Origin of the sequence: Branchiibius cervicis, from assembly GCF_042661605.1 — a bacterium.
GTDB classification, from domain to species: Bacteria; Actinomycetota; Actinomycetes; order Actinomycetales; family Dermatophilaceae; genus Branchiibius; species Branchiibius cervicis.
In genome coordinates this window covers 900544-957608 of the sequence record NZ_JBHSWJ010000002.1, presented here as the reverse complement: position 1 = coordinate 957608, position 57065 = coordinate 900544, and the positions used below count along the sequence as shown (strand labels likewise).

Annotated in this window: 50 protein-coding genes and 8 pseudogenes (1 of these 58 running past the window's edge); 17 read left to right on the top strand and 41 right to left on the bottom strand. The window is 67.5% G+C overall.

Going from position 1 to position 57065, the window contains the following annotated elements:
• The first annotated feature begins 25 nt into the window (after window positions 1-25).
• Complete coding sequence (locus tag ACFQBT_RS05220) at window positions 26-670, top strand: MOSC domain-containing protein (protein WP_377820908.1); 645 nt, start codon at window positions 26-28, stop codon at window positions 668-670.
• On the opposite strand, the gene ACFQBT_RS05215 is transcribed toward ACFQBT_RS05220, so the two are convergent.
• The 8 genes and pseudogenes from ACFQBT_RS05215 to ACFQBT_RS05175 all read right to left on the bottom strand — a co-directional run bounded on the left by ACFQBT_RS05215 (window position 667) and on the right by ACFQBT_RS05175 (window position 7431).
• Window positions 667-1116: a hypothetical protein gene (locus ACFQBT_RS05215; protein WP_377820907.1), complete on the bottom strand. Its 450-nt coding sequence runs from the start codon at window positions 1114-1116 to the stop codon at window positions 667-669. The genes ACFQBT_RS05220 and ACFQBT_RS05215 overlap by 4 nt on opposite strands.
• A gap of 2 nt (window positions 1117-1118) precedes the next feature.
• Window positions 1119-1436: a hypothetical protein gene (locus tag ACFQBT_RS05210; RefSeq protein ID WP_377820905.1), complete on the bottom strand. Its 318-nt coding sequence runs from the start codon at window positions 1434-1436 to the stop codon at window positions 1119-1121.
• Window positions 1437-2329: 893 nt separating this feature from the next.
• Window positions 2330-2845, bottom strand: coding sequence for a SixA phosphatase family protein (locus ACFQBT_RS05200; protein WP_377820904.1), 516 nt, complete (start codon window positions 2843-2845; stop codon window positions 2330-2332).
• 4 nt (window positions 2846-2849) lie between these two features.
• On the bottom strand, window positions 2850-3770 hold the full coding sequence (locus tag ACFQBT_RS05195; RefSeq protein ID WP_377820903.1) for a 2-hydroxyacid dehydrogenase: 921 nt from the start codon (window positions 3768-3770) through the stop codon (window positions 2850-2852).
• A gap of 93 nt (window positions 3771-3863) precedes the next feature.
• On the bottom strand, window positions 3864-5369 hold the full coding sequence (gatB, locus tag ACFQBT_RS05190; protein ID WP_377820902.1) for an Asp-tRNA(Asn)/Glu-tRNA(Gln) amidotransferase subunit GatB: 1506 nt from the start codon (window positions 5367-5369) through the stop codon (window positions 3864-3866).
• Window positions 5366-6882, bottom strand: a pseudogene (gene gatA / locus ACFQBT_RS05185) (Asp-tRNA(Asn)/Glu-tRNA(Gln) amidotransferase subunit GatA). Before gatA ends, gatB begins: the two are co-directional and overlap by 4 nt.
• 2 nt (window positions 6883-6884) lie before the next feature.
• The gene (gatC, locus tag ACFQBT_RS05180; RefSeq protein ID WP_377820900.1) at window positions 6885-7181 is read right to left on the bottom strand and encodes an Asp-tRNA(Asn)/Glu-tRNA(Gln) amidotransferase subunit GatC; all 297 of its coding nucleotides are present in this window, start codon (window positions 7179-7181) and stop codon (window positions 6885-6887) included.
• A 10-nt stretch (window positions 7182-7191) separates the two neighbouring features.
• Window positions 7192-7431 carry a glutaredoxin domain-containing protein gene (locus ACFQBT_RS05175; RefSeq protein ID WP_377820899.1) on the bottom strand — a complete coding sequence of 80 codons (240 nt, stop codon included), beginning with the start codon at window positions 7429-7431 and terminating at the stop codon, window positions 7192-7194.
• Window positions 7432-7564: 133 nt separating this feature from the next.
• On the opposite strand from ACFQBT_RS05175, the gene ACFQBT_RS05170 reads away from it, so the two are divergent.
• Window positions 7565-8200, top strand: a complete 636-nt coding sequence (locus ACFQBT_RS05170) for a cytidylate kinase-like family protein (protein WP_377820897.1) — start codon at window positions 7565-7567, stop codon at window positions 8198-8200.
• Here ACFQBT_RS05170 and ligA read toward each other — a convergent pair.
• The 4 genes and pseudogenes from ligA to ACFQBT_RS05150 form a co-directional block, all read right to left on the bottom strand.
• Entirely contained in the window at window positions 8142-10301 is a 2160-nt protein-coding gene (gene ligA, locus ACFQBT_RS05165; RefSeq protein WP_377825363.1) for an NAD-dependent DNA ligase LigA, read from the bottom strand. The two genes, ACFQBT_RS05170 and ligA, sit on opposite strands and share 59 nt — an antisense overlap.
• A gap of 85 nt (window positions 10302-10386) precedes the next feature.
• Window positions 10387-11361: a uroporphyrinogen decarboxylase/cobalamine-independent methonine synthase family protein gene (locus tag ACFQBT_RS05160; RefSeq protein ID WP_377820895.1), complete on the bottom strand. Its 975-nt coding sequence runs from the start codon at window positions 11359-11361 to the stop codon at window positions 10387-10389.
• Window positions 11358-12433, bottom strand: a pseudogene (mnmA, locus tag ACFQBT_RS05155) (tRNA 2-thiouridine(34) synthase MnmA). Before mnmA ends, ACFQBT_RS05160 begins: the two are co-directional and overlap by 4 nt.
• A complete protein-coding gene (locus ACFQBT_RS05150; RefSeq protein WP_377820893.1) occupies window positions 12433-13626 on the bottom strand; it encodes a cysteine desulfurase family protein in 1194 nt (397 codons plus the stop codon). The pseudogene mnmA and the gene ACFQBT_RS05150 overlap by 1 nt, the downstream one beginning before the upstream one ends.
• A gap of 101 nt (window positions 13627-13727) precedes the next feature.
• Between ACFQBT_RS05150 and ACFQBT_RS05145 the strand changes: the two genes are divergently transcribed.
• Window positions 13728-14855, top strand: a complete 1128-nt coding sequence (locus ACFQBT_RS05145; RefSeq protein WP_377820891.1) for a hypothetical protein — start codon at window positions 13728-13730, stop codon at window positions 14853-14855.
• A 28-nt stretch (window positions 14856-14883) separates the two neighbouring features.
• Here the strand turns inward: ACFQBT_RS05145 and ACFQBT_RS05140 are convergent, their stop codons facing one another.
• The 5 genes from ACFQBT_RS05140 to ACFQBT_RS05120 form a co-directional block, all read right to left on the bottom strand.
• On the bottom strand, window positions 14884-15840 hold the full coding sequence (locus ACFQBT_RS05140; protein ID WP_377820889.1) for an electron transfer flavoprotein subunit alpha/FixB family protein: 957 nt from the start codon (window positions 15838-15840) through the stop codon (window positions 14884-14886).
• 28 nt (window positions 15841-15868) lie between these two features.
• The gene (locus ACFQBT_RS05135) at window positions 15869-16648 is read right to left on the bottom strand and encodes an electron transfer flavoprotein subunit beta/FixA family protein (RefSeq protein WP_377820887.1); all 780 of its coding nucleotides are present in this window, start codon (window positions 16646-16648) and stop codon (window positions 15869-15871) included.
• Window positions 16649-16759: 111 nt separating this feature from the next.
• Entirely contained in the window at window positions 16760-17149 is a 390-nt protein-coding gene (locus ACFQBT_RS05130) for a hypothetical protein (RefSeq protein WP_377820885.1), read from the bottom strand.
• Window positions 17150-17172: 23 nt separating this feature from the next.
• A complete protein-coding gene (locus tag ACFQBT_RS05125; protein WP_377820884.1) occupies window positions 17173-17964 on the bottom strand; it encodes an enoyl-CoA hydratase/isomerase family protein in 792 nt (263 codons plus the stop codon).
• Window positions 17961-18530 (bottom strand): hypothetical protein, encoded by a 570-nt coding sequence (locus tag ACFQBT_RS05120; RefSeq protein WP_377820883.1) that lies wholly within the window; start codon window positions 18528-18530, stop codon window positions 17961-17963. The genes ACFQBT_RS05125 and ACFQBT_RS05120 overlap by 4 nt, the downstream gene beginning before the upstream one ends.
• A 202-nt stretch (window positions 18531-18732) precedes the next feature.
• Here ACFQBT_RS05120 and ACFQBT_RS05115 point away from each other — a divergent pair.
• Window positions 18733-19125 (top strand): annotated as a pseudogene (locus ACFQBT_RS05115) (glycogen debranching protein GlgX); the annotation flags it as partial.
• Entirely contained in the window at window positions 19122-20768 is a 1647-nt protein-coding gene (gene glgX / locus ACFQBT_RS05110) for a glycogen debranching protein GlgX (protein WP_377820881.1), read from the top strand. The pseudogene ACFQBT_RS05115 and the gene glgX, both read left to right, overlap by 4 nt.
• Here glgX and ACFQBT_RS05105 read toward each other — a convergent pair.
• Together ACFQBT_RS05105 and ACFQBT_RS05100 are read right to left on the bottom strand one after the other, a co-directional pair.
• Window positions 20739-21152, bottom strand: coding sequence for a hypothetical protein (locus ACFQBT_RS05105; protein ID WP_377820879.1), 414 nt, complete (start codon window positions 21150-21152; stop codon window positions 20739-20741). The two genes, glgX and ACFQBT_RS05105, sit on opposite strands and share 30 nt — an antisense overlap.
• Window positions 21153-21518: a hypothetical protein gene (locus ACFQBT_RS05100; RefSeq protein ID WP_377820877.1), complete on the bottom strand. Its 366-nt coding sequence runs from the start codon at window positions 21516-21518 to the stop codon at window positions 21153-21155. It lies immediately after the preceding gene.
• Between the two features lie 280 nt (window positions 21519-21798).
• Here ACFQBT_RS05100 and ACFQBT_RS05095 point away from each other — a divergent pair, with 280 nt between their 5' ends.
• The 5 genes from ACFQBT_RS05095 to pgm are packed head-to-tail and all read left to right on the top strand — an operon-like array spanning window position 21799 to window position 33259.
• Window positions 21799-24237: a glycogen/starch/alpha-glucan phosphorylase gene (locus tag ACFQBT_RS05095; protein WP_377825361.1), complete on the top strand. Its 2439-nt coding sequence runs from the start codon at window positions 21799-21801 to the stop codon at window positions 24235-24237.
• A gap of 49 nt (window positions 24238-24286) precedes the next feature.
• Window positions 24287-26269, top strand: a complete 1983-nt coding sequence (locus ACFQBT_RS05090) for an alpha-1,4-glucan--maltose-1-phosphate maltosyltransferase (protein WP_377820875.1) — start codon at window positions 24287-24289, stop codon at window positions 26267-26269.
• A gap of 2 nt (window positions 26270-26271) precedes the next feature.
• Window positions 26272-27999 carry a maltose alpha-D-glucosyltransferase gene (gene treS / locus ACFQBT_RS05085; protein ID WP_377820873.1) on the top strand — a complete coding sequence of 576 codons (1728 nt, stop codon included), beginning with the start codon at window positions 26272-26274 and terminating at the stop codon, window positions 27997-27999.
• 60 nt (window positions 28000-28059) lie between these two features.
• Complete coding sequence (gene glgB / locus ACFQBT_RS05080) at window positions 28060-31605, top strand: 1,4-alpha-glucan branching protein GlgB (RefSeq protein ID WP_377820871.1); 3546 nt, start codon at window positions 28060-28062, stop codon at window positions 31603-31605.
• Between the two features lie 10 nt (window positions 31606-31615).
• Window positions 31616-33259 (top strand): phosphoglucomutase (alpha-D-glucose-1,6-bisphosphate-dependent), encoded by a 1644-nt coding sequence (pgm, locus tag ACFQBT_RS05075; protein WP_377820869.1) that lies wholly within the window; start codon window positions 31616-31618, stop codon window positions 33257-33259.
• On the opposite strand, the gene ACFQBT_RS05070 is transcribed toward pgm, so the two are convergent.
• The 8 genes and pseudogenes from ACFQBT_RS05070 to ACFQBT_RS05035 form a co-directional block, all read right to left on the bottom strand.
• The gene (locus ACFQBT_RS05070; RefSeq protein WP_377820867.1) at window positions 33256-34197 is read right to left on the bottom strand and encodes a co-chaperone YbbN; all 942 of its coding nucleotides are present in this window, start codon (window positions 34195-34197) and stop codon (window positions 33256-33258) included. The genes pgm and ACFQBT_RS05070 overlap by 4 nt on opposite strands.
• A gap of 4 nt (window positions 34198-34201) precedes the next feature.
• On the bottom strand, window positions 34202-34717 hold the full coding sequence (locus tag ACFQBT_RS05065; protein WP_377820865.1) for a glyoxalase superfamily protein: 516 nt from the start codon (window positions 34715-34717) through the stop codon (window positions 34202-34204).
• A gap of 404 nt (window positions 34718-35121) precedes the next feature.
• A pseudogene (locus tag ACFQBT_RS05060) lies at window positions 35122-36788 on the bottom strand (acyl-CoA mutase large subunit family protein).
• Window positions 36789-36800: 12 nt separating this feature from the next.
• Window positions 36801-37340 (bottom strand): MarR family winged helix-turn-helix transcriptional regulator, encoded by a 540-nt coding sequence (locus tag ACFQBT_RS05055; protein WP_377820863.1) that lies wholly within the window; start codon window positions 37338-37340, stop codon window positions 36801-36803.
• The gene (locus ACFQBT_RS05050) at window positions 37337-37849 is read right to left on the bottom strand and encodes a GNAT family N-acetyltransferase (protein ID WP_377820860.1); all 513 of its coding nucleotides are present in this window, start codon (window positions 37847-37849) and stop codon (window positions 37337-37339) included. The genes ACFQBT_RS05055 and ACFQBT_RS05050 overlap by 4 nt, the downstream gene beginning before the upstream one ends.
• Window positions 37842-38150 carry a thiamine-binding protein gene (locus ACFQBT_RS05045; protein WP_377820858.1) on the bottom strand — a complete coding sequence of 103 codons (309 nt, stop codon included), beginning with the start codon at window positions 38148-38150 and terminating at the stop codon, window positions 37842-37844. The genes ACFQBT_RS05050 and ACFQBT_RS05045 overlap by 8 nt, the downstream gene beginning before the upstream one ends.
• Window positions 38151-38669: 519 nt before the next feature.
• Window positions 38670-39510 (bottom strand): annotated as a pseudogene (meaB, locus tag ACFQBT_RS05040) (methylmalonyl Co-A mutase-associated GTPase MeaB).
• A 145-nt stretch (window positions 39511-39655) separates the two neighbouring features.
• Window positions 39656-40870: an acetyl-CoA C-acetyltransferase gene (locus ACFQBT_RS05035; protein WP_377820856.1), complete on the bottom strand. Its 1215-nt coding sequence runs from the start codon at window positions 40868-40870 to the stop codon at window positions 39656-39658.
• A 23-nt stretch (window positions 40871-40893) separates the two neighbouring features.
• Between ACFQBT_RS05035 and mce the strand changes: the two are divergent.
• Window positions 40894-41315: pseudogene (gene mce, locus ACFQBT_RS05030) on the top strand (methylmalonyl-CoA epimerase).
• Here the strand turns inward: mce and ACFQBT_RS05025 are convergent.
• The 3 genes and pseudogenes from ACFQBT_RS05025 to ACFQBT_RS05015 all read right to left on the bottom strand — a co-directional run.
• On the bottom strand, window positions 41312-41608 hold the full coding sequence (locus ACFQBT_RS05025; protein ID WP_377820854.1) for a hypothetical protein: 297 nt from the start codon (window positions 41606-41608) through the stop codon (window positions 41312-41314). The pseudogene mce and the gene ACFQBT_RS05025 overlap by 4 nt on opposite strands.
• A 7-nt stretch (window positions 41609-41615) precedes the next feature.
• Window positions 41616-42452, bottom strand: a complete 837-nt coding sequence (locus ACFQBT_RS05020) for a 3-hydroxyacyl-CoA dehydrogenase family protein (protein ID WP_377825359.1) — start codon at window positions 42450-42452, stop codon at window positions 41616-41618.
• Between the two features lie 6 nt (window positions 42453-42458).
• Window positions 42459-43204 (bottom strand): annotated as a pseudogene (locus ACFQBT_RS05015) (3-hydroxyacyl-CoA dehydrogenase family protein); the annotation flags it as partial.
• Between the two features lie 131 nt (window positions 43205-43335).
• On the opposite strand from ACFQBT_RS05015, the gene nucS reads away from it, so the two are divergent.
• Window positions 43336-44031 (top strand): endonuclease NucS, encoded by a 696-nt coding sequence (nucS, locus tag ACFQBT_RS05010; protein ID WP_377820852.1) that lies wholly within the window; start codon window positions 43336-43338, stop codon window positions 44029-44031.
• Here nucS and ACFQBT_RS05005 read toward each other — a convergent pair.
• Entirely contained in the window at window positions 44017-45456 is a 1440-nt protein-coding gene (locus ACFQBT_RS05005) for a GH1 family beta-glucosidase (RefSeq protein ID WP_377820850.1), read from the bottom strand. The two genes, nucS and ACFQBT_RS05005, sit on opposite strands and share 15 nt — an antisense overlap.
• 21 nt (window positions 45457-45477) lie before the next feature.
• Window positions 45478-45831 carry an STAS domain-containing protein gene (locus ACFQBT_RS05000; RefSeq protein ID WP_377820848.1) on the bottom strand — a complete coding sequence of 118 codons (354 nt, stop codon included), beginning with the start codon at window positions 45829-45831 and terminating at the stop codon, window positions 45478-45480.
• Between the two features lie 220 nt (window positions 45832-46051).
• On the opposite strand from ACFQBT_RS05000, the pseudogene ACFQBT_RS04995 reads away from it, so the two are divergent.
• Window positions 46052-46656: pseudogene (locus tag ACFQBT_RS04995) on the top strand (cob(I)yrinic acid a,c-diamide adenosyltransferase).
• 21 nt (window positions 46657-46677) lie between these two features.
• Here ACFQBT_RS04995 and ACFQBT_RS04990 read toward each other — a convergent pair.
• Together ACFQBT_RS04990 and ACFQBT_RS04985 are read right to left on the bottom strand one after the other, a co-directional pair.
• A complete protein-coding gene (locus tag ACFQBT_RS04990; RefSeq protein ID WP_377820846.1) occupies window positions 46678-47109 on the bottom strand; it encodes a DUF2550 family protein in 432 nt (143 codons plus the stop codon).
• 9 nt (window positions 47110-47118) lie between these two features.
• On the bottom strand, window positions 47119-47406 hold the full coding sequence (locus tag ACFQBT_RS04985; RefSeq protein ID WP_377825357.1) for a F0F1 ATP synthase subunit epsilon: 288 nt from the start codon (window positions 47404-47406) through the stop codon (window positions 47119-47121).
• 95 nt (window positions 47407-47501) lie between these two features.
• Between ACFQBT_RS04985 and ACFQBT_RS04980 the strand changes: the two genes are divergently transcribed.
• Genes ACFQBT_RS04980 through ACFQBT_RS04965 form a run of 4 tightly spaced genes read left to right on the top strand, consistent with a single transcriptional unit; the run spans window position 47502 to window position 51147 of the window.
• Window positions 47502-48287, top strand: a complete 786-nt coding sequence (locus ACFQBT_RS04980; RefSeq protein WP_377820844.1) for a TerC family protein — start codon at window positions 47502-47504, stop codon at window positions 48285-48287.
• An 18-nt stretch (window positions 48288-48305) separates the two neighbouring features.
• Complete coding sequence (locus ACFQBT_RS04975) at window positions 48306-49604, top strand: DUF1727 domain-containing protein (protein WP_377820842.1); 1299 nt, start codon at window positions 48306-48308, stop codon at window positions 49602-49604.
• Complete coding sequence (locus ACFQBT_RS04970) at window positions 49601-50320, top strand: type 1 glutamine amidotransferase (protein WP_377820840.1); 720 nt, start codon at window positions 49601-49603, stop codon at window positions 50318-50320. The genes ACFQBT_RS04975 and ACFQBT_RS04970 overlap by 4 nt, the downstream gene beginning before the upstream one ends.
• A 26-nt stretch (window positions 50321-50346) precedes the next feature.
• Window positions 50347-51147 (top strand): hypothetical protein, encoded by an 801-nt coding sequence (locus ACFQBT_RS04965; RefSeq protein ID WP_377820839.1) that lies wholly within the window; start codon window positions 50347-50349, stop codon window positions 51145-51147.
• A gap of 5 nt (window positions 51148-51152) precedes the next feature.
• Here ACFQBT_RS04965 and ACFQBT_RS04960 read toward each other — a convergent pair whose 3' ends face one another.
• The 7 genes from ACFQBT_RS04960 to ACFQBT_RS04930 form a co-directional block, all read right to left on the bottom strand.
• Window positions 51153-51461: a hypothetical protein gene (locus tag ACFQBT_RS04960; protein WP_377820838.1), complete on the bottom strand. Its 309-nt coding sequence runs from the start codon at window positions 51459-51461 to the stop codon at window positions 51153-51155.
• A complete protein-coding gene (locus ACFQBT_RS04955; protein WP_377820837.1) occupies window positions 51443-51790 on the bottom strand; it encodes a hypothetical protein in 348 nt (115 codons plus the stop codon). The genes ACFQBT_RS04960 and ACFQBT_RS04955 overlap by 19 nt, the downstream gene beginning before the upstream one ends.
• A 75-nt stretch (window positions 51791-51865) precedes the next feature.
• Window positions 51866-53338 (bottom strand): F0F1 ATP synthase subunit beta, encoded by a 1473-nt coding sequence (atpD, locus tag ACFQBT_RS04950; protein WP_377820836.1) that lies wholly within the window; start codon window positions 53336-53338, stop codon window positions 51866-51868.
• Window positions 53339-53380: 42 nt separating this feature from the next.
• Window positions 53381-54298 (bottom strand): F0F1 ATP synthase subunit gamma, encoded by a 918-nt coding sequence (locus tag ACFQBT_RS04945; RefSeq protein ID WP_377820834.1) that lies wholly within the window; start codon window positions 54296-54298, stop codon window positions 53381-53383.
• 40 nt (window positions 54299-54338) lie between these two features.
• Complete coding sequence (gene atpA / locus ACFQBT_RS04940) at window positions 54339-55967, bottom strand: F0F1 ATP synthase subunit alpha (protein ID WP_377820832.1); 1629 nt, start codon at window positions 55965-55967, stop codon at window positions 54339-54341.
• Between the two features lie 134 nt (window positions 55968-56101).
• A complete protein-coding gene (locus ACFQBT_RS04935) occupies window positions 56102-56914 on the bottom strand; it encodes a F0F1 ATP synthase subunit delta (RefSeq protein WP_377820830.1) in 813 nt (270 codons plus the stop codon).
• Window positions 56914-57065 carry the 3' end of a F0F1 ATP synthase subunit B gene (locus tag ACFQBT_RS04930; protein ID WP_377820828.1) on the bottom strand. The gene runs 430 nt beyond the window's last position, so 152 of the gene's 582 nt are visible here — the last part of the coding sequence; the start codon falls outside the window, past its right edge; the stop codon is at window positions 56914-56916. Before ACFQBT_RS04930 ends, ACFQBT_RS04935 begins: the two co-directional genes overlap by 1 nt.

Sequence of the window (57065 nt, the reverse complement as noted above, 5' to 3'; positions counted from 1 at the left end):
AGGCATCCGCAGCTACCCTCGAAGGGTGCTGCACGGCGAAATCCTCTCGGTCAATCTCGGCGTCGTCACGACGTTGCCCGGGGTGCGCGGACGCACCGCCATCGACAAGCACCCGGCCCGGCACATCGACGTACGCGACCCGGGACCCAAGAAGGGCGGTCTGGGCAGCGGGGTGGTCGACGACGGCATCGGAAGTCGCAAACACCACGGTGGTTACGCACAGGCCGTATACGCCTATGCCCTAGAGGATTACGACTGGTGGGCGGCGCAACTGGGTCGCTCGCTCGGGCCAGGGTTGTTCGGCGAGAACCTGACGACCCGCGGGCTGGACCTCACCAACGCGCTGATCGGTGAAGAGTGGACGATCGGGCCGGTGGTGCTGCGTGTGGAAGTACCGCGGATCCCGTGCGCCACCTTCGCGGCGCGGATGGGCGAGAAGCAGTGGGTACGCCGATTCACCGAGGCCGGGCGCACCGGCGCCTACCTGTCGGTGCAGGCACCCGGACGAATCACTGCCGGGGACGTCGTGACGGTGTCCCGGCCATCCCACGACATCACCTTGCTCGACGCGTTCCGGGCGGTCACCGGTGACCGCGAACAGGCCAGGCGCGTGCTGGATGCGCAGGTGCTCTATCCGAGCGAGCACGAGTACCTCGCAGCACGCGCCTAGCGAACCAGCCGGTTGGTCGATGTCAGGACCTGCACCTGCTGCGTCGGACCGGCGATGGTGGCGGTTCCGGGTATGTCCGCCCAGTCGCCGCCGTCGACCCGGAACTGGCCGCCGTACGTCGTGCTCACGCCGACCGTGAAGGTGCCCGGATCGTCGTAGGCGTGGGTGATGTCGCCGCTCGGGTAGGCCCCGCCGAAGCTCTGCGTCGGGCCGCTGGCTGCGCCATCACCGAACCGGAAGTTGTTGGCCTTGAACGTGGGACGAATCTCGACACGGTGACCGAGCAAGGTGGTGGCGCGGACCTCCCCGGGCTGATACCCCGCTTGCGGCCACACGAGCGAGAAGTAGGTCGGCAGCGTCACCAGGGTGCGGTTGTTGACCGGTTGGATGGACAGGCCGGGCTTGGCGAACGGGGTCTGCTTCCACTCCTTGACGATCATCGCCATCGTCAGTTGTGGCCGGTCGGCTCCCCGGGTAGCAGTGAGGTGTAGCAGGTGGTGCCGACGTACTCCCAGTTGACGGGCGCGGTCTCGTCCGCGGGATGCCGGTAGATCTTGACGTAGGGACCGCTGGCGTCGGGCACGTAAAGGCAGCCGCTGATCGCCGACCCGCACGCACTGCCGCCGTCGTTGTCCTCCGGGCCATTGCCCGGGCAGTTCAGCGGAACGGAGTAGACCAGAGGCACCCGTTTGCGGACCTTCGTGCCGTTCTCGACGACGTCTTTCTCAACGTCTGCCGGTTGGCCCTTGGTCTGCGCTGCCGTCATCCCTGTGTAGGCGCTGTCGCCATACAGGTCGCTACATCCTCGGTCACACGGTGGCGGAGGGCCCTCTGCGCTAGCAAAACCAGTACTCCCCAATAGCACCGTGATTGCTACCGCGAGGGCCGGAAGGGCCCGGTTACTGGGCCGCATCCTGCGCCTTTTGAACGCGCCAACCGGACTCGGACCAAGCGACGGGAAACACCATCTTCGTGGCGTCACCAGACACTGACCTCAACTTCTTGCCTGAACTGTCGACATAACTGAAGGAACCAGGACCAAATGCAACTTGCACGTGGACCGAGGGGGCTGAAGGTCGAGTAGGTCGGCCACGATCTCCGTCCCGTCCACTTCAGGAAAGATCGCAGCGTCCGCATGTTGGTTGTTACGAACTAGCTGAGCGACGCTCTGTTCCCAGCGGTCGCAGGTTTTGCACGACTCAAGCGCAAACGGCTCCAAGAGACCGGTCTGCGGATGCTGATAGGCCTGATTGATCACTGACACGTAGTACTTCACGAACGCGATCGCACCGTCGGTTGTCTTCTGCTTCGCAGCATCCGGCAAGCCGTTGATCCCCAACGCGGGGTTCCCCGTGGACGCAACGGTCGGCGTACTGGAAGCAGATGACACAGTCGATGTCGGCGATGCCGCTGGTGTGCTTGACGCAGTCGCCGGCGTGCTGGTTGCCACGGACGAGCCCCCTGCGCCCGTCTTCCCCCGCAACCAGCAACGCCGGTGACCACCGTGAGCATGATCGCCGAGCACGTGAGCGCACGTACGCAACGACCATTCCCCGTCCCAAGCACGACATCCCCTCCCTGCAGTCGTCCAGGTCCCGCCATTCTGCTGGCGGCAGACGAGCCGTTTGGGGTTATCCACAGTAAAGAATTCGTAAAGCGCTAAGCCCTTGCGGTGTGCAGCGCCGTCAGTCGGGCCGTCCCCGGCGCCAGGTCAATCCAATCCACCTCGACCGCCAAGACGGCGGCCGTGCAGGTGGGAAATCCCTCCGCCAGAGCAGCGAGCGCAGAATCCTCACCGTGACCATCGGCCAACAGCGCCGCAAGAAGCGGAACCCCGGGCGAGTGCCCGACCAGCACGAGATCACTGGTGTGCTCGCTGGCCTCCCGCAGCACCTCGAGAAGCGTCTGCGGATGCGCCAGGTAGATCCGTCGGTCGTTCTCCACCAGCCCTCCGATGCCGCTGGCGTCCACTACACCGGCCCACGTTTCGCGAGTGCGCACCGACGTCGAGCAGAACACCTGGGACGGCGAAATACCCTGCGCCTTCATCCAATGCCCCAGCGAGCGCGCGTCCGCGGCACCGGCCTGGGTGAGGGATCGCTCGTGGTCCTCGGCCGACCGCGGGTCTTCCGCCTTCGCGTGCCGGATCAGCGTCAGTCTGCGAGCCCGAGCCATGGGCTCAGGATGACACGACGTGCTGGAGACCGGCGCCTGCGACATACCCGCGCAGCTGCTCGTCCACGAAGCGCCGGGCGCGCGGCCAGAACGCCGAACTGGCACCGCCCACGTGCGGGCTGATCAACACGTTCGGCAACGTCCACAGCGGGTGATCGGACGGCAACGGCTCCGGGTCGGTGACATCCAGCGCAGCGCGCAGCCGGCCGGACCGGCACTCCGCAAGCAGGGCGTCAGTGTCCACGACCTTTCCGCGGGCCACGTTGACCAGCAACGCGTTGTCGGGCAACGCAGCCAGGAACTGTGCGTCGACCATGCCCCGGGTTGAATCAGTCAGCGGTACGACGATGATCACCACCTCGTGTTCCGGCAGGAGAGCACCCAATTCCTGCGTGCCGTGCACGACATCCACCAGGTCGTCACCGGTCCGAGCGCGTGACGCGACGGCCGTTACCGACGCCTCGAACGCGAGGACCCGACGCGCAACGGCCCGGCCGATCGCGCCGTACCCGAGGATGAGCACGTTGCGGTCGGCCAGGGACGGATATCCGGCGGCGTGCCGCCAGGTGCCGGTCTGCGCGGCTCGCACGAAGTCCGGGATCCCACGCTGTGACGCCAGGGTGAGCGCCAACGCCAGCTCGGAGGTCGACGTGTTGTGGATCCCCGCGCCGTTGGCCAGTACGACACCCGGCGGCAGGACGGGCAGGACGTGTTCATAGCCAGCCGTGACCAGCTGAACTGCCTTGAGCGAGCGAAGATCTCGCAGACTGTCGAAAGCACCCGATCGCGCCTCGTAAGGGCCGATGAAGATCTCGATGTCGTCCCGCGGCGGCGTACCGGACCCGTCGAACAACACTGCTTCGACGCCGGGTACCGCGCTGACGGTGCCGAGCAGTTCCTGGTTACCCACCGATACGACTGTCACAGACCTATGTCAGCACGTGCGGATCAACGCACCGACACCGGGATGGGAACGATCAGGTCTGCGCGGGTCGCCACCTGCCCGGGCTAGCAGCGCTCAGGTCAGTCGGGAAAGCAACAGTTCACGGACTTTCGCTGCGTCGGCCTGCCCCTTCATCGCCTTCATCACCTGACCGATGAGGGCACCGGCCGCCTGCACCTTGCCGTCGCGAACCTTCTGCGCGACATCGGGATTCGCGGCGATGACCTCATCGACCGCCGATTCCAGCGCGCCGTCGTCCTGGACCAGTTGCAGACCACGGGCGTCGGCAACCGCCGCCGGAGTGCCCTCGCCGTCCAGGACGCCTTCGAACACCTGACGGGCCATCGCGTCGTTGAGCCGGCCGGCCTGGACCATTGCGTCCAGCTCGGCGACGTGCGCCGGGGTCACCCCGAAGGCATCCAGCGGCTTGGCTTCCGCACTCGCTCGGCGGGCGATCTCGCCGGTCCACCACTTCCGGGCGGCCACAGGGGTCGCGCCGGCGGCAACCGTCTCCTCGATCAGTTCGACGGCTCCGGCGTTGATGACGTCACGCATCTCCAGATCGCTATAACCCCAGTCGGACTGGAGCCGGCGCCGACGCAGGTTCGGCGGCTCCGGCAGCGTGGCGCGCAACTCCTCCACCCACGCCGGGTCGGGCGCGATCGGCACCAGGTCCGGCTCCGGGAAGTACCGGTAGTCGTCCGCATCCGACTTGGGGCGGCCGGACGTGGTCACGCCGGTGTCCTCGTGCCAGTGCCTGGTCTCCTGCAGGACCGACTCACCCGAGTCGAGTACGGCGGCCTGCCGGCTGATCTCGTAACGCACCGCGCGCTCGACCGAGCGCAGCGAGTTGACGTTCTTGGTCTCCGTGCGAGTGCCGAGTTTCTCCGCACCGGACGGCTTGAGCGAGACGTTGGCGTCGCAGCGCAGAGAACCCTGCTCCATCTTCACGTCGGACACCTTCAGCGCCTTCAGCAGATCGCGGACCGCTGCGACGTAGGCACGGGCGATCTCCGGCGCTCGCTCCCCCGCTCCGACAATGGGTTTCGTCACGATCTCGATCAACGGGATCCCGGCGCGGTTGTAGTCGACCAGCGAGTACTCAGCACCCTGGATCCGCCCGGTGGAGCCACCGATGTGCAGTGACTTGCCGGTGTCTTCCTCCATGTGCGCGCGTTCGATATCGACCCGGAAGACCGAACCGTCGTCGAGTTCGACGTCCAGGTACCCGTCATAGGCGATCGGCTCGTCGTACTGCGAGGTCTGGAAGTTCTTCGGCATGTCCGGGTAGAAGTAGTTCTTCCGCGCGAACCGGCACCACGAAGCGATCGAGCAGTTCAGCGCCAGACCGATCCGGATCGCCGACTCGACCCCCACCGCATTCACCACCGGCAAGGCACCGGGCAGACCCAGGCACACCGGGCAGACCTGCGTGTTGGGCTCGGCGCCGAACTCGGTCGCGCACCCGCAGAACATCTTGGTCGCGGTGCCCAGCTCGACGTGAACCTCGAAACCGAGCACCGGGTCGAAACGAGCCACGGCGTCGTCGTAGTCGACGACGTCCTCCAGCACCGCGCTCATCGCACACCTTCCTTCACGTCGAGTTCCGGAGCCTGGGCGAGCAACGGCCCACCCCACTGTTCCTCCAACAACCGCTCCAGCGCCGCACCGACGTTGTACAGCCGGTCGTCAGCCTGGATCGGCGCGAGCACCTGGAAGCCGCTGGGCAAACCGTCCTCGGCCAAGCCGTTGGGCAGCGAAAGACCAGGAACTCCAGCAAGATTCGCTGGAATGGTGGCGATGTCGTTGAGGTACATCGCCATCGGGTCGTCGAGCTTCTCACCCAGTTTGAAGGCCACCGTCGGCGCGGTCGGCGTGACCAGCACGTCGGCCTGCTCGAAGGCCGCGGCGAAGTCCCGCGCGATCAGCGTGCGCACCTTCTGTGCCTGGCCGTAGTACGCGTCGTAGTAGCCGGAGGACAGCGCGTAGGTGCCCAGGATGATGCGGCGTTTGACCTCATCACCGAAGCCGGCGTCACGGGTCGCAGCCATCACCTGCTCGGCCGACGGGGACTCGACCCCCTTCGGTGCCACCCGCAGGCCGTACCGCATCGCGTCGAACTTGGCCAGGTTGGAGGAAGCCTCACTCGGCAGGATCAAGTAGTAGGCGGCCAAGCCCTTCTCGAAGCTGGGGCAGGACACCTCGACGATCTCCGCGCCGGCCTTCTCGAGCAGATCGAGTGACTCGGTGAAGCGGGCGCGCACCTGCGGAGCGAAACCCTCACCGGATATCTCCTTGATGACGCCGATGCGCAGACCGCTGACGTCACCGCGCCGCGCGGCGTCGACGACCGGCGGCACCGGGGCATCGATCGACGTGGAGTCCATCAGGTCGTGGCCGCCGATGACGGTGTGCAGCAGGGCTGCGTCGAGCACCGAGCGGGTGCACGGTCCCGCCTGGTCCAGCGAGCTGGCCAGGGCGATGAGCCCGTAACGGGACACCCCGCCGTACGTCGGCTTGACCCCGACCGTGCCCGTCACCGAGGCGGGCTGGCGGATCGAGCCGCCCGTGTCGGTGCCGATAGCCAGGGGCGCCTCGTACGCCGCGACGGCAGCCGCCGAACCACCCCCGAACCGCCGGGGATGCGGTCCAGCGCCCACGGGTTGTGGGTGGGGCCGTAGGCGGAGTGCTCCGTCGAGGAGCCCATCGCGAACTCATCCATGTTGGTTTTACCCAGGATCGGCAGGCCGGCCGCGCGCAACCGGGTGACCAGCGTTGCGTCGTACGGCGGCACCCAGCCCTGCAGGATCTTCGACCCCGCGGTGGTGGGCAGGCCTTTGGTTGTCACCACGTCCTTGACCGCGATCGGCACCCCGGCCAACGGGCCGAGCGGGGCGCCGGCAGCCCGCTGCTCATCGACCTGCCGGGCCGCCGCGAGGGCGCCCTCGGCGTCGACCTGGAGGAACGCATGGACCTCGCCATCGACGGCGGCGATGCGGTCCAGGTGAGCTTGGGTGGCATCGGCGGCACTGAGTTCGCCGGAGGCCAGGGCGTCCGCGAGCGTGGCAGCAGAAAGGCGGGTGGGGTCGGACACGCTCACTCCTCGTCCAGAATGCGCGGAACCTCGAAGCGCTGCGCCTCGGCCTGCGGCGCACCGGAGAGTGCCTCTTGGGCCGTCAGGCTCGGGCGCACGACGTCGGGGCGCGTGACGTTGGTCAAAGGCAGCGGGTGCGACATCGGCGGGATGTCATCGGAGGCGATGTCACCCACCTGACCGACGTAACCGACGATGGTTTCCAACTGGCCCGCCAGCTTGTCCAACTCCGCATCGGAGAGTTGAATCCGCGCCAGCATGGCGACGTGCGCGACATCGTCGCGCGAGATCGAGGACATAGCCTCCAGTCTAGGAGTCCGCGAGCGCCGCCAGAACCAGACCCGGATCGGGGTTGGTGTGCGCCTGGCCGTCGACGACGACCGTCGGAACGACCTCGTTGCCGTTGTTCACGCTGCGCACGAAGGCGGCGGCTTCGTCGTCCTCCCAGATGTTGCGCCAGGTCGCCCGCTCACGCACGGCACTGATGGTGTCCTCAAGGCGGGCGCAGAAGCCGCAGCCGGGGCGCCAGTAAATCGTCACGTCGCTCATGGCGTAGACAACTGCGTCATCCCTGACCACATTCCGAGCGATCCAGGCTGCGGTCATCGTGGCCGTCAACACGCCGGCTCTATGCTTGATTCATAGTCCAGCGATACACACAAGACTCACTGCGGAGGACATCATGCCCGGCATCACCATCTCATCGGAGTACGGCGCAGGCGGCGCCCTCGTAGCACCGAAGGTGGCCGAGAAGCTGGGTCTGCCGCTCCTCGACAAAGCGATCGACGCCGACATCGCCCGATCCCTCGACGTCAGCGAAGCCGAAGCGCACGAAGGCGAGCGCAAGGGCACCTGGGCCGACCGCTTTTTCTGCGCGATCGCACCGGTCGCCGACACGGTCTTCGGGGACACCGAGCAGTACAGTCACGCGCCCAACGAGTTCCGCGACCAGGCCGAGGACATCATGCGTTCGGCCATCGCCGACGGCGCAGTGGTCTTCGGTCGGGCCGGTGCCGCGGCCCTGGCCGAGGAGCCGAATGTGCTGCGGGTGCGCCTCTACGGCGAACTCGAGCACCGCGTCGCATACCTCATGCGGACCGCATCGGTCAGCGAGGAGCGTGCTCGCGCCGACATCGCCTCGGTCGACGGCGGCCGGGCGAAATACATGCAGCACCTCTATGAGCGCGACATCACCGACCGTTCGCTCTACCACCTCATGATCAACGGCCCCGCGTTGTCGGTGGACGAGTGCGTCGGCATCATCGTCGCGGCGTACGGCGCCCTGCGCGAAACCTCCACCGCACCGGCCGCCGGTTAGGCCTCCGCGTCCTCCTCGACGGGGTCGGCCGGCGGCGGCCCTCTTCGAGCAACGTCACGAAGCCGGCTTCATCGAGGATCGGCACTCCCAGCTCCTCGGCCTTGGCCGCCTTCGATCCCGCGCCGGGACCGATCACGACGAAGTCGGTCTTCTTGCTGACCGAACCGGCCGCTTTGCCACCGCGGGCGATGATCGCTTCCTTGGCCTCGTCGCGGCTGAACTCCTCCAAGGATCCGGTGACCACGACCGTCAGCCCCTCCAGGGTGCGGGGCACCGACTCATCCCGCTCATCGGCCATGCGCACCCCGTCGGCGGCCCAGGTGTCGACGATCGCGACGTGCCAGTCGAGCGTGAACCACTCGATCACTGCGTCCGCGATGACCCCGCCGACGCCGTCGACGGCAGCCAGTTCCTCGGCCGAGGCGGCACGGATCGCGTCCATCGAGCCGAAGTGGGTAGCCAGTGCCCGGGCCGCGGTGGGTCCGACGTGCCGGATGGACAACGCCACGATCACCCGCCACAGCGGCTGGTCCTTGGCCGATCGAAGGTTCTCGAGTAGCCGAATGCCGTTGGCGGACAATACTTTTCCGTCGACAACGGTGGCCGGGTCATCACTCTTCTTGGCCGCCCGTGTGTAGAGCGGAACCCGCACCAGATCCTCGGCGGTGAGCCGGAAGAGCGTGGACTCGTCCTCCAGCACCTTGTTGTCCAGCAATGCCGTGGCGCCCTCCCAGCCGAGCGCCTCGATGTCGAGAGCACCCCGCGAGGCCAGGCCGAAGAGCCGCTCACGCAACTGCGACGGGCAACTACGGGCATTCGGGCAGCGGATGTCCTTGTCGCCGTCTTTCTCGTAGGCCAGCTGGGTTCCGCAGGAGGGGCAGTGTGTCGGCATCACGAAAGCTCGTTCGGAGCCGTCCCTCAGCGCCACGACCGGCCCGACGATCTCCGGGATCACGTCACCGGCCTTGCGCAGCACCACGGTGTCGCCGATCAGCACGCCCTTGCGCTCCACCTCGAACGCGTTGTGCAAAGTGGCCATTTCGACCGTCGACCCGGCGACCTTGACCGGCTGCATGACCCCGAACGGCGTCACCCGGCCAGTACGGCCCACGTTGACCTGGATGTCCAGCAGCTTGGTGTTGACCTCCTCCGGCGGGTATTTGAAGGCGATCGCCCAGCGCGGTGCCCGCGAGGTCGCACCCAGGGCCCGCTGCAGCGCGACCTGGTCGACCTTCACCACGACGCCGTCCAGCTCGTGCTCGACCGAGTGACGGTGCTGTCCGTAGTACTCGACGTAGCGGCGCACCTCGGCGGCAGTGGTCACGACCTTGGTGTGGCTGGATGTCGGTAGCCCCCACCCGTGCAGCAATTCGTAGGCGTGCGATTGGCTGTCGATATCGAAGCCGCGCCGCGCCCCGATGCCGTGCACCAGCATCCGCAGCGGTCGCGACGCGGTCACCTTCGGATCCTTCTGCCGCAACGAGCCGGCAGCGCTGTTGCGCGGATTGGCGAACGGCGCCTTGCCCTGCTCGACCAAGGAGGCGTTCAGCTCCTCGAAGGCGGCGACTGGAAAGAACACCTCCCCGCGTACTTCGACCAGCTCGGGCACGTTGTCGCCGACCAGTTGCAGCGGCACGCCCTTGATGGTGCGCACGTTGAGCGTGACGTCTTCACCGGTACGCCCGTCGCCGCGCGTAGCTCCCCGGGTCAGCCGGCCCTTCTCATAGGTGAGGTTGACCGCCAGGCCGTCGATCTTCAACTCGCACAGCCACTTCGGCTCCCCGGGAGCCTCCCGCTGCGCGCGCTCCAGCCACGCGTCCAACTCTTCCAGGGAGAAGACGTTGTCCAGGCTGAGCATCCGCTCGCGGTGCTCGACGGGCGCGAACTCAGTGCTGAACGAGCCCCCGACCTGCTGGGTCGGTGAGTCCGGGGTGCGCAGCGCGGGATGGGCCTCTTCGAGCGCTTGCAGGCGCCGCATATCCGCGTCGTACTCGGCGTCGCTGACGGTGGGCGCGTCCTTGAGGTAGTACTCGAACTGGTATCCGCGGATCTTCTCGGCCAGGTCGGTCCACTCGTGCCGGGTCGCCTCGTCGACGTCCATCCCGGCCGTCGTCTCGATCGGGCTGTCGGTGCGTTCGCTCACCGGACCATCGTGCCGCAGACCTCCGACAGCCCGGACCGTCCGGTCAGGCGTCCGCGCGTTCGGCCAGCGCCGACGCCGCATCGACGGCCAGCCGCTGGATGCGGACCGGGTCGCGCCGGGTCGCCAGCCCGCAGGCGGGGGTGACCATCAGATCCGCCAATGCCGCATCCGGCAGGCCGACCCGGTGCCAGGCCCGGGCCAATGCGTCGACGAACGGGCCCGGGTGGCTTCCGGCGGCATCGGTGGGCACAGCGCCGGCCCACAGGGTGCGCCCGGATTCGACGAGTTCCGCCACGCCCTCCCAAGCTGCCGGTGTGAGCAACGCGGTGTCCAGACTGACCTCGACGTCCATCGAGCGCAGCAGGGCCGTGGGCACCCCGGGGGCGCAGCAGTGCAGGACGACCCGGCCGTCGTGCGCGTCGCGGATGGCGGCCAATGCGTCGCGGACGACGGGTTGATCCACCGGACGCAGCTGATTCAAGCCGGACGCCGAGCGCAAGGATCCATCGAGCACCGCGGGCAGCCCCGGCTCGTCTAGTTGGACGATGACCTGCGCACCGGGTACGGCGTCCTGCACCTGCGCGGCCAGCACCCGGACCGCCTCGCCCAGGGATTGCACGAGGTCACGGCACGCCCCGGCGTCCGTGACGACGCGTTCGCCGCGCGGTAGCCGCAGGGAACCAGCTAGGGTCCACGGCCCGGTCAGGGCCACTTTCAGCGGTCCCTGCCACCCGTCGTACGTCTCGGACAGCACCTCCAGATCGTCGCGCAGGAAGGCCCGGCCGCGGCGTACGTTGCGATCCGCGGTCGGGGCCAACCGCCATCCGGACGGTTGCAGATCCACCTCGAGATCGACGAGCGCAGCGGCGGTGCGGCCAATCATGTCGGCACCCGGCCCTCGGTCCGGTAACTCGACCACATAGGGAATCCCGTTGTCGCTCAGCAGATCCCGGACCTGCCGGGCGGCCGTCAGCGGATCGGTGCCGGGCCAGGAGCCGACACCGGAGGGCTGGGTCACGAGCGGCCGGTGGCGCTGATGGTTGCCGAGCCGATGACCCGGGTGCCCTCGTAGAGCACCACGGACTGCCCGGTGGCGACCCCGCGGGTACGCCGATCGAGAAGCACGCTCACCCGATTTTCGTGGACGGTGGCCAGGGCCGGGAACTCCTCGCCGTGAGCGCGCAGTTGAGCACCCACACGGATCCGGCCGTCCGGCGGTGGACCGCACCAGCGCAGGTGGTCGCCGTCGATGACGTCCACTCCCAGCAGGTCTTCGGTGCCCACGACCACGGTGTTGCTCGCGACCTGCACATCGACCACGTAGCGCCGTGCGCCGTCGGCCCGGGGCTCCTTCAGGCCCAGGCCCCGACGTTGCCCGACGGTGTAGGCGAAGGCACCCTCGTGCTGGCCGACCACGGCACCGGAGTCGTCGACGATCGGCCCCGGCTCCGAACCCAGGCGCCGGGACAGGAACCCGGCGGTGTCACCGTCCGGGATGAAGCAGATGTCGTGACTGTCCGGCTTGCGGGCGATGTAGAAGCCGCGGCGCTCCGCCTCCGCCCGGATGTCGGACTTGACGGTGTCGCCCAGCGGGAAGAACGACCGGGCCAACTGGTCGGCGTCCAGCACCCCGAGGACATAGCTCTGGTCCTTGGCCATGTCGACGGCACGGTGCAACTCGCGACCGCCTGGACCGTCGACGATCTGGGCGTAGTGGCCGGTGGCGACCGCATCGAAGCCGAGCGCGAGCGCCTTGTCCAGCAGGGCTGCGAACTTGATCCGCTCGTTGCAGCGCAAACAGGGGTTGGGGGTGCGACCCGCTGCGTACTCGGCGACGAAGTCCTCCATGACGTCCTCACGGAAGCGCGCGGCCATGTCCCACACGTAGAACGGGATCCCCAGCATGTCGGCAACCCGCCGCGCATCCCCGGCGTCCTCGATGGTGCAACAGCCGCGGGCGGACTCGCGCAGCGTCGCCGCTGATTGCGACAACGCCAGATGCACCCCCACAACCTCATGCCCGGCGTCCAGCATCCGGGCGGCGGCGACCGCCGAGTCGACTCCCCGCTCATCGCGGCGACGACGCGCATCAGGCCACCTGCCCGGCTCGTTGGGCCCGCTCGACGCAGGACGGAAGCACGGCGAGGAATCGGTCCACATCGGCGTCGGTCGAGGTGTGACCCAGAGTCAGTCGCAGCGCACCGCGAGCGCCGCTGTCCGGGATGCCCATCGCCAGGAGCACGTGGCTGGGCCGCGGCACACCGGCCTGACAGGCAGAGCCGGTCGAGCACTGGACTCCCGCGGCGTCGAGCAGATAGAGCAGCGAGTCGCCGTCGCAACCGGGCACCCGCAGGTGGGCGTTGCCGGCGAGTCGCTGGTCGGCGTCACCGACAACGTGGATGCCGCTGACCTCGATCCCGAGGTCGAGCGCGAGCGCTTCCTCGATGAGCCGGTCACGCAGATCGACCAGATGCTTGCGATGGGTGTCGAGGGTGGCGACGGTCTCGGCCACCGCGACCCCGAAGCCGCGGATGCCCGCAACATCCAGGGTTCCGCTGCGCAGACCGCGTTCCTGCCCGCCACCGAACGTGCCGGGCTGCAGCACCGCGTCGCGGCGGGCCACCAAGGCGCCGATCCCGGTGGGGCCGCCGATCTTGTGCGCGGCGATTGCCATCAGATCGGCGCCGCTGGCCGCGAAGTCGATCGGCAACTGACCGGCTGCCTGCACCGCGTCGGTGTGGAAGGGAACCCCGGCCGATCGCGCGACGGCCGCGACCTGCGCCACCGGCTGGACTGTGCCGACTTCGTTGTTGGCCCACATCATCGAGACCAGCGCGACGTCCTCGGGGTTGCGATCGATCAGAGCGGCGACGACGGCCGGGTCGTGCCGGCCCTGTCCGTCGACCTCGATCCAGTCGACGCTCGCACCGTGGTGGGTCACCAGGAACTCGACGGCGTCCAGGACCGCGTGGTGCTCGGTGGCGCCCACGATCAACCGGGTACGCCGCGGATCGGCTGCCCGGCGTGCCTCGAAGGTGCCGATGACCGCGAGGTTGTCGGCTTCGGTGCCGCCGCTGGTGAACACGATTTCAGAGGGTCGAGCGCCCAACCCGGCCGCGATCTGCTCGCGGGCCTCTTCGACGATTCGCCGGGCGTTGCGACCGGCGGTGTGCAGGGACGACGGGTTGCCGGGAGTACGGAACTGATCGGCGACGGCCGCCGCGACCGGTTCGCGCATCGGGGTGGTCGCCGCGTGATCGAGGTACACCGCGGACGTATTCATAACCAAAACAGTGTAGGCGCCGAAGCGCGGATGCTTGAACGCTCAACGCTCTCACGGACGGTACCCGTTCGGCGTGGGCGGCTTTGCGACACTGGTCGCAAATGAGGATCGGGAACAGTCGCACGCGGTGGACCGCAACCGGGGCGACCGCAGCGGCCCTGGCCATCCTCGTCGGAGCCTGCAGCAGCACCAGCGCCCAGGGGCCGAGTTCCCCGGCCCCGACCTCCTCCGCGAAGTCCTCTGCGACCTCCTCCCCGGCGCCCGCCTGCTCGGCCGGTAGCGCGCCCACCCTCAATGGAGCACGAACGGCGTACTCCACCGCCACCGACCTGGAATCCACCCACGCACTCGTGGGGCAGGTCGGGCAACCCACGCTGAGCACGATGCCGAGCGGGGTGGCCGGCTGGGACCTGGCCGGTGTCGCCGTCAACGTCCAAGTGCGCACCAACGGCAGCTTCGCCGTGGCGCCGGCCTCGTTCGCGTTGATCTCCCCGGCCGGCCAGCGCTGCGCCCAGCCGGCCACCAATCCGCTCGGCGGTGCCTTCGCAATCATGCAGGCCGACCAGAGCCACCCCGGCTCGGGCGAGGTCGCCTTCCTTGTCCCGCACGGCGCTGACCTGTCGGGCTACTCGGTCATGTACACCGAACAGGCGGGCGGCAAAGTGGCCAGCGCCCAGTGGACGGCGGACGCGCCGACACCGTCGTCCACCGCAGCCGCCGGCTGCGACGGCAAGAAATCGACGTACGACGCGGGGAAGGTCACCAGCAAACCCTTCGGCTCGGCGCAGCGAACCCGATCGGGCGCAGGATCGCTCGAGCTCGACCCGCAGGCTCCGGTGATGCGCGATCTGCCGCCGGGCGACCAGCAGCCCCGTGACGTCGACGGGGTGGAGATCAAGGTCACCGTCAAGGCCGAAGGGTCGGTGGGTTTCGTCGAACGCGGCCAGTTCCAGCTGGTGGACAGCCACGGGATGGTGTGCCGTTACAGTCCGCTGGGTAGCACCGGCGAAACACTTTCGAGTGACCTGGTGCCGGCCGGGACGGAGAAGACCTACACCGTGATCTTCTGGCTGCCGCGGGGCAGTGCGATGAACTCGTGGCAACTGCTGTACGTCAAGGACCCCACCGGCAGGACCGTGAGTGCGGCGTGGAGCGGGCGCACGGTGCCCACCGCCTCCGCTCCATCGACCACGACGACGACCACGGCCGGCCAGCCCACGAAGGGCTGACCGGCCGCTGCCGAGGTGTTACGGGGGCTCAGCCCTTGGCTTCCTTGACCTTCTCGGTCGCCTGGGGCAGCACGTCGAACAGGTCGCCGACGACACCGAAGTCGACCAGCTCGAAGATCGGCGCCTCATCGTCCTTGTTGATCGCGACGATGGTTTTGGACGTCTGCATCCCGGCGCGGTGCTGGATCGCACCGGAAATCCCGGCCGCGACGTACAGCTGGGGCGAGACCTGCTTGCCGGTCTGACCCACCTGGTTGCTGTGCGGGTACCAGCCGGCGTCCACCGCCGCACGGGATGCGCCAACGGCGGCACCGAGCACGTCGGCGAAGGCCTCGACGGGAGCGAAGTCGCCGCCGGTTCCCCGGCCGCCGGAGACCACGATCGCGGCCTCGGTCAGCTCCGGACGACCCGACTTGGCCTTGGGCTCGACCTTGACGATCTTGGTGCCCTTGGCGGCGTCGGAGACGGTCAGCTCGACCGGCACCACCGTCGCGGAGGCCTGGCTGGCCTGCGGCGGAGCGACGTTCGGCTTCACGGTGATGATCGGCGTACCTTTCGTCACCTCCGCCTGGACGGTGAACCCGCCCGCGAACACCGACTGCGTGGTGACGATCTTGCCGTCGGTCACCGAGACACCCGTGGCATCGGTGATCAGGCCCGAATCGGTCTTGATCGCCAACCGCGCGGCGGCTTCCTTGTTGGTGCCCGAGGACGGGATGAGGACGGCGGCCGGGGACGCCTGCGCGACCACGGCGGCCAGCGCCTCGGCCAGCGGGGCGACGAGGTAACCGGTCACGTCGGGGTTGTCCACGACGTACACCTTCTCGGCACCGAACTGGGCCAGCCGCGGACGAGCGGCCTCGACGTTGCTGCCCACGAACACCGCGGACGGGGTACCGATCTGCCGGGCAATGGTCAGCAGTTCGGCGGTGGTCTTCTTGACGGTGCCGTCGGTGTGGTCGACCAGCACGAGTACTTCAGCCATGGTAAATCTCCTTGTCTCGCAGGGCCGGTCAGACGAACTTCTTGGCGGCCAGGAACTCGGCCAGCTTCACGCCGCCGTCGCCCTCGTCCTTGACGATCTCGCCCTGCTCACGCGGCGGGCGCTGGGCGAAGGAGTCGACCTTGGTCCACGCACTCTCGAGGCCGACCGCGGAGGCGTCCAGACCGAGGTCGGCCAGGGACCAGGTCTCCACCGGCTTCTTCTTGGCGGCCATGATCCCCTTGAACGAGGGGTAACGCGGCTCGTTGATCTGGTCGGTGACCCCGATCAGGGCCGGCAGGGTGGCCTCGATGGTCTCCGATGCGCTGTCGCTGTCCCGGCGGCCGGTCACGCTGCTGCCGGACACCTCGAGCTGGGACACCTGCGTGACCTGCGGCAGGCCCAGGCGCTCGGCGAGCATCGCCGGGACGACACTCATCGTGCCGTCCGTGGAGGCCAGACCGGTCAGCACGACATCCGGGGTGCCGATCTTCTTGACGGCTTCGGCCAGCACCAGCGAGGTGGCGGGGGCGTCCGAACCGGCGATCGCGTCGTCCAGCACGTGGACGCCCTTGTCGGCACCCATCTGCAGGGCTTTCTTGATCGCTTCGGCGGCGCCGGCCGGGCCGACGGTGAGCACGGTGACCTCGCCCTCACCGGCTTCGACCAGCTTCAGCGCTTCCTCGACGGCGTACTCATCGAGTTCGGACAGCAGGCCATCGACGTTCTCACGATCGGTGGTGTTGTCTTCGGTGAACGTGCGCGCGCCTTGGGCGTCGGGCACGTACTTGACACAGACGACGATGTTCATGTGTCGCTCGGCCTCTCCTGTACGTAGTGATGGCATCCGCGCGGGTGCCGGGGCACCGCACGCCGGGCTCTATGTTACCCGTGAGTAGTAGTCAGCTGACAGCGCGCCCGCTCAGCGGTAGCGCAGCCAGATCAGCAGGATCCCCAGGGCCGTGATCAGCACCAACAGCCAGGGTGCCAACCGGTTGGCCAGGGTTTGCGTCGGGGTCGGCTCCGCACCGTCGGCGACCTGGAACACATCGGAACGCCGCCCGAGGATCGCGTCGGCGATGGCGGCCAGGACCACCAGGGCCAGGCCTACCCCGAACAGGATCCACGGAGACATCCCAGCGGTGGTGTAGTGCTCCCACCAGGTGACGGCGTTCTTGCGGACGCCGGTCCAGCCCCACAGTGTCAAGAAGGTGCCCAGCAGACCGGCCACCAGCAACGCCAGGGCGATGACCCGGCTGTCCTTGGCGGCGCCGGTGGACAACGGCTGTTCCGCGGCGGCTGCGTCGTTCATGGTCAATCCTTCGCTAAGGACGCTCAGCGTCCGGTGAACGTGGCTTTACCCGGCCCGTTGGCCACGAATGATGCCATCCCGGCACGCTGGTCGTCACTGCCGAACAATCCTGCGAACAGCGCGGTCTCGATGGACAGACCCGTGTCCAGGTCCACGTCGAGACCCCGATCGATGGCTTCCTTGGCCGCGCGCAGCGCCAGGGCCGGACCGTTGACGTACGGCGCGAGCTTGGCTTTGGCCGCCCCCAGGACCTCCCCGGGCTCGACGAGTTCGTCGACCAGCCCGATCTCCAGGGCCTCCTTGGCCGGCACGAACCGGCCGGAGAAGACCAGGTCCTTGGCTTTGGCCGGCCCCACCAGTCGTGCGAGGCGCTGGGTACCGCCCGCACCGGGGATGATTCCCAGCAGGATCTCCGGCTGACCGAAGGTCGCGTTGTCGGCGGCGATCCGGAAGTCACAGGTCATCGACAGTTCCATGCCGCCGCCGAGCGCGTAGCCCTCGACCGCGGCCACAGTCGGCTTCGGGATGGCTGCGAGCTCGCGGAACGCATCCTGCAGCCGCCGACCCCACACTGCGATCTCGGCGTAGCCGTACTGCTCCATCTCCTTGATGTCCGCGCCGGCGGCGAAGACACGATCACCGCCCCACACGATGACGGCCCGCACCTGATCGTCGGCGGTGACGAAACGCGCGGCGTCGCGCAGGCCGTCCCGGATCGCACCGTTGAGCGCGTTCATCTTCGGCCGGTCGATCCGGATGACGGCGATCGCGTCGTCCACCTCGACGGTGACGAACTCCCCGAAGCGGTCGCTCACGCGAACTCCCCGCCCTCCTGCGCAGCCCGGGCCTGCTCGGCGAACGCGTCGGCGCTGGCCTGCAACTGCTCCGGGGTGGCCTCCGCGACGTGCGGACCTGGCCCGGTCACGGCCTGGTGCCACGCCTGGACGGCCTGCAGCAACATGCCGGAGGTGCCCTTGATGAGCTCGGCGACGTCGTCGTACGGGCCGACGAGGTGGTCACCCGCGACCACCAGGTTGTCCCCGGCGATCCCGAGCTTGACGAAGTTGATGGCCAGGTTGACGTCGTTCGCGGCGTTCAGGCGCTTGGCGGGCTCGCTGGGCAGGTCATCGGTGATCTGCCACTGGCCGAAGATGCGCAGCAGGGCCAGGCCCGGCTCGCTGTCGACGCACCGGACCAGGAGCTGCTGCTCTTGCAGTGAAAACACGATGTCGCCGTCGTCATCGACCTGCGCGGGGATGTTGTCGGCCGCCAGCGCCGCCAGCGCCTTCTCGCGCAACGACCCACCGCCCTGAGGGGGCGCGGCCGGTGATTGCGGGGGACCCGCCTGCGCGAAGTTGGGCAGCGATGTGGGATCAGTCATAGTCCAAAACTAGCGCGTGGACGGATCGTGACCGCACCGGTGCCGGGTGGGAGGCGCCCCGGTGCGGGTGTTGGCCGGGGTCCGCTGCTGACCCGGGAACTACGCTGACCTTCATGCAGCCGTCCGGCGTCGACTTCCCCCGCCCTTCGGCGCGCACCTACGCGACGGGGGCTGCGAGTTCAGCGTCTACGCCGGACAGGCCGAGCAGGTGTGGCTGTGCCTGTTCGACGACGCCGGTGCCGAGCAGCGGATCGCCCTGGATCCGTACGTCGGCGGCGTCTGGGCGGGTTTCGTCCCCGGAGTGCGGGCCGGGCAGCGTTACGGGCTGCGGGCGAGCGGCCCGTGGGATCCGTGGGCCGGACAGCGCTACAACGTCCAGAAACTGTTAACGGATCCGTACTCCCGCGCACTGGAAGGCGAAGTGCGTTGGCAGCCGGAGGTTTTCGGACACCAGGTGGGTTCCTACTTCGACGGTGACGGTTATCAGCGCGACGACCGCGACAGCGCGCCGTACGTCCCGCGCAGTGTGGTGATCGACGACCGGTTCGACTGGGGTGATGACCGTCCCCGCGGGTGCCGTGGGATCGGACGGTGATCTACGAGACCCACGTGCGGGGCCTGACGATGACGCACCCGGGCATCCCGGAGGAGTTGCGCGGCACGTACGCCGGGGTGGCGCACCCGTGCGTGATCGCGCACCTGCGCCGCCTGGGAGTCACCACGATCGAACTGCTGCCGGTGCACGCCTTCACCTCCGAACCGCACCTGGTCCAAGTCGGCCTGGAGAACTACTGGGGCTACAACACGCTGGGGTTCTTCGCTCCGCACGCGGCGTACGCCAGTTCCCGCGATCCGCGGCAGGTGGTCGATGAGTTCAAGGGCATGGTCAAACTCCTGCACGCCGCCGGGTTCGAGGTGATCCTCGACGTGGTCTACAACCACACCTGCGAACAGGGCGCGTCCAGTGGCGCGACGCTGTCATGGCGCGGCCTGGCCGGGCACGACTACTACCGGCTCGATGAACGCGGCCACGACGTGGACGTGACCGGATGCGGCAACACCCTCGACATGCGGCATCCCACCACGGTCCGGATGGTGCTGGACTCATTGCGGTACTGGGTCAGCGAGATGCATGTGGACGGTTTCCGCTTCGACCTTGCCGTGGCGCTGGGCCGCGGGCAGGACGACGGATTCAGCCCCGACCATCCGTTCCTCGTGGGGCTGCGCACCGATCCGGTGCTCTCCAGGGTCAAACTGATCGCCGAACCATGGGATCTGGGCTCCCACGGGTGGCGCACCGGCCAGTTCCCGGCACCGTTCGGGGACTGGAACGACAGGTTCCGGGACACCGTGCGCAACTTCTGGCTGGGCGACCTGGCGGCCGATCACGCCGGCCACCCCCGGCACGCGCTGGCCGATCTCGGCGCCCGGATCGCCGGCTCCCCCGACCTGTTCGGACACCGCAGCCCGCAGGCGGCGATCAACTACGTGACCGCCCACGACGGCTTCACGATGGCCGACCTGACGGCCTACAACAACAAACACAACGGGGCCAACGCCGAGGGCAACCGGGACGGCACCGAGAACAACCGCTCGTGGAACTTCGGGGTCGAAGGCTGGGAGTTCGGGGATCCGCCGGTGCAGCGGTTGCGCCGGCGCGCGATCCGCAACCTGCTGGCCACACTGTTGCTGTCCAGCGGCACCCCGATGCTGTTGGGCGGCGACGAGTTGGCTCGCAGCCAGCGCGGCAACAACAACGCCTACTGCCAGAACAACGAAATCTCCTGGTACAACTGGGATCTGGACTACACCCAGGACGATCTGATCGACACCACGGGCTTTCTGATCGCGCTACGGCAGGCTCACCCGGTGTTGCGCCGGCGCCGGTTCTTCACCCCGGACGTGCCCTCCGGTGACCTGTCGGAAGTGTCGCTGCGGTGGTGCAACGCCGACGGCCAGTTCATGGACTCTGCGCACTGGCAGTCGCCGGAGACCTCGACCGTGCAGGCCATCTTCGACGGCTCCCCCGTGGGCGACACGACGTTGCTGTTCGTCCTGCACGGCAGCTCGCACAACGGTCCGGTGACGGTCCCGGCACACGACGGCATCACGACCTGGGACCTGCTGTGGAGCAGCACCGCAGAGCACCCGTCCTGGGTGCCTGACGTCAACCTCGCACCCGGCGATACGTGGAAGGCGCCTGCCGCGTCATTCACCGTCTTCGCGGGCGCCCGCTGACGCCGTACGGGCCAACCACCACAGACCCACCACCGGAAGCACCAACGGCAGGTACCCGTAACCCTGGCCGAAGTGCGACCAGACGGTCTTGTCGGGGAACGCTGCCGTGTCGAGGTAACTCCACAAACCCACGGCCAGCACACCGATCAGTTCGATGGTGATGGTCACCCGGGCCACCCGCACCGAGGTGCGGTCACCGCGGACCAGGGCGACCGTCGCCACGATGTAGATCACCGCGGCCACCGCCGACAGGACGTAGGCCAGCGGCGCCTTGTGGAACTGCGTGGTCAGTTGCAGCACCGAACGGCCGGTGGCCGCCAGTGCCAGCAGCCCGTAGACCGCGATCAGGATGCGGCCGAACCCCTGCGATGTCCTGTTTGCCACTCAACCGGCTCCGTTCCACAACTGCACCAGTCGCACCACCATCACGAGCAGTCCGAGTACTCCCACCAGCAACACGCCGGTCCCCCACCGGGTGGTGCGCTCGGCGATGGCCCAGGCGCCTGCGGCGGGTAGGACGAAGATCAGGCCGACCAGGTAGGCGATGAACACCGGGCGCGACATGCTTGCGGCGCCGTCGCCCGCGCGGATGATCCCGACGACCAGTTGCACCAGCAGAACGACCTCGGTCGCGAGCGCCAGATAGAGCGTGGGATCGTCCATCGGGCGCCCCCGCAGCGTGAGATACCCGACGTACGCCGCGAGCGCGCCGAGCAGCCCGAACAGCACGACGGTCAAGGGCATCAGCACCGCGCCATCGTATGCGGTGCGTTCGAGTCGCTGACGGGCGCTTGCGCGCGCCGGAGCGGCGACTTTGGGCCGCATCGGCCACGTTCCGTTCCGATCCACAACGGCAGGTGAGGATCCGTTGTGGCATACGCCACAGAGGACGGACTTTCGCTGCGGGTGTCCACCGAGGGGCCGATGTCGTTAGCGTTTCCTCCGTGACCGATGCGAAGCCGCAGTCCAGCTACCCCTCCCCCGGCCGACGAGCCCCGGCGGCCTATCGCCGTACGACAAGGACGCTCCCATCCACACCGTCGACGAATTCATCAACGGGTTCATGGACGAGCTCAACTTCGGTCGGGGCGTCAGCCTGGCCCGCAGTTCGCGCAACGACCGGTACATCGCCCTGAGCAAGGCGGTCCGGCAGAACCTGCAGGCGCGCTGGATGAAGACGCTCGCCCGCCAGTACGAACAGCAGGCCAAATCGGTGGCCTACCTGTCGGCGGAGTATCTGCTGGGCCGGCAGTTGGACAACGCGCTCTTGGCGACCGGCATGACGGAGGTCGTCGAGGAGGGCCTGGGTGCACTGGGGCTCACCCTGGACGACCTGCGCGGCCAGGAGACCGAGCCTGGCCTTGGCAACGGCGGTCTGGGACGCCTGGCCGCGTGTTTCGTGGATTCGCTGGCGACGATGAGCGTGCCGTGTATCGGGTACGGCATCCGCTACGAGTACGGCATCTTCCGCCAGGAGTTCGAGGACGGCTGGCAGGTCGAGCATTCCGACCGGTGGCTCGCGCTGGGCAACCCGTGGGAGTTCCCGCACCCCGAACACGCCGTGACGGTGCACTTCGGCGGCAGCACGCAGACCTACACCGACGAGAACGGCCGCGAGCGGACGCGGTGGCTGCCGGCGTGGGACGTGCAGGGCGTGCCCTACAACTACATGGTCCCGGGCTATCGCAACGGTCGCGTCAACACGTTGCGGCTGTGGAGTGCTCGGGCCACGCGCGCATTCGACCTGCGGATCTTCAACGCCGGTGACTACGTGGAGGCGGTGCGGGCCCAGACCTTCGCCGAGAACATCTCCAAGGTGCTCTACCCGGAAGATTCCACTCCGCAGGGCAAGGAACTGCGGCTGCAGCAGCAGTATTTCTTCGTGGCGTGCTCGCTGCGTGACCAGTTGGAGAACGTGCTGCCCAAGCAGTTCGATCTGACCAAGCTGCCCGATCGGGTCATCTTCCAGCTCAACGACACCCACCCGGTCATCGCCGTCCCCGAGCTGATGCGGCTTCTGGTGGACGAGAAGGGCATGGAGTGGGACGACGCGTGGGCGATCACCCAGAAGTGTTTCGCCTACACCTGCCACACGCTGCTGCCCGAGGCGTTGGAAGTGTGGTCGGCGGAGTTGCTCGGCAAGTTGCTGCCGCGACACCTGGAGATCATCTACAAGATCAACGAGATCTTCCTCGACGAGATCCGGGCCGCCTATCCCGGCGACGAGATCAAGCTGCGTCGCATGTCGATCATCACCGACCACCCGGAGCGATCGGTACGCATGGCCTACCTGGCCACGATCGCCGGATCCAAGGTCAACGGCGTCGCGGCCCTGCATTCACAACTGTTGCGGGACAAGGTGTTTCCGGAGTTCAGCGCGTACTGGCCGGACAAGTTCACCAACGTCACCAACGGCATCACACCGCGCCGCTTCCTGCGCCTATCCAATCCCGGTCTGTCGGAGTTGATCACCGAGACACTGGGCGACGAGGGGTGGGTGACCGATCTGGACCGGCTGCGGGAACTGGAACCGCATGCCGACGATCCGGCGTTCCGGGAGCGCTTCCGGGCAGTGAAGGCGGCCAACAAACAGACCCTGGCCCAGGTGCTCGTGACCCGCGACAGCATCACCCTGCCGACCGACGTGATGTACGACGTCATGGTCAAGCGGTTGCACGAGTACAAACGCCAGACCCTGAAACTGCTGCATATCGTGACGCTGTACGAGCAGATCATCAGCGGCAAGATCGCGGTCGAGGACGTCATGCCACGGGCCTTCCTCTTCGGCGCGAAGGCAGCGCCGGGCTATCGCATCGCCAAGGAGATCATCGCCCTGATCAACGCGGTCGGAAAGACGATCAACAACGACCCGCAGGTGCAGGGCCGCCTGACCGTGGCCTTCCCGGCCAACTACAACGTCACCCTGGCCGAACGACTCATCCCGGCGGCTGACCTGTCCGAACAGATCTCGCTGGCCGGCAAGGAGGCGTCCGGCACCGGCAACATGAAGTTCGCCTTGAACGGCGCCTTGACGATCGGTACCGACGACGGCGCGAACGTCGAGATCCGCGAGTTGGTCGGGGACGACAACTTCTTCCTGTTCGGGATGCTGGAGCCGGAGGTCGAAGCGACCATCGCCAAAGGCTATTCACCGGTTTCGGTGTACGAGAGCGATCCACAGTTGAAGGCGACGATCGACCTGATCGCGTCTGGCCACTTCTCCGACGGTGACCGCAATCGCTTCGAGCCGGTGGTGTCCAACCTGCTCGGCGAGGACCGGTTCCTCACGCTGGCGGACTACGCGGCGTACCTGGAAGCCCAGAAACGGGTCGAGGCGGCGTACGCCGATCCGGACGACTGGTCGCGCAAGGCCATCCTCAATGTGGCTCGCTGCGGGTTCTTCTCCTCGGACCGTTCGATGGTCGATTACATCGACCGGATCTGGCACACGCCGGCGATCACCCAGTAGGCGTGGCCGCGCCCGTGCACGCTCCGGCGCAACCTTGTAGCGTCGGAGCGTGAGCCAATCCCTGCAGATCGGTCGTATCCCCGCGCTCGGAGTGGGCCCGCTCGTCGACGGTGGGGCCTTTCCCGCCAAATCGGTGGTCGACGAGGAATTCACCGTCACGGCAACGGTGTTCCGCGAAGGCCACGATGCGGTGAACGCCTCCGTCGCCCTCACCGATCCGTCCGGGGACGTCACGCTGGTCCCCATGACGTGCGTCAACCGAGGGCTGGACGCCTGGGAGTGCGTGATCAGCGCACCGACCCCAGGTAAGTGGAGCCTGCGGGTCGAAGGTTGGTCCGATCCGTACGAGACCTGGCGACACGACGCGATCATCAAGATCGAGGCCGGCGTCGACGTCGAACTGATGCTGGCCGAGGGTGCGCTGGTGCTGGATCGGTGGGCCGAGGATGCGGCGGTGACCGACGCGGAGCGAGCGACGCTCACGGCGGGAGCGGCCCAGCTGCGCGACGCGGACAAGTCGGTAGCCGACCGTCTCGCGGGTGGCACGCAGGAGCCGGTGGCAGTCGTGCACGCGGCACATCCGCTGCGCGAATTCGTCAGCGGCACACCGGACTACCCGTGGCTTGTGGAGCGCGAACTCGCCCTGACCGGAGCGTGGTACGAGATCTTCCCCCGCTCCGAGGGCGCTCACCTGGACGAGGACGGCCACTGGGTGTCAGGCACGTTGCGCACCGCGGCCCGGCGATTGGACGCCATCGCCGCGATGGGCTTCGACGTGGTCTATCTGACCCCGATCCATCCGATCGGCGAGGTGAACCGCAAGGGTCCGAACAACACCCTCAACGCCGGCCCGCTGGACCCGGGATCGCCGTACGCCATCGGCAGCAAGGACGGCGGCCACGACGCGATACATCCCGATCTGGGCACGTTCGATGACTTCGACGCCTTCGTGGCCCACGCCCGCGACCTGGGGCTGGAGGTGGCGATGGACCTGGCGCTGCAGTGTGCACCGGACCACCCATGGGTGACCGAGCATCCCGAGTGGTTCACGACCCGCGCCGACGGAACGATCGCCTACGCGGAGAACCCGCCGAAGAAGTACCAGGACATCTACCCGCTCAACTTCGACAACGACCCCGAAGGCATCTACCGGGCGGTGCGCGAGGTCGTGCAGGTTTGGATCGACCACGGCGTCACCCTTTTCCGGGTCGACAACCCGCACACCAAACCGCTGGACTTCTGGCAGTGGCTGATCGCCGACGTCGCCAAGGACCATCCCGAAATCATCTGGCTCGCAGAGGCTTTCACCCGTCCGGCGATGATGCATACCCTGGGCAAGGTCGGCTTCCAGCAGAGTTACACCTACTTCACCTGGCGCAACGAACCGTCGACGATGCGTGAGTACTGCGAATCGCTGGCCACCGAATCCGCGCACTACATGCGCCCCTCGTTCTGGCCGACGACGCACGACATCCTCACGCCGTACATGCAATTCGCGGGGCCCACCGGCTGGACGATGCGGGCGGCGATCGCGGCCACGCTGTCCCCCACGTACGGCATCTACACGGGGTACGAGCTGATCGAGGACGTCCCCCGGCCCGGCGCCGAGGAACAGATCGACAACGAGAAGTACCAGTACAAGGATCGCCACTGGGCGGACTACGAACTCGGCGGCCCCAAGGAGGGGCAATCCCTCGCGCAGTTCCTGGGTCTGCTGAACAAGATCCGGCACGAGCACCCGGCACTGCACTGGTTGCGCAACCTGCGCTTCCATCACGTCGACGACGAGACGATGCTGGCCTACTCCAAGAAGCGCGGTGACGACGTCATTCTGGTGGTCGCGGCCTTCGACCCGCACGCCACCCGCGAGTCGACGGTTCGTCTGGACATGGGCGCGCTCGGCCTGCGAGCCGGCGACCGGTTCAAAGCGCTGGACCTACTGTCGGGCACCGAATATGACTGGGGCTCAGAGAATTTCGTCAGGCTCGGGCCGGCCACCGCCCCCGTGCACATTTTCCAGGTGAAGGTTTGATCGTGCCGAATCCCGCATTCAACCTCCAGCAGCCCGGCTTGCGCCACGACCCCAACTGGTTCCGCAAGGCGGTCTTCTACGAAGTGCTGACCCGCGGCTTCGGCGACAGCAACGGCAGCGGGTCCGGGGACTTCAGCGGTCTGATCAACCGCCTGGACTACCTGCAGTGGCTGGGCGTCGACTGCCTGTGGCTACCGCCGTTCTTCGCCTCACCGTTGCGCGACGGCGGTTACGACATCTCCGATTACAAAGCGGTCCTGCCGGAGTTCGGCACGCTGCCGGAATTCATCGAGTTGGTGTCGCAGGCGCACGCCCGCGGCATCCGGGTGATCATCGACCTGGTCATGAACCACACCAGTGACCAGCACCCGTGGTTCCAGGCCTCACGATCGGACCCTGACGGTCCGTACGGCGACTACTACGTCTGGTCGGACACCGACGAGAAGTACCCGGACGCCCGGATCATCTTCATCGACACCGAAGTGTCGAACTGGACCTTCGACCCCGTCCGGCGGCAGTTCTTCTGGCACCGGTTCTTCTCCCACCAGCCGGATCTCAACTTCGAGAACCCGAAGGTGAAGGAGGAGATGTACGACATCGTGCGTTTCTGGCTCGGGCTGGGCATCGACGGCTTCCGGCTCGATGCGGTGCCCTACCTCTTCGAGGAAGAGGGTCACAACGGCGAGAACCACCCCAAGACCCACGAGTTCCTCGCCGAACTCAGGCGATTCGTCGACGAGGAGTTCCCGGGGCGGATCCTGCTGGCCGAGGCCAACCAGATGCCGCACGAGGTGGTGGACTATTTCGGGACCGTGCAGGAGCCCGAATGCCACATGTGCTTCCACTTCCCGGTGATGCCGCGGCTGTACTACGCGCTGCGCGATGAGAAGGCCACCAGCATCGAGAAGGTGATGGCCGAGACACCGGACATCCCGGCGGGGACCCAGTGGGGCACCTTCCTGCGCAACCACGACGAGCTGACCCTCGAGATGGTCACGCCGGAGGAACGGGTGGCGATGTACGGCTGGTACGCGCCGGACCCGCGGATGCGCGCCAACGTCGGTATCCGGCGGCGGCTGTCCCCGCTGCTGGACAACAGCCGCCCGGAGCTGGAACTGATCCACGCCCTGTTGTTCTCGCTGCCCGGCTCGCCGTGTCTGTACTACGGCGACGAGATCCAGATGGGTGACAACATCTGGCTGCCCGACCGGGATGCGGTCCGTACGCCGATGCAATGGTCGCCGGATCGCAACGCCGGGTTCTCCACTGCCGACCCGGGCAAGCTCTACCTGCCGCTGGTCACCAGCCTGGTGCACAACTACTCGACGGTGAACGTCGAGGCGGCGCACGCGACGTCGTCGTCGCTGCTGCATTGGCTGCGCTCGATGCTGGGCGTGCGCAAGCAGTTCCCGGTCTTCGGCTTGGGCAGCTACGTCCCGTGCGAGAGCACCAACGACGCCATCCTGGCCTTCATGCGGGTAGCCAGCCCCGAGGACGCCGCCCGCGAGGAACTGGACGTTACCGCCGTGCTGTGCGTCAACAACCTGTCGAGCCGACCCCAGTCGGTCACCGTGACGCTGCCCCCGCAGTACGCGGGCGCCCGGTTACGGGACGTCTTCGGCGGCGCCTACTTCCCGGCCGTGCAGGAATCCGGCTCGATCACCTTGACCCTGGGTTCGCGAGACTTCTTCTGGCTCGCCGTGACCACCGCCGACCCTGTAGGAGCGTGACATGGCCACGATTCACCGCAACGCGACACTGACCCCCAGCAAAGTCGACCTGCTGACCCCGTGGGTCGAGCAACAGCGTTGGTACGCCGACAAATCCCGCACCCCCGGTTGCGAGACCTGGGCTCCTATCGCTTCGACGACCCGGCCGCTGAGGTCGGTATCGAGGTGCTGTTGCTCAGTGACGACGCCGCCGTGACTCCCACGGTCTACCAGGTGCCGGTCACCTACCGTGCCGATCCGCTCGAACTTGCCGAACAGGCGTTGATCGGGACGATGCAGCACAGTGAACTGGGCACCCGTTATGTGTACGACGCCTGCCACGACTCGGTGTTCGTGACCGAACTGCTGCGCACGATCCAGACCGGGGCCCAGCAGGCCGACCTGACCACCCCGGCCGGCGACGCACTACCGGCCAAGGTGACGGTGTCCGGCAGCGGTCGCCCCGGTGCGCACGTCAGCGAGGTCGCTTCGTGCCAGGTGCTCAGCGGAGAGCAGTCGAACACCTCGGTGATCATCCACCTGGTCGACGCGCCGCCGGTCATCGTCAAGATCTTCCGGGTCCTGCACGACGGACACAATCCCGACGTCGAACTGCAGACGGCGTTGTCAGCCGCGGGCAGCGAGGTCGTTCCCCACGCCATCGGTTCCCTGAGCGGATCCTGGTCGCAACCGGACGGCTCCGCCGCACATGGAGATCTGGCGTTCGCCGAGGAGTTCCTGCCCGGCGTACTGGATGCCTGGCGGCACGCAAGCGCGGCTGCCGAAGCCGACCAGGACTACTCCGCTGCCGCCCGTTCGCTGGGCGCGGCCACCGCCGCGATGCACGCCACCCTGGCCGAGGCGATGGGCTGCACCGATCCCACGCCGGCCGACGTCTCCCACCTGATCGGGCAGATGCGCGCGCGGTTGGATCGCGCAGTCGCCGACGAGCCGGCGCTGGCTGAGCTCCGGGACAGCTACGAAGCGGTGCTGGCCAGGGCAGAGGTAGCCGATTGGCCTGCACTGCAACGAATCCACGGAGACTTCCATCTCGGCCAGGTGCTCCAGGTGCCCGACCGCGGTTGGGTGATGCTCGACTTCGAGGGTGAGCCGTTGCGTCCCCTGGCCGAGCGAAGCCTGCCCGACAGCCCGGTGCGGGACGTCGCCGGAATGCTGCGATCCTTCGACTACGCGGCGGGTTCCGCCGAGGTCCGGGGCAGCGGCTCACGACGCGAGTGGTCGGAGGCGTGTCAGCGAGCATTCCTCGAGGGGTACACCGCAGGTAGCCCGGTCGACCGTGACGTGCTGACCGCTTACGAGATCGACAAAGCGATCTACGAAGTCAGTTACGAGGTGCGCAACCGCCCGGCCTGGAAGCACATTCCCTTAGCGGCGATAAACCGTCTGCTGGGTTCGCCGCAACGACTTGAGACCGCCCAACCGGCACCGCCGGTCCCCGAACACGAGGCCGACGCCCTGCTGGCCGGGTTGCACCGCGATCCGCACAGCGTGCTCGGCGGCCAGAAGGACGCTGCGGGACCGTATATCCGTGCCCTACGGCCACTCGCGACGACCGTACAGGTCGCACTCCCGGGCGGAGAGCGGGTGCCGTTGCAGCACGAGTACGAAGGCATCTGGTCAGCCCGGGTCCCGGGTAGTGAGGTGCCCGACTACCGGATCATCACGACGTACGGCGATGGGGTCGAGCACGTCGCGGACGACCCCTACCGGTTCCTGCCCTCCCTCGGCGAGATGGACCTGTTCCTGATCGGCCAGGGTCGGCACGAAGAACTGTGGAACGCGCTGGGCGCGCGGGTGCATCGCTACGACGGACCGTTGGGTGAGGTGACCGGTACGGCGTTCGCGGTGTGGGCGCCGAACGCCAAGGGCGTGCGGGTCATCGGGGAGTTCAACGGCTGGAACGGCACCACCCACCCGATGCGACTGCTCGGCGGCTCCGGCGTCTGGGAACTGTTCGTGCCGGATGTCGGTGCGGGCACCCGCTACAAGTTCCAAGTGCTGGGCGCCGACCGGGTGTGGCGGGAGAAGACCGACCCGATGGCCCGGTTCACCGAGACGTCCCCCAAGACGGCCGCCATCGTGACCGAATCCCACTACGAATGGGGCGATGCGGACTGGTTGGCCGAGCGGGCAAGTACCGATCCGCACACCGGCCCGATGAGCACCTACGAGGTGCACCTGGGTTCGTGGCGCGAGGGCCAGTCGTACCGTGATCTGGCCGAGCACCTGGTCAACTACGTCAAGGATCTGGGCTTCACACACGTGGAGTTCATGCCGGTGATGGAGCACCCCTACCCCCCGTCGTGGGGCTATCACGTGACGGGGTACTACGCACCCAACTCCCGGCTCGGGAACCCCGATGACCTGCGCTACTTGATCGACACGCTGCATCAGAACGGGATCGGCGTGATCCTGGACTGGGTGCCGGGTCACTTCGCGACGGACGAGTGGGCGCTGGTGCGCTTCGACGGCACGGCGCTCTACGAGCACCCGGACAGGCGGCGCGGCTGGCACCCTGAATGGGGTTCGTACATCTTCAATTTCGGTCGCACCGAGGTGCGCAACTTCCTCGTGGCCAACGCCAGCTACTGGCTGGAGGAGTTCCACGCCGACGGGCTGCGGGTCGACGGGGTGGCCTCGATGCTCTACCTCGACTACGCCCGCAGCGAGGGCCAGTGGCTGCCCAACCGGTACGGCGGCCGGGAAAACCTCGAAGCAGTAGAGCTGTTGCAGGAAGCCAACGCGACGGCGTACCGACGTTCTCCCGGAAGCGTGATGATCGCCGAGGAGTCCACCTCCTGGCCGGGGGTCACCCAACCCACCGACGCCGGTGGTCTCGGGTTCGGGTTGAAGTGGAACATGGGCTGGATGCACGACACCCTCGACTACTTCCACGAGGAACCCATCCACCGCCAGTACCACCACAACAAGATCACCTTCGGTTTCGTCTACGCGTGGAGTGAGCGGTTCGTGCTACCGATCAGCCACGACGAGGTCGTGCACGGCAAGGGCTCGTTGATGCGCAAGATGCCCGGCGACCGGTGGAATCAGTTGGCCAACGTCCGGGCGTTCCTCGGTCACCAGTGGTCACACCCGGGCAAGCAGTTGCTCTTCATGGGCTGTGAGTTCGCCCAGGAGGCCGAATGGGCCGACGGTCGAAGCCTGGATTGGTGGCTGCTTCGTCACCCGGAGCACTACGGCATCCACGCGCTGGTCAAGGATCTCAACCGGATCTACACCGATACTCCCGCCCTGTGGTCACTGGACCACCAAGGCGATGGATTCCAGTGGATCAACGGTGACGACGCCGGCGGCAACACGTTCAGTTACCTGCGGTGGGGAGCCGGCGAGCGGGGACCGGACAACGTGGTGGCCGCCATCCTGAATGCCTCCGGGACCGAGCACCGCGACATCACCGTCGGGTTGCCGTTCACCGGTGAATGGGCCGAGGTGCTCAACACGGATGCAGAGGCGTACGGCGGTGCCGGCCGAGGCAACCTGGGCTCGGTCACCGCCGTGCCCGGCGAAGCCAACGGTCAGCCCGCGTCCGCCCGGATGACGCTCCCACCCTTGTCCATGATCTGGCTCATCCCCGTCCAGGAGTAGGAGTTCCACGATGAACGACGTCGCTTCCCGGGCCGGTCAACCGGCTCAGCCCAGCGACCTGGTCGACGTACCTGCGTTGATCACGGCTTATTACACGCTCACCCCGGATCCCGAGAACCCCGACCAGCAGGTTGTTTTCGGCACGTCGGGGCATCGTGGCTCATCGTTCGACAGCGCGTTCAACGAGGCACACATCCTGGCAACCACGCAGGCGATCGCGGACTACCGGCGGCAACAGGGCTTCGACGGACCGCTCTTCATCGGCCGGGACACCCACGGGTTGTCCGAGCCGGCGTGGGCCAGTGCGCTGGAGGTCTTGATTGCCAACGACGTCACCGTGCTGGTCGACAGTCGTGACGGGTACACCCCGACCCCAGCCGTGTCCCACGCAATCTTGAAAGCCAACGCCGGGCGGACCACCGGACCGGGTCTGGCCGACGGCATCGTGGTGACGCCCTCACACAACCCGCCGCGCGACGGAGGGTTCAAGTACAACCCGCCACACGGCGGTCCCGCCGACAGCGATGCGACGAAGGTGATCGCAGCGGCGGCCAACGAATACCTGCGGGCCGGCCTGGACGGCGTACGTCGGGTGCCCTTCTCCCAGGCCCGCTCGAGCGCAGGCTCGTACGACTTCCTGGCCGAGTACGTCACAGACCTGCCGAACGTCATCGATCTGTCCCGGATCAAGGACGCCGGGGTCACGATCGGTGCCGACCCGCTGGGCGGTGCGTCGGTTGCCTACTGGGGCGAGATCGGGTCGCGCTACGGACTGGACCTGACCGTGGTCAACCCCCTGGTGGACCCGACGTGGCGGTTCATGACCCTGGACTGGGACGGGAAGATCCGGATGGATTGCTCGTCCCCGTACGCCATGGCGTCGCTGATCAAGCAGCGCGATCACTACGACATCGCCACGGGAAACGACGCGGACAGCGACCGGCACGGCATCGTGACCAAAGAGGGGTTGATGAACCCCAATCACTATCTGGCCGTGGCCATCTCGTATCTGTACGGCGGCGCACGGCCGGACTGGACCTCGCACCGGGTCGGCAAGACCCTGGTCTCCTCGTCGCTGATCGACCGGGTGGTGGCCGGCATCGGCGCCGAACTGTGGGAGGTTCCGGTCGGCTTCAAGTGGTTCGTGCCGGGCTTACTGGACGGCTCGGTCGGGTTCGGCGGCGAGGAATCGGCAGGCGCGTCGTTCCTGCGGTTCGACGGGTCGGCGTGGACGACCGACAAGGACGGCATCCTGCTGGCGTTGCTGGCTTCGGAGATCACGGCTGCGACGGGTAACACCCCCTCGGAGCACTTCACGCAACTGACGGCGAAGTACGGATCGTCGGCGTACGCCCGTGTGGACGCGCCAGCTTCACGGGAGCAGAAGGCCAAGCTGGCAGCACTCAGTCCCTCAGATGTGACCTCCAAAACCCTTGCGGGAGAAGACATCACGGCCACCATGACCGAAGCGCCCGGGAACGGCGCAGCCATCGGGGGCCTCAAGGTCACGACACAGAACGCGTGGTTCGCGGCGCGACCCTCAGGTACTGAGGACGTCTACAAGATCTACGCCGAGTCGTTCCTCGGGGAGGACCACCTCAAGCAGGTGCAGACCGAGGCCAAACAGATCGTCGATGCGGCCCTGGGCGGTTAATAGAGCGCGGACATCAGCGCCGTACGCGCCTTTTTCACCCGCTCGTCGGTTGGTCCGATGATGTCGAACAGACCGATCAGGTGCTCGCGAGCCGCCGTGCGCTCGTCCCCGGAGGTGGCTCGCACCAGGTCGATCAGTCGGGAGAACGCGTCCTCGACGTGCCCACCCAGCAGGTCGAGGTCGGCGACCTGGGTCTGCGCCGCCACGTCGGTGGGGTTCTGCGCAGCAGCTTCCCGGACTGCAGCGGCGTCCAGGTCCGCGGTCCGCTGGAGCAGCAGGACCTGGCCCTTGCCCAACCGGGCGCCCTCGTCGTCGGGCGTGGCCGCCAGGATCTGGTCGTACGCGGCAATGGCGGCGTCGTAGTCCCCGGCCTCGATCGCGTCGTACGCCTGGGTCAGCAGCGGATCCTCGTCGGGTTCGGGCTCCTCGGCAGCGGCCGGCGCTCCTTCAACCGGCACGGTGCCGGTGACGCCCGCCTGCTGGGCGGCTTGCAGCACTTGGTCGAAAACACCACGGACGGCGTCGGCCGGCTGCGGACCCATGTAGAGGGGCAGCGGCTGACCCTTGATCAGGGCCAGCACCATCGGCACCTGTTGGACCTGAAGCGCCTGACGGATCTGCATCGCAGTGTCGATGTCGGCGGTGGCCAGGACCAGCCGGCCGCCGTACTCGCCCACGAGGCCAGCCAACTCGTCGACGTGCTGCTTGCTGGCCGCGCGGGCGCCGGAGTAGACGGCGAGGATGACGGGCACGTCCAGCGACATCTCCACGGCGGCGCCGAACGAACTGTCGTCGACCTGCTGGACCAGGCCTGACGGGGCGATACCCGGGCCAGCAGCTCCCGCTGTCGGCGCGGATCGGGTGGACGCCGGCTTGGCGAGCGCGGACAGATCTACGGCACCCCGCAGCGATGCGGCGGTCAGCGGCTTCTCAGGCATGTCCTCATTCTGACCGACGCGGGGTGTGGAAGATCAACCGGTTACCAAAGGGGTCAGGTATCTGCAGATCGTCGCCCCAGGGTTGGCGGTCGAGACCGATCCGCAGCGGATAGACATCGCTGTCGCGCACTTGCCGCTGTAGGGCATCGACATCGTCGACCTCAATGCGGAGCGCGGATCCCGGGGCCGCGTCACCGTGGTGCTCACTGAGGTGTAGGACGCATCCGGCCCGGGAAACCTGTAGGTAGAGCGGTAGTCCGGGCTCGAAGCGGTGCTCCCAGTCGATCGTGAAGCCCAGAAAGTCGCGATAGAAGCGCGTGGCCTCACCACCGGGGAACACCCTCAGGATAGGTACGACGACCGCGTGGCCGGCCGCGTCCGGCGCGGCCACCAGCGTGTTCCAGTCGCGATATCCGTGCTGTGCGGCCACCAACTCCAGCGCCCGGCTGTGGGAGACCTCGACCCCGTCTGTAGCGAGCGCGGCGCGAAGGCGGCTGGCAAGTTGCTTGTAGTCCGACATGACGATCCGTTCCGTCGGCCGTTCTTGATGGGCTCTCCGTTGCCATCGACGACCGACGTGGATACGTGTCGTGTCGAAGGTGCTGCTTTCGGTCCTTCACCGGTCCGTCCTGAGGACGGTGGAGAGGGCAGGCGGACCCTCACCTGCTCGTCACGGTGGCAGCCGGGCTACTCCTCCTGGGCAATCGATCCAGCAGCCCAGGGAAGGCCGCGTCGAGGTCTTCGCGACGCCGACGGTGCTACACGGGCTGGGCTTCGGGATTCCGCTGGGCTCTGTCGACCGCGAGGCGCGTTCTACGCCGCCTTCGCACCGACCGTGCTGGCCTGCGCTGTGGTGTGCACCGTGTGCTGGGTGGGCTTTCTGGCGCTGGTACGCCGAGAACGGGACGCCTCGCGTGTCCCCAGTCAGAATCTGGCGGGCTCCCGATAGCTGCCCCACAGCTCCTTCATCGCGCCGCAGATCTCGCCGAGAGTGGCTTCGGCGCGCACGGCCGTGAGCATCGGCTCGATCAGGTTTCCGTCGCCCTGGGCCACCCGCATCATCTCCGACAGCGCGGATCGCACCGCCGCGTCATCGCGGCCTGCCTTGCGCGCTGCGAGCACCTGTACCTGGTCTCTTTCGACCTCGTGCGAGACGCGCAGGATCTCCAACTCCTTCGCTGACGACTCGGTGTGCACGTTGACCCCGACGACGCGCTTGTCGCCCTTTTCGACCGCGGTTTGGTACTGGAAGGCCGCCTCCGCAATCTCGGACATGAACCAGCCGTCTTCGACCCCGCGCAACAAGCCGCTGGTAATGGGGCCGATGGGATGCTCATAACCCTCCGGCTTCCCGCGCTGGCCCATAGCTCGGATCTGCTCGAAAATGGCCTCGGCTTCCTGCTCCATCCGGTCGGTCAGCGCCTCGATGTAATGCGAACCGCCTAGTGGATCAGCGACGTTGGTCACCCCGGTCTCTTCCATCAGGACCTGCTGGGTGCGCAGTGCGACCTCCGCCGACTCCTCCGTCGGAAGCGCCAGGGTCTCGTCGAGGGCATTGGTGTGCAGCGAGTTGGTGCCACCCAGCACCGCAGCGAGCGCCTCAACGGCGGTGCGGACGACGTTGTTCATCGGCTGCTGGGCGGTCAGGGAGACGCCGGCGGTCTGCGTGTGGAACCGCAGCCATTGCGCCTTGGGGGTCTTGGCGCCGTAGACGTCGCGCATCCAGCGTGCCCAGATCCGTCGCGCTGCGCGGAATTTGGCGATCTCCTCGAAGAAGTCGATGTGGGCGTCGAAGAAGAAGGACAACCCAGGCGCGAACACGTCGACGTCCAGTCCGCGCGAAAGGCCCAGCTCGACGTACCCGAAGCCGTCGGCGAGCGTGTAGGCCAACTCCTGCGCCGCGGTCGACCCAGCCTCACGGATGTGGTAGCCGGAGACCGAAAGCGGTTTGTAGGCAGGGATTTTTGCGCTGGTGTACTCCATCAGGTCACCGATCAGTCGCAGATGCGGCTCAGGCCCGAAGAGCCATTCTTTCTGCGCGATGTACTCCTTGTAGATGTCGGTCTGCAAGGTGCCGTTCAGTCTGCCGATGTCGACCCTTGGCGCTCCGCGGCGACGAGGTACATGCAGAACACCGGGACGGCCGGGCCGCTGATCGTCATCGAAGTGGTGACCTCATCCAGCCGGATGCCGTCGAAGAGCACCTCCATGTCGGCGGCGGAGTCGATGGCCACACCGCAGTGCCCAACCTCACCGAGAGACATCGGGTCGTCCGAGTCGCGGCCCATCAGCGTGGGCATGTCGAAGGCGACGCTCAAACCACCCCCGCCGCGACCCAGGATCATCCGGTAGCGCTCGTTGGTCTGTTGGGCGTTTCCGAACCCGGCGAACTGCCGGATCGTCCACGGGCGACCGCGGTATCCGGTCGCGTAAAGGCCTCGGGTGTAGGGGAATTGGCCCGGCCACTCGCCGCCGTCCGTGCCGTAGGCCGGGTCGACCTCGTCCCCCGACAGGGTCGTGAAGTCGGCGTCCCGGACCTTGCCACTCGCCTCGGCCGCCGCGTACTCGCGCTCCCACTGCACTCGTGTCATGAGAGCAATTTACTAGGAAGCCCTAGTAATTACCCACTCGTATAGCTGGTCAGAAGTCTCCGGAGCGCTCGCGCATCCCGCGAAGGAGGCGCCAGAGCTGCCTGCGCTCCCGCTCAGGGACACCCTCGAGACCGAAGTCAATCGCGTGCAACGCCTCCGTCGCTTGCTCCATGCGGCGTTCCCCTCCGGCGTGAGGCAGGCCAGGGTGCCGCGGCCGTCACGCGGGTTCGGCACCCGCTCGACCAGGCCATCCGCAGCCAGCCGCTGCACGATGTTGGTAGCGCTGGTGGGGTGGATCATCAGCCGCTCCCCCACCTTGCTCATCGGAAGCCGGCCCTCGCGGGAGAACGCCAGCAGCACGAGCGCCTCGTAGCGGGCGAACGTGAGCCCGTACGGCGCGACCGCGGCGTCCAGATCCGCCAGCAACCGCTGCTGGACCCGCATGATCGAGGTGGCAGTGGCCATCGCGTCGTACGGCGCGTCGTCACCCCATCGTTCACGCCAGAGTTCACGTGCCCGCTCGATCGGGTCGAAGGGCAGCTTCGTGTTCACCCGCGGACCATCCGGGACTCGTGGCACGCCCAGTCCGCGTCGTACTTGCTGGTGCCGTCCAGCTCGAACCCGTGCTTGCGGTAGAACGCGACAGCGCGGGCGTTCTGCGTGGCAACCCAGAGGTACGCCGGCCGGTCACCGATGAGCGCGTCCAGCAGTTGCGCCGCAACACCGGTGCCGTGGAACTCGGGCAGGACGTTGAGGCTCCACAACTCCGTTGCTCGGGGCGGGTCCTCGACCCGTGGCTGGCCGCCAGTACCGAAGCCGGCGATCCGACCGGTCGTCACGTCGACAGCGCAGCGAGTGATGCTCTCGCCCGCTGCCTCGCGCGCGGCCTGACCTGGGATGATCTGCTCACGCCATCGGTCGATGCGATCCTGCGGCACCATGGCGTCGAGTTTGGCCTGATCCATCATCCCGGCGTAGGTCAGCTGCCAGATGCGCGTGTGTGCAGTGCCGACCTCCTCGGCATCCGTATCGACGATGGGGCGGATCAGAAAGTCAGCCATCGGCGAGCCGCTCCTCGACCCGTTGCACCTTCTCGCTCAGCTGACCTGTGAAACCAGGACGGATGTCCGCCTTGATCACCAGCGAGACTCGGGAGGACAACTTCTGCACCGCCTCGGTCGCGGCCTTGATGACGGCAAGGCACTCATCCCAGTCGCCCTCGAGCGTCGTGAACATGGCGGTCGTTTCGTTCGGCAACCCGGACTCGCGCACCACGCGAATCGCCTCGGCGACAGCTTCACTGAACGAACCGTCCGGATCATCGGTGCTGGCGGGGGCAACGGAGAACGCGAAAAGAGCCATGCCCGAAGGTTATCGACCGGCGCCCCGCACAAAGGCAGGAGCAACGTGCCGGTGTCGACCCTGGTCGGGCGCGCCGACCTGCTCGCACCCGACGACACAACCTGAGGGTCATCCTCCGAGTCGGAACCCGTGAGCAGATCCGAGTCGTAGATTTGCAACGGACGCAACGGCGGGATCAGGAATTCTAGGTACCCGTTGCGTTCCCGGATGGGGATGGTGCGTTCGTGAACGAGCCGATGGTGCACCGCGCACAACAAGCATCCGTTGTCGATATCCGTCACACCGTGCTCTGCGTCGGGGCGGGCCGCGAACTCATCCAGCACCGCATGCAATCGCCCCAGCACCGCCGCAGGCGCACCCGTAGCCGGCACCGCGGCAGCCTCGGCGATCGAAGACATCCAGTCCCTCCTCAGGTCCTGGACGCCACGCTAGAAGAGGCCGCGCGACCGAGGGAAGTCCGACATATGCCGGTGTGGAAAACCTGCCCGGGCCCGACGGTACCTGTGGAAAGAACCGGCGTCAGGACACCGAGGCGACCAACTCATCGGCCGCGGAATAGGGGTCCGATGACCCCGAAACCACCGAGGCAGCCAGAGACGCCAGCAATGCGTGATCCTCCAATGTGCCCATCCGCGAGCGCAATTCGCCCAACGCCAGGGCAAGGACCTCATCCGAAGCCCGCCGGCGACGACGCGTGTCGAGCTCACCAGAGGACGACAACCACTCCCAATGCTTGTCCAGCGCGGCCAGCACGTCGGACAGCCCGTCGCCCGCGGCGGCGACCAGCTTCTCCACCGGCGCCCGCCATTCCCCGCCGCCGGCGCCGCGCCCAACGTCAACATCTGCCGCAACTCGCGAACCGTGGCATCGGCGCCGTCGCGATCGGCCTTGTTGACCACGAAGACGTCGCCCACTTCGAGGATCCCCGCCTTCGCCGCCTGCACTCCATCGCCCATGCCGGGCGCCAGCAACACCACGGTGGTGTCGGCCAACCCGGCGATCTCGACCTCCGACTGGCCGACACCTACCGTCTCGATCAGGATCACGTCGCACCCGGCGGCGTCCAGCACCCGCAGCGCCTGGGGCGCCGCCCACGACAGACCGCCCAGGTGCCCCCGGGTCGCCATCGAACGCACGTAGACGCCCGGATCCAACGCGTGGTCGGACAACCGGATCCGGTCGCCGAGCAGCGCACCCCGGAGAACGGCGACGACGGATCGACCGCGAGCACCCCAACCCGCAGGTCGCGCGCACGGAAGGCCCCGACCAACGCCGAGGTGGTGGTCGACTTTCCCACCCCCGGCGAGCCCGTCAGGCCGATGATCCGCGCGTTTCCGGCGTACGGAGCCAGCGCTTTCATCGCCGGCCGCAGCAGGTCGGATCCGTTCTCCACCAAGGTGATCAGCCGCGCGACCGCACGATGCGAGCCCGATCGTGCCGCGTCGACCAGCGCGGGTACGTCGATCGCCGACCTGCTCACCAACTCACCTGGCCGCCGGCGTGGCTCACGATCCCGCCGGAACGCGCACGATCAACGCATCACCCTGTCCGCCGCCACCGCACAACGCGGCCGCCCCGACACCGCCACCGCGACGCTGCAGTTCCAACGCCAGGTGCAGAACCAGCCGGGCCCCGGACATCCCGATCGGGTGCCCCATCGCAATCGCGCCACCGTTGACGTTGACCAGATCAGGCGACACCCCCAGCGAGTCGGTCGAAGCCAACCCGACCAGCGCGAACGCCTCGTTCAACTCGAACAGCGACACGTCCGAGACGGAGATACCCTCCTTGGCACACGCCGCCCGGATCGCGTTCGCCGGCTGCAACTGCAAGGACGAGTCCGGACCGGCGACCACCCCGTGCGCACCAATGGACGCCAGCACCGGCAAACCGTGCTCGGCTGCGTACGCCGCAGAGGTCACCACCACGGCCGCCGCTCCGTCCGAGATCGGCGACGCCGTACCCGCGGTGATCGTCCCGTCCTTGCTGAACGCCGGTCGCAGCCCGGCCAGGGACTCCGAGGTCGTGTCCGGCCGGATGCCCTCATCCTCGGCGAAGACGATCGGCTCGCCGCGTCGTTGCGGGATGGTCACCGGCACCACCTCGTCGGCGAACAGCCCGTCCTTCCACGCCTTCGCCGCCAACTGGTGGGAGCGAGCGCCGAAGGCGTCCTGCTGCTCGCGGGTGTAGGCGAGGTCACCCACGTTGGCCTGCTCGGTCAGCGCGCCCATCGGCTGGTCGGTGAAGGCATCCCACAGGCCGTCCAGGTCCATGTGGTCCTTCATCGTGACGTCGCCGTACTTGTACCCCTTGCGGCTGTTCATCAGCAGGTGCGGCGCGTTGGTCATCGATTCCTGACCGCCGGCGACCACGACCTCGAACTCTCCCGCCCGGATCAGCTGCGCGGCGAGCGCGATGGCGTCCAGGCCCGACAGACAGACCTTGTTGATCGTCAGCGCCGGCACGGTCATCGGGATGCCGCCCTTGACCGCCGCCTGGCGGGCCGGGATCTGACCATCCCCGGCGGGCAGCACCTGACCCATGATCACGTAGTCCACCTGGTCGCCCGCGACACCGGCCCGCGACAGCGCACCTTCGATGGCGAAACCGCCCAGGTCGGTCGCCGAGAACCCGGCGAGCGAGCCAAGGAGCTTGCCCATCGGCGTTCGGGCTCCCGCAACGAGGACGGGCTGACGGTCGGGATCAACAACAGTGGCCATGCTCACAAGTCTAGTGTTGCCGTATGGACCCGCTCTTCGAAGCCGTCGACCACGTGGGCATCGCCGTCCCCGACCTCGACGAGGCGATCACCTTCTACACCGACACTCTCGGCATGCGGGTGGTCCACGAGGAGACCAACGAGGCCCAGGGCGTGCGCGAGGCGATGGTCGAGGTCGCCCCCGGCGGCACGCAGCTGCAACTGCTCGCCCCCTCAATGAGCAGTCGTCCATCGCCAAGTTCCTCGACCGCTCGGGTCCGGGAGTCCAGCAGGTCGCCTACCGGGTCAAGAACGTCGATGACGTCTCGAAAGCGTTGCGGGACAGGGGCTTACGCCTGCTGTACGACGAACCGCGCCCGGGCACGTACGGCTCCCGGATCAACTTCGTGCACCCCAAGGACGCCGGCGGAGTTCTCGTCGAACTCGTGGAGCCCCCGCAGAACTAGCGCCACGATCCGCGCGGCGGACGCCGGTCGCGCGCCTGCCAGCACGGCGTGTGCCAGTGCCGCCGGTCGGTCACATCGCCCAGCCCCTCCGCGGGCCACACGACGACATGCGCCTGGGCGGCCGACACCTGCTGCTGGCATCCCGGGCAGGTGTAGCTCTTGCCCGAGGAGTTGCCGCGCAGACTTCGCACGGTCCAGACCTGCCCGGCGTACGACGCACTGGACGTCCCGCCGCCCAGCACCTCCGAGAGGGGGCGGCTGGACGGTTTACGGGGCGGTTTACGCCGGGGCATCGGCCTCTCAGCCCAGGAACTTCCGGCCGCGCACAGCGTGCTCGACGAGGAGCGGTGAGGGTCCCGCGCTGCCGACCGTCGTGGCCATCACGGCTAGGCCCTCGGTCACCTGATCCGCACCCAGGCGGTCGATCATCGCGAACGGACCCTCCGGGTACCCGCAGCCGGCGGTCATCGCGGTATCGATGTCCTGTGCGCTGGCATAGCCGGAGTCGAGCATCGCGACGGCGTCGTTGAGGTGCGGGAAGAGCAGTGCGTCGACCACCAGACCGGAGCGAGCCCGGCCGACCACGGGGACCAGACCCGCACGCTCCGCCGCGGCGCGGACCGCGGCAATCTCCCGGGAGCCACTGTCCAGACCGGTGCCGATCTCCAGCACCTGACCGCCCTTGGTGGGCTCGTGCAGTCGCACGGGTACGACAACCCGCCCGTGCTCGTCGGGCGTCCCGATGGCCCATTCCGCCAGACCGTCCATCGGGGCCAGGATCGCGTTCTTGCCGATCTTGCCCAGGCCAGCCGAAACGGCCTCCTGCGCGGGACCCATCTGGTCACACTCACACGCGCCGGCCGCGCATTCGCCGGTGGCACAACCGGCGTCGGTACCGACGAAGACAACCTGCGCTGCCCCCAGATCTGTCGGGGACGAGACCGCATGGACCACCCGCAGCCCACCGGACTCCAACTTCTCGCCGAGTTGCACCAGCGCCTCACCGGTCCCGAGCAGGCCGACGGTGTCGACTGCGAGCGCCCGACCGCTGCTGGTTTGCTCTACCGCATCGTCGGACGCGGTGTAGTCGTAGAAGCCCTGACCGGTCTTGCGGCCCAGCCGGCCGGCCGTGACCATCTGCTGCAGCAACGCGGGCGGCGCGGCCGAGGGTCCTTGGTGGCGTCGTACAGCACGTCGCACACCTCTTTGACCACGTCGAGGCCGATCAGGTCGGACAACGTCAGCGGCCCCATCGGAAAGCCCGCTCCAACGCGCATCGCGTTGTCCAGGTCCTCCCGCGACACGGTCCCGGTCTCGTACAGCCGGATCGCCCGGGCCAGGTAGGTGATCAGTAGCGCATTGGCGACGAAACCGGCCCGGTCGCCCACGACCACCGGCTTCTTCCCCAGTCTGGTCGCCAGGTCGCGCACTTCGCGCACCAGTTTGTTGTCGGTGAACAGCGTGCTGATGACCTCGACAAGGGCCAGCACCGGCGCCGGGTTGAAGAAGTGCATCCCGATGACCCGCTCGGGGTGCTTGGTCGCGGCCGCAATGGTGGTCAGCGAGAGGCTGGAGGTGTTCGAGGCCAGGATCGTGTCCGGCCGCACGATGTCGTCCAGCTTGGTGAACAGATCGGTCTTGAACTCCAGACGCTCGGGGATGGCCTCGACCACCAGATCCACGTCGGCCAGGTCGGTCAGCGACGCGGTCCACGTGACCCGTTCGAGCAGCGCCTGCTGGTCCTCCTCGGACAACCGGCCGCGGGCAACGGCTTTGCCGGTCGATTTCGTCAGGAACCCTTTACCGCGCTCGGCCAGTTCGGGCGTTCCGTCGACGCCGACGACCCGCAACCCGGCCTTGGCGAAGACCTCCACGATGCCGGCCCCCATCGTGCCCAGGCCGACGACACCGACCGTCGCGATCCGGCTCGATCCATTACGTCGTCCGTTGCTTGGCACCATGCCGGAAGTCTCCCAGAGCCCGGCGCCGGGCCGCCAACCGGCCGGATACGCTGACGCCCGTGCGGATCGTGATCGCCGAATGCAGCGTCGACTACCTGGGCCGGCTGACCGCCCATCTCCCCCTGGCGACCCGTCTGTTGGTGGTCAAGGCGGACGGCTCGGTGTTGGTGCACAGCGACGGCGGCTCCTACAAACCGCTGAACTGGATGTCCCCGCCGTGCACCCTCAGCGAGGTCTCCCCCAGCGAGGATGAGGCCGAGGAGGGGGTCACCGCGGTGTGGATCGTGCAGCACACCAAGAACGAGGACCAGCTGCGGGTCCGCCTGCACCGGGTGCTGCACGACAGCGAGCACGCCCTCGGCGTTGACCCAGGACTGATCAAGGACGGGGTCGAGGCGCAGTTGCAGGCCCTGCTCGCCGAGCACATCCAGACCCTGGGCGAGGGGTACTCCCTCATCCGCCGCGAGTACTTCACCGCCATCGGCCCGGTGGACATCATGTGCCGCGACGCAGACGGCAACACCGTCGCTGTGGAGATCAAGCGCCGCGGCGACATCGACGGGGTCGAGCAGTTGACCCGCTACCTGGAACTGCTCAACCGGGACACCTCGCTGGCCCCGGTCACCGGCATCTTCGCCGCCCAGCAGATCAAACCGCAGGCCCGCACCTTGGCGCAGGACCGCGGGATCCGTTGTGTCACCTTGGATTACGACGCCCTCAAGGGTGTCGACGACTCCGAATCACGCCTGTTCTGAGCCCCGCTCCCAACGGGCGCGGTGGGCCGCGATGACCGACGCGTAATAGTGCCCGGAGTCCTTGATCGTGCGCTCCAGCGTGTCGTAGTCGACCCGGATGATCCCGAACCGCTTGCTGTAGCCGTACGCCCACTCGAAGTTGTCCATCAGTGACCACAGTTGGTAGCCGCGCACGTCCGCACCCGCCGCGATGGCGTCGGCAGCGGCCTGCAGGTGCGCAGCGACGTACGCCGCCCGATCGCGGTCCGGGATGCTGCCGTCGGGTGCCACGCGATCGTCGTACGCCGCGCCGTTCTCGGTCACCATCAGCGGCACGTCGGGGAACCGGGCACTGACCTGCGTCAACAACTGGGTCAGCCCCGCCGGTTCGACCAGCCAACCCATCGCGGTGTGCTCCCCCTCGACGTGCAGCACCTCGAAGTCCTGCTCGCCGGGCCACGCCGTGGCGTCGGTGTCGCCGTGCCCGTCGTCCATCTCCCGCGGCGTGCTGCCGTCCCAGTACCTCGCCAATGAGGTTGTGTAGTAGTTGATTCCGAGTATGTCGATCGGCTGGCGGATCTGCGTGAGGTCGCCGTCGCGGACGAAGGACCAGTCGGTGATCGACGACGTGTCGGCGATCAGGTCGGCCGGGTACCCCTCGCCCAACTGCGGCCCGAGCCAGACCTCGTTGCCCAGGTTGCGCATTCGCCGCACCACGTCGACATCGCGCGGATCGTCCTGATCGGCGGCCCGGATCACGTGCAGGTTGTGCGTCACCGACCCCATCGCGCCGGGCAGCACTGCCCGGATCGCCTGCAACCCCAGACCGTGGGCCAGGTTCAGGTGATGTACGGCGGCCAGCGCCTCTACCTGATCGGTGTGGCCCGGCGCGTGGACGCCCGCCGAATAGCCCAGGTACGCCGCGCACCAGGGTTCGTTGAGCGTCGTCCAGATCGCGATCCGGTCACCGAGCGCCTCGGCCATCCGCCCGGCGTACTCGGCGAAGCGGTAGGCCGTGTCGCGTTCGGGCCAGCCGCCGGCATCCTGCAGCCCTTGTGGCAGATCCCAGTGGTAGAGGGTGGCGATCGGGGTGATCCCGGCACCGAGCAACTCATCGACCAAGCGCGAATAGAAATCCACTCCAGCGGGATTCACCGCACCGGAGCCGTTCGGGACGATCCGCGGCCAGGCGATCGAGAACCGGTAGGACTGCAGCCCGAGGCGTTTCATCAACGCCACATCACCCGGCATGCGGTGGTAGTGGTCGTCCGCGACGTCTCCGGTGTCGCCGCCCAGCACCTTCCCCGGGGTATGGGAGTAGGTGTCCCAGATGGAGGGTCCCCGACCGTCCTCGCGTGCAGCGCCCTCGATCTGGTAGCTGGCGGTTGCGGCGCCGAACAGGAAGCTCTTGGGGAACGCCGGGATCGGCAATGACGTCGCTGTCATCCCGACATCATGGCAGCGGGGTCAGGCTGTCCGGGTCAGGACACGGTCCAACCGGGATCCGCGCAGCAACCGGTCGATCCGCGGCGACACCGCGGTCAGGACCAGTCGGCGGCCGGAGCGTTCGGCGCGGTGGTGCGCGCCGACGAGCACTCCGAGACCGGTAGCGTCTCCGATGTCGGCGAAACCGAGATGCAACAGGAAGTCGCCGACCCCGCCGTCGATCGAGCGCACCAGGGCGGTGCGCACCTCGCCGACGGTGTGCACGTTGAGCGGTCCGCGGATCAGCATCTCCACACCGGGCACGATCTCCTCGACCTGTGCCTGCCACCAGCCGGTGAAGCCGGCATCGGCCACGCGTCGATTCCGAGCGGACATCTCGCACCTCCGGCGGAGCAAAGACAGTGGGTGGGGTTCCTATCCACGACCCGGCGACTGTGTCGCCGCAGGGGATGGCCTGTGGAAGGGTCATGCGCCAAGGAGGGCAGCCGGGTCGGCCAGATACTCGGCACAGCGGGTCGGGGGTATTCCGGGTGCCAGCATTGAGCCACACCCGGCGGCTGACCGACCGGAGGCGCGCCGATGGCAGGATCAGGGCATGGTCATCCTCAGCCGCATCTACACCCGCACCGGCGACGACGGGCAGACCGCCCTCGGCGACATGAGCCGCACCAGCAAGAACGATCCGCGCCTGATCGCCTACGCCGACACCGACGAAACCAACAGTGCGATCGGTGTGGCCCTGGCCGCCGGCGACCTGCCCGAGGCGTTGCGCACGGTCCTGCTGCGCGTGCAGAACGAGCTGTTCGACGTGGGCGCTGACCTGTGTACGCCGATCGTGCCGGACCCGACGTATCCCCCGTTGCGTGTCGAGCAGCCCTGGATCGACGATCTCGAGGCCGACTGTGACCGGCTCAATGAACAGGTCGAGACGTTGCGGTCGTTCATCCTGCCCGGCGGGACCCCGGCTCGGCGTACCTGCATCTGGCCCGCACGATCGCCCGGCGGGCGGAACGATCGGCCTGGCTGGCGCTGGAGACCTACGGCGACCAACCCGGCGAGCCCGGCGGGATCAACCCGCTGACCGCGCGCTACCTCAACCGGCTGTCCGACCTGTTGTTCCTGGCTGCACGGGTGGCCAACCTGGGCGCCGGCGGCGACGTGCTCTGGCAGCCGGGCGGCGGCCGCAAAGCCCAGCCCTGAGCCGGCTGCGCCCGCCCCGGCTCAGGCTACGTTCGCGTTGAGGCCGGGCGGCGCGGATTCGGACCAGGACCGAAGCGCGGTGTAGTCCGACGCGGACAGCACGAGGCGGTAGGTCGCCAGGCCGACCGTGCAGTCGACCGCCATCGGTTCGGCCAGGGTGGTGAAGCGCTGGCCGGTGACCGGCGCCGGTGCACCCAGCGTGACGTCGCCGCGCCGCCAGCGATACCGCGGGCGCAGCCGCAGCGACAGGAACGGGAACCACTGCACCTCATCAGGTGCTACCGCCAGGAAACCGGTGCGAGCGCGCATGCTGTTCTTCAAATACACCAGCATCAGCGGGTTTCCCCGGCCGATGAACCGGCGGCGTAGCAGGAAGTAGGCGATCGTCGCGACGACGACCAGAACGACCAGCCCGACCGCGACCTCAGCCGAGACCAGCAGGTCGTGAGTCACGCGCCAGAGCTACGCGGACTGTGCGGCGGTGGCGCGTTGGGTCAGCGCCTCGGCGTCGACCTCTTCGGCGACCAGGGTCACGACGTCGGAGTCGACCGACAGGAAACCGCCGTCGATGTGGATCGTTGCGCGCTCACCCTCGACGGGGTCGATGCGGACCTCACCGTCCACGAGCACAGCCAGCAGCGGTGCGTGACCGGACAGGATGCCCACTTCACCTTCGGTGGTGCGGGCCGAGATTTGGGTCGCTTCGCCCTTCCAGACCTCGCGGTCCGCGGCGACGACCTCGACCTTCATACTCACAGGGCTACTCCTCGCATCGATGTGGCTGCCAGTCTACCGGCAGGTCAGGGGCGGAACCGACACGCCTTAGCGGACGTTAGGCAGACATCATGGACTTGCTGACAAGCCCAGACGCCTGGCTGGCCTTCGCGACCCTTTTCGCCCTCGAACTGGTACTCGGCATCGACAATGTCGTGTTCATCTCGATCCTGACCAACCGGCTCCCGGAGAGCCAGCGGCAGCGCGCCCGCATCGTCGGGTTGTCACTGGCGATGATCATGCGGATCGTCCTGTTGTTCTTCGCGTCGTGGATCGTCGGACTCACCGACCCGATCTGGTCCCCCGGTGACGGCCGCTTCGAGTTCAGCGGCCGGGACCTGATCCTGATCGCCGGCGGCCTGTTCCTGGTCTACAAAGCGGTCAGTGAGATCCATCACAAGCTGGAGGGCGAATTCGAGGACGAGTCCGTCACCTCAGGGGTTACGTCGACCTTCGGGCGGGTCATCGTCCAGATCCTGCTGATCGACGCGGTCTTCTCCCTGGACTCGGTGATCACCGCCGTCGGCATGGTCGATGAACTGGCGATCATGGTCGCCGCCGTCGTCTTGTCGATCGGTCTGATGATGGTGATCGCCGGGCGGATCAGCGACTTCGTCAACGCCCATCCGACGGTGAAGATGTTGGCCTTGGCGTTCCTGGTCCTGATCGGCACGACCCTGATCGCCGAGGGCTTCGACTATCACATCAGCAAGCCGCTGATCTACGGACCGATCGCCTTCGCCATCGGCGTCGAATCGCTGAACCTGATCTACGCGCGCAACGTGGCCAAGCGCCGCTCCGTCCGCCGTCCCGAAGCGGTGCACCTGATCAGCAAATACGAAGAGGACGCGGGCTGACCGCTTAGGATGACCGGCATGCGTCATGCCCTCGCCATCAGCGTCGGCAAGGCGGCCCGCTGGGCGGCCATGCGCCGCGGCGGCGGCTCAGCGGCACCGGGCCTGTTGGCGGAGCGGATCGATCCGGGCTTCCTGCGAGCAACCCTGGGCGATCTGCCGTACGGCGTGGTGGTGGTCAGCGGCACCAACGGCAAGACCACGACCACCAAGATCGTCGTCGAACTGCTGCAGAGCCAGGGCCTGCGGGTCTTCACCAACCGCACGGGCAGCAACTTCTCCCGGGGCGTGGTCGCGTCCTTGCTGGGCGAGATCGACCTGCGCGGCCGCCTCGCCGCGGACATTGCCGTGTTGGAGTTGGACGAAGCCCACGCCATCTCGTTCATCGCTGCGGTGCCGCCGCGGTACTGCCTGCTGCTGAACGTGATGCGCGACCAGTTGGACCGGTTCGGCGAAATCGACCACACCGCAAGGCTTTTGCACAAGATCGCGGCCGCGACCCAGGACACGGTGGTGGTCAACGGCGATGACCCGCGCATCGGCGTACCCGCATTCGCCGCCGACCTGAGCGCCAGGGTCCGCACCTTCGACACCGACCCTTCTCTGCACCGGCTCTTCCCCAGCGACGATGCGCTCTACTCCGACACCGCGCAGGACATCCCCACCGCGCCGACCGGTCCCCCGATCAACGCCGACGACACGCGCCTGATCAGCATCGAGGACCACACGGCCGTCTTCGGCTTCGCCGGACAGGCGCATACGGTCCAGTTGCAACTGGAGGGCGTCCACAATTTCCTCAACGCCGCCGCCGCGATCGCGCTGACCCGCGCCGTCGTCGGCGACCGGTTGGATACGCCCGCGCTGCTGCGTGCTCTGGCCGCGGTCAAACCGGCCTTCGGGCGCGGCGAGACGATCATGGTCGACGGCCAACCGGTCGAGCTCGTGCTGGTCAAGAACCCGGCGGGTTTCCGCCTCAGTCTCGCCTCGTTCGATCCCACGGGTGTTGCCACGATGATCGTCATCAACGACGACTACGCCGACGGCCGCGACGTGAGTTGGCTGTGGGACGTCAGCTTCGAACGACTCCGGCACACGGGTGTGGCGATGGTCAGCGGTCACCGCTGCTGGGATATGGGCCTGCGATTGCATTACGACCAGGTCGGATTCGACGCTGTCGAAGAGGAGCGCGGGCCGGCGCTGGACGCCTTCCTGGCCGCGCACCCGGACGGTCGCAAGCGGATCTTCGTCACGTACACCGCGATGCTGCAGATCCGGGATCTGCTCGGGCAGCGCGCTTATGTGGAGGCGAGAGTCTCTTGAGTGAGTGCTTGCGGATCCTGCAGCTGTACCCGCGCGCCATGAACATCTACGGCGACTGGGGCAACACCCTGGTGCTGGCCCGCCGTGCGCAGGAGCACGGTCTGCCCGTGGAGTTGCTCAGCTACAACGAAGGCGACAGCTTTCCCAGCGACGTCGACCTCATTGTCGGTGGCGGTGGGCAGGACAGCGGCCAGGACGTCATCCAGGACGACCTGTTGGGCATCGGCGGGCAGCTGCGCGATCTGGCCGCCGACGACGTACCCATGCTGGTGATCTGCGGCCTCTACCAACTCTTCGGGCACTTCTTCCGCACCCAGGACGGGCACACCATCAAAGGCATCGGGGTGCTCGACCTGGAGACCCACGCCGGCGAGACCCGGCTGATCGGCAACGTGGTGACCACTTCGGATCAGTTCGGTGACATCATCGGTTACGAAAACCACTCGGGCCAGACGTTCCTCGGCCCGCAGGTGCAACCCCTGGGCACTGTGGTCGCCGGTGCGGGCAACAACGAGAAGGACGCCACGGAGGGTGCCCGCTCTCGCGAAGTCATCGGTTCCTACCTGCACGGTTCGCTGCTGCCGAAGAACCCCGCGATCGCCGATCACCTGATCGCCACCGCGGCCACCCGGCGGTTCGGCTCCTTCACTCCGCGCCCCCTGGACGACACACTCGCCGTGCGAGCCCGCGAAATCGCCCGGAGGCTGCCGCGGTAGGGACCGGGCTGTCGCTGCTGGCCTGCGTGCTCTGTGCGCTCGCCTACGGTTCGGCGACCGTCCTGCAAGCCCTCGCCGTACGCCGGATGTCCGCCTTGCCGTCGGACGTCGCCTGGGTGCAGCGCGCCCGGGCGGGCTGGCTGTACGCAGCCGGTCTAGCGGTCGACGGCATCGGCTTCCTCGCCTCGATCGTGGCGCTGCAGAAATTGCCGCTCTTCCTGGTCCAGGCGTTCGTCGCTTCGGCGGTGGCGGTGACCGCTGCTCTGGCTGTCCCGGCGCTGGGTATCAGGTTGTCCCGCAGGGAGATTGCGGCCATCGGTGCCATTGCGACCGGTCTCGTCCTGCTGGCGGTGAGCGCGGCGGAGGGCGAGGCGCGCAAGGTGTCGAGCATGTTCGAGTGGACCCTGCTCGGCTGCGGTATCGCGCTGGCCGCGTTGTTGGCGGTAGGGCTGGCGGACCGGTCCGCGCAGAGGTCATGCATCATTTTGGCGACCTCGTCCGGCCTGGGCTTCGGGGTGGTGGCGCTGGCCGCGCGGGTACTGCACGTGCGCGATCCGTGGTGGAGCACGGTTGCCTCCCCGGCCCTGTGGGCGATCGTTGCCGCTGGCGCGGTGGCTCTGGTCGCCTACGGGTTCGCTCTCGACCGGGGCCGGGCCACCACCGTTGCCGCGATCACCTCAGCAGTCGAGACCATCATTCCCGCGGGGGTCGGACTGATCGTCCTGGGCGACGAATTCCGCTCCGGTTTCGTGCTGGTCGCCATCACCGGCTTCGTGCTGACACTGGCCGCCTGCTTCGTGTTGGCCTCGCGCGCCGAGGTCGAATAAGTCGGCTAGCCCAGCCGGCCGGTCCCGCCGTACTCCAGGACCAACTCCTCCACGATGGGCCGGGCGTTGGCGCGCAACACCGCCTCGGGCACCCGGGGCAGGTTCTCCTCCCAGTCCAGCAGCGGAGAACCGCGCAACTGCAGCATGCGAGCCGGGCGCCCCATCAACAGCAGATGCAGGTGGGCTCCGCCATCGCCGTACTTGGCGATCTGCGCACGCCCCACCGAGGGCAACGCTTCGACCTGAGCAGCGATGGACGCGGTCAGAACGCCGAACTCGGCGGCCCATGCGGGCTTCATGCTGCTGATGTCCATGTGCTCCAGGGGCTGAGCCACAGCATGATCGGCAATCCACTGCCCTCGATCGCCAACGAGAGCTTCCAGCGATCGGAATACCAGACCAGGCCCGGATCAGTGGTGTCCAGGGGTCGAGCACACCAGCAGTCGGCCGGATCCTCCCCGCGCCGCGGCGGTTCAGCCTCCGCCAGCGGCTCGAGCGGTTTGATCCGCAGCGATTCCGTTTCGAACGGGAAGATGTCCCACCCGGGCATTTCCTCGATCGCCACCGGTAGCCGCCGCTCGCCGTCCAGGGCCGCCTCGACGCGCGCGTAGAAGTCCTCGGCACTCTCCGGTGTGTCGGTCACGGACGCGAATCTACCGGCAACGCCGGCGGCTCCCCACCGTGAGGTGAGGAGCCGCCGGGATGAAACCAGGAAGGGTCAGCCTTCCTTCTGGATGCGGTCCCAGGCCTTCTCGACGTCGTCGAGGCCACCGCACATGAAGAACGCCTGCTCGGCCACGTGGTCGTACTCGCCGTCGGCGATCTTGGTGAAGGCCTCGATCGTCTCCGACAGCGGGACGGTCGAACCCTCGATGCCGGTGAACTGCTTGGCCACGTAGGTGTTCTGCGACAGGAAGCGCTGGATCCGGCGGGCCCGGTTGACCAGCACCTTGTCCTCTTCGGACAGCTCGTCGATACCGAGGATCGCGATGATGTCCTGCAGTTCCTTGTTGCGCTGCAGGATCGACTTGATCCGCACGGCGGTGTTGTAGTGATCCGCCGAGATGTAGCGCGGGTCCAGGATGCGGCTGGTCGAGGTCAGCGGGTCCACCGCGGGGTAGATACCCATCGAGGCGATGTCGCGGGACAGCTCGGTGGTCGCGTCCAGGTGGGCGAAGGTGGTCGCCGGCGCCGGGTCGGTGTAGTCGTCGGCCGGCACGTAGATGGCCTGCATCGAGGTGATCGAGTGACCACGGGTGGAGGTGATGCGCTCCTGCAACACACCCATCTCGTCGGCCAGCGTCGGCTGGTAACCCACCGCGGAGGGCATCCGGCCCAGCAGGGTCGACACCTCCGAACCGGCCTGGGTGAAGCGGAAGATGTTGTCGATGAACAGCAGCACGTCCTGGTTCTGCACATCGCGGAAGTACTCCGCCATGGTCAGCGCGGACAGGGCCACCCGCAGACGGGTGCCCGGCGGCTCGTCCATCTGACCGAAGACCAGAGCGGTCTGCCCCAGCACGCCGGCCTCGTCCATCTCGACCATCAGGTCGTTGCCCTCACGGGTGCGCTCACCGACACCGGCGAACACCGACACACCACCGTGGTCGCGGGCCACACGGGCGATCATCTCCTGGATCAGCACCGTCTTGCCCACACCGGCACCGCCGAAGAGGCCGATCTTGCCACCCTGTACGTACGGGGTCAGCAGGTCGATGACCTTGATGCCCGTCTCGAACATCTGGGTCTTGGACTCCAGGGAGTCGAAGCTCGGGGACTTGCGGTGGATGCCCCAACGCTCCGTGACCTCGAGGGTCTCCCCCGGCTCCAGGTTGAGGCAGTCACCCGTGGTGTTGAACACCTTGCCGAGGGTGACGTCGCCGACCGGGACGGTGATCGGGCCGCCGGTGTCCTGCACGGCCTGGCCGCGGACGATGCCGTCGGTCGGCTGCAGCGACACGGCGCGCACCATGTTGTCGCCGATGTGCTGGCTGACCTCGAGGTTGATGTTCTTCTTGCCCTCGGTCTCGCCCTGACCGCTCAGGTCGATCTCCAGGGTCAGCAGGTTGTAGATCTCGGGGATCTGGTCCGCCGGGAACTCCACGTCCACGACCGGGCCGATGACGCGGGCGATCCGGCCCACGCCGCCAGCGGTCGGAGCGGTCTGCTCCGTGCTCTCAATGGTGGTCATCTGTTGCGATTCCTTCGTTGTTTCGTGCTGCGTGTCGTGGGCTCAGCTGGCATCCGCGAGCGCGCTGGCGCCGCCAACGATCTCGCTGATCTCCTGGGTGATCTCGGCCTGCCGCGCCTGGTTGGCCAGTCGCGTGTAGGTCTTGATCAGATCCTCGGCGTTATCGGTCGCCGACTTCATCGCGCGCTGGCGAGCCGCCAGCTCAGAGGCCGCCGACTGCAGCAACGCGTTGTAGATGCGGGCCGTGACGTACCGCGGCAGCAGCGCGTCCAGTACCTCGGAGGTGCTCGGCTCGAAGTCGTAGAGCGGCAGCGGGCCGTCGGGGACGTGGTGCTGCTCGTCCTCACCGAGCTCATCGGCGCTCACGACCTCCAGCGGCAGCAGGCGCACGACCTGCGGCTCCTGGGTGACCATGTTGACGAAGCGCGTGTAGACGATGTGCACCTCATCGACCCCGCCGTCGTCGGAGCCCTTCACGAACTGGTCGGTCAGGACCTCGCCGATTTCCCGCGCGACCTCGAACGGCGGTGCGTCGGTGAATCCGGTCCACTCCTGGACGAATTCGCGCCGCCGGAACCGGTAGTAGCTGACCGCCTTGCGGCCGACCAGGTAGGGCAGGACTTCCTTGCCCTCGCCGGTCAGCTTCTCGATGAGCTCGGCGCTCTTCTTGACCGCGCTGACCGAGTAGGAGCCGGCCAAGCCGCGGTCGCTGGTAATGATCAGCACCGCGGCGCGGCGGGGGTTCTCCCGCTCGGTGGTGAGCGGATGCACCTCGTTGGTGTGCGTGGCCACCGCCGAGCAGGCGCGGGTCAGAGCCAGCGCGTACGGCGTGGACTCGGTGACCCGCTGGCGTGCCTTCACGACCCGGCTGGCGGCGATCAGCTCCATGGCACGGGTGATCTTCTTGGTGGCCTGCACCGAGCGGATCCGCTGACGGTAGACCCGTTGCTGTCCGGCCATCAGTAACTCCTTCCGTTGCGGGCGTTCTCAGAAAAGGACATCAGTGCTTGACGATCTTGGCCTGGTCGATCTGGTCCTGGGTGATCTCGTCGTGCTGCTCCGAGCCCTCGCCGCCGCCGTCTTCGCTGGCCACGAACTGCTTCTTGAACTCGGTCATCGCCGACTCGAACGCCGCCTTGCCATCGTCGTCCAGCTTGGTGGTCTCGCGGATGGCGTCCATGGTGGGCTTGGCCGCGGAGTGCAGGTAGTCCAGGAACTCCCGCTCGAAGCGGGGAATGTCCTCGACCTTGACGTCGTCCAGCTTGCCGGTGGTGCCGGCCCACAGCGCCGCGACCTGGTCTTCCAGGGCGTACGGGCTGTTCTGCGGCTGACGGAACAACGTCATCAGACGCTCACCGCGGGCCAGCTGGCGACGGGAGGCGGCGTCCAGGTCCGAGGCGAACATGGCGAACGCCTGCATCTCGCGGAACTGAGCCAACTCGACCTTGATCGAACCGGTGACCGCCTTCATGGCCTTCGTCATCGCCGCGCCACCCACACGGGAGACGGAGATACCGACGTCGACCGCGGGACGCTGGTTGGAGTTGAACAGGTCTGCCTGCAGGAAGATCTGACCGTCGGTGATGGAGATGACGTTGGTCGGGATGTACGCCGAGACGTCACCGGCCTTGGTCTCGATGATCGGCAGACCGGTCATCGAGCCCGCGCCGAGCTCATCGGACAGCTTCGCGCAGCGCTCGAGCAACCGGGAGTGCAGGTAGAAGACGTCGCCCGGGTAGGCCTCACGACCCGGCGGACGGCGCAGCAGCAGCGACATGGCGCGGTAGGCCTCGGCCTGCTTGGACAGGTCGTCGAAGACGATCAGGACGTGCTTGCCTGCGTACATCCAGTGCTGGCCGATGGCCGAGCCGGTGAACGGGGCGAGGTACTTGAAGCCCGCCGGGTCGCCCGCCGGAGCGTTGACGATGGTGGTGTATTCCAGGGCGCCGGCCTCTTCGAGGGTGCCGCGCACCTCGGCGACGGTGGAGTTCTTCTGGCCGACCGCGACGTAGATGCAGCGGACCTGCTTGGCCGGGTCACCGGACTCCCAGTTGGCCCGCTGGTTGATGATCGTGTCGGTGGCGATCGTGGTCTTGCCGGTCTTGCGGTCACCGATGATCAGCTGACGCTGACCGCGACCGATCGGGGTCATCGAGTCGATGGCCTTGATCCCGGTCATCAGCGGCTCGTGCACCGACTTGCGCTGCACCACGTTCGGTGCCTGCAGCTCCAGCTCACGACGGGTGTCGGAGGCGATGTCGCCCAGACCGTCGATGGGCTCACCCAGCGGGTTCACGACCCGCCCCAGGAACGCGTCGCCGACCGGCACGGAGAGCACCTCGCCGGTGCGCTTGACTTCCTGGTCCTCCTCGATGCCGGCGAACTCACCCAGGACGACGACACCGATGTCGTGCACGTCCAGGTTCAGCGCGATGCCCAAGGTGCCATCGGCGAACTGCAGCAGCTCGTTGGTCATGGCCGAGGGCAAACCCTCGACGTGCGCGATACCGTCCGCAGCGTCGACCACGCGGCCGACCTCTTCGCGGGCAGCGGCATCGGGCTCGAACGACTGGACGTATCCAGCCAGCGCGTCGCGGATCTCATCCGGACGGATCGAGAGCTCCGTCATTGTCTTCTCCTTCTGGCTCGGCCTCGGGTGGCCGGTCCTGCAAGTCTGCTTCGAGTCTTCTTCGTCGTACGCCGGCTGGCCGGCTGACCGCCTAGCGGCCGGTGACCGGCGAACCGGTCGTCACATCCGCCGGACTAGCCGGCCAACGCTCGTTGGGCCTGGGACAGGCGGGACAGAATCGTGCCGTCGATGACCTCGTCGCCGACCTGGATTCGCAACCCGCCCACAACGGAGGGGTCCACGACCAGATCGGTACGCACGGTGCGGCCGTACATCTGGGCCAGCGCCTGACCCAGCCGCTGCTGCAGCGCGTCGTCCAACGGGAACGCCGAGGTCACCGTCGCGGTCAGCTGCTCGCGCAGTCGAGCCGCCACGTCGCCGTACCCCGACAGGACCCGGATCAGCCGCTGTCCGCGAGGGTGGGCCACCGCCTGCGAGACCAGATCGATCGTCTGCTGTGCGGCTTTGCCTTCCAACAGTCCGCGCAGCAGAGCGGCCTTGTCCGCACCGCTGCGCTGCGGATCGGCCAGTGCGTTCTGCAACTCGGGCGAGCCGGAGACCACGCGCTCCACGCGGAAGAGCTCGTCCTCCACGCGGTCCAGGGCTCCGTCGCGCTCGGCGGCCAACAGGGTCGCCTCGACACCGAGCTGCTCGGCGCCGTCGACGAGGTCGTTCTCGCTGGACCAGCGCGAACCGGCCAATGATTCGACCACGCTCAGCGTCGGGTCACTGACCTTGCCGCGCAACAGGCTTGCGGCCAGGCCGCGCTTGCTCGCGTCGATCGCCGACGGATCGGCCAGCGCTCGACGCAACGAGTGCGCGTCGTCCAACAGGTTGGCCACCGCGAACAACTCGCTGCCCAGGACGGCCGGGTCGGCACCCGCGCTCAGCTGCTGCCGCAGGACCGTGCGGCCCTGTGCCAGTGCGTCGCGTGAGGATCCGAGCATCAGGCGCCTGCCTCGGTCCCGACCGAGGTCGGGGTGACGTCACCGGACTCCAGGTCAGCCAGGAACCGCTCGACGATGCCACGCTGGCGGGCCTCGTCCTCCAGCGACTCACCGACGATCTTGCCGGCCAGGTCGGTCGACAGGCGCCCGA

Bases quoted from the DNA above. Each gene is read 5' to 3' on its own strand.
- ACFQBT_RS05215 (WP_377820907.1), bottom strand. From the start codon at position 1,116: ATGGCGATGATCGTCAAGGAGTGGAAGCAGACCCCGTTCGCCAAGCCC.
- ACFQBT_RS05210 (WP_377820905.1), bottom strand. From the start codon at position 1,436: ATGACGGCAGCGCAGACCAAGGGCCAACCGGCAGACGTTGAGAAAGAC.
- ACFQBT_RS05200 (WP_377820904.1), bottom strand. From the start codon at position 2,845: ATGGCTCGGGCTCGCAGACTGACGCTGATCCGGCACGCGAAGGCGGAA.
- gatB (WP_377820902.1), bottom strand. From the start codon at position 5,369: ATGAGCGCGGTGCTGGAGGACGTCGTCGACTACGACGACGCCGTGGCT.
- gatC (WP_377820900.1), bottom strand. From the start codon at position 7,181: ATGTCCTCGATCTCGCGCGACGATGTCGCGCACGTCGCCATGCTGGCG.
- ACFQBT_RS05175 (WP_377820899.1), bottom strand. From the start codon at position 7,431: ATGAGCGACGTGACGATTTACTGGCGCCCCGGCTGCGGCTTCTGCGCC.
- ACFQBT_RS05170 (WP_377820897.1), top strand. From the start codon at position 7,565: ATGCCCGGCATCACCATCTCATCGGAGTACGGCGCAGGCGGCGCCCTC.
- ligA (WP_377825363.1), bottom strand. From the start codon at position 10,301: ATGGACGTCGACGAGGCGACCCGGCACGAGTGGACCGACCTGGCCGAG.
- ACFQBT_RS05150 (WP_377820893.1), bottom strand. From the start codon at position 13,626: ATGAATACGTCCGCGGTGTACCTCGATCACGCGGCGACCACCCCGATG.
- ACFQBT_RS05145 (WP_377820891.1), top strand. From the start codon at position 13,728: ATGAGGATCGGGAACAGTCGCACGCGGTGGACCGCAACCGGGGCGACC.
- ACFQBT_RS05140 (WP_377820889.1), bottom strand. From the start codon at position 15,840: ATGGCTGAAGTACTCGTGCTGGTCGACCACACCGACGGCACCGTCAAG.
- ACFQBT_RS05135 (WP_377820887.1), bottom strand. From the start codon at position 16,648: ATGAACATCGTCGTCTGTGTCAAGTACGTGCCCGACGCCCAAGGCGCG.
- ACFQBT_RS05130 (WP_377820885.1), bottom strand. From the start codon at position 17,149: ATGAACGACGCAGCCGCCGCGGAACAGCCGTTGTCCACCGGCGCCGCC.
- ACFQBT_RS05120 (WP_377820883.1), bottom strand. From the start codon at position 18,530: ATGACTGATCCCACATCGCTGCCCAACTTCGCGCAGGCGGGTCCCCCG.
- pgm (WP_377820869.1), top strand. From the start codon at position 31,616: ATGAACGACGTCGCTTCCCGGGCCGGTCAACCGGCTCAGCCCAGCGAC.
- ACFQBT_RS05070 (WP_377820867.1), bottom strand. From the start codon at position 34,197: ATGCCTGAGAAGCCGCTGACCGCCGCATCGCTGCGGGGTGCCGTAGAT.
- ACFQBT_RS05065 (WP_377820865.1), bottom strand. From the start codon at position 34,717: ATGTCGGACTACAAGCAACTTGCCAGCCGCCTTCGCGCCGCGCTCGCT.
- ACFQBT_RS05050 (WP_377820860.1), bottom strand. From the start codon at position 37,849: ATGGCTGACTTTCTGATCCGCCCCATCGTCGATACGGATGCCGAGGAG.
- ACFQBT_RS05045 (WP_377820858.1), bottom strand. From the start codon at position 38,150: ATGGCTCTTTTCGCGTTCTCCGTTGCCCCCGCCAGCACCGATGATCCG.
- ACFQBT_RS05035 (WP_377820856.1), bottom strand. From the start codon at position 40,870: ATGGCCACTGTTGTTGATCCCGACCGTCAGCCCGTCCTCGTTGCGGGA.
- ACFQBT_RS05025 (WP_377820854.1), bottom strand. From the start codon at position 41,608: ATGCCCCGGCGTAAACCGCCCCGTAAACCGTCCAGCCGCCCCCTCTCG.
- ACFQBT_RS05020 (WP_377825359.1), bottom strand. From the start codon at position 42,452: ATGGTCACGGCCGGCCGGCTGGGCCGCAAGACCGGTCAGGGCTTCTAC.
- ACFQBT_RS05005 (WP_377820850.1), bottom strand. From the start codon at position 45,456: ATGACAGCGACGTCATTGCCGATCCCGGCGTTCCCCAAGAGCTTCCTG.
- ACFQBT_RS05000 (WP_377820848.1), bottom strand. From the start codon at position 45,831: ATGTCCGCTCGGAATCGACGCGTGGCCGATGCCGGCTTCACCGGCTGG.
- ACFQBT_RS04985 (WP_377825357.1), bottom strand. From the start codon at position 47,406: ATGAAGGTCGAGGTCGTCGCCGCGGACCGCGAGGTCTGGAAGGGCGAA.
- ACFQBT_RS04980 (WP_377820844.1), top strand. From the start codon at position 47,502: ATGGACTTGCTGACAAGCCCAGACGCCTGGCTGGCCTTCGCGACCCTT.
- ACFQBT_RS04975 (WP_377820842.1), top strand. From the start codon at position 48,306: ATGCGTCATGCCCTCGCCATCAGCGTCGGCAAGGCGGCCCGCTGGGCG.
- ACFQBT_RS04960 (WP_377820838.1), bottom strand. From the start codon at position 51,461: ATGGACATCAGCAGCATGAAGCCCGCATGGGCCGCCGAGTTCGGCGTT.
- atpD (WP_377820836.1), bottom strand. From the start codon at position 53,338: ATGACCACCATTGAGAGCACGGAGCAGACCGCTCCGACCGCTGGCGGC.
- ACFQBT_RS04945 (WP_377820834.1), bottom strand. From the start codon at position 54,298: ATGGCCGGACAGCAACGGGTCTACCGTCAGCGGATCCGCTCGGTGCAG.
- atpA (WP_377820832.1), bottom strand. From the start codon at position 55,967: ATGACGGAGCTCTCGATCCGTCCGGATGAGATCCGCGACGCGCTGGCT.
- ACFQBT_RS04935 (WP_377820830.1), bottom strand. From the start codon at position 56,914: ATGCTCGGATCCTCACGCGACGCACTGGCACAGGGCCGCACGGTCCTG.